The organism is Achromobacter sp. UBA4530 (assembly GCF_002388205.1).
GTDB lineage: Bacteria > Pseudomonadota > Gammaproteobacteria > Burkholderiales > Burkholderiaceae_B > Achromobacter > Achromobacter animicus.
In genome coordinates this window covers 437,668-486,104 of the sequence record NZ_DGMA01000008.1, presented here as the reverse complement: position 1 = coordinate 486,104, position 48,437 = coordinate 437,668, and the positions used below count along the sequence as shown (strand labels likewise).

At 66.0% G+C, this 48,437-nt stretch carries 41 protein-coding genes (1 of these 41 running past the window's edge); 30 read left to right on the top strand and 11 right to left on the bottom strand.

Translation table 11 applies throughout. From position 1 onward, the window contains the following. The 3 genes from B2W22_RS09035 to pcaF form a co-directional block, all read left to right on the top strand. On the top strand, nucleotides 1-583 hold a 583-nt coding region (locus tag B2W22_RS09035; RefSeq protein WP_286937264.1), incomplete at its 5' end, for a methyl-accepting chemotaxis protein. 142 nt (nucleotides 584-725) lie between these two features. Beyond that, nucleotides 726-2,120, top strand: coding sequence for a chloride channel protein (locus B2W22_RS09030; protein ID WP_175138394.1), 1,395 nt, complete (start codon nucleotides 726-728; stop codon nucleotides 2,118-2,120). A 167-nt stretch (nucleotides 2,121-2,287) separates the two neighbouring features. After that, entirely contained in the window at nucleotides 2,288-3,493 is a 1,206-nt protein-coding gene (gene pcaF, locus B2W22_RS09025; RefSeq protein WP_175123475.1) for a 3-oxoadipyl-CoA thiolase, read from the top strand. 105 nt (nucleotides 3,494-3,598) lie between these two features. Here pcaF and B2W22_RS09020 read toward each other — a convergent pair whose 3' ends face one another. Further along, the gene (locus tag B2W22_RS09020; protein WP_175123474.1) at nucleotides 3,599-4,141 is read right to left on the bottom strand and encodes a DUF192 domain-containing protein; all 543 of its coding nucleotides are present in this window, start codon (nucleotides 4,139-4,141) and stop codon (nucleotides 3,599-3,601) included. 94 nt (nucleotides 4,142-4,235) lie between these two features. Further along, nucleotides 4,236-4,481 (bottom strand): cold-shock protein, encoded by a 246-nt coding sequence (locus B2W22_RS09015; RefSeq protein ID WP_006220277.1) that lies wholly within the window; start codon nucleotides 4,479-4,481, stop codon nucleotides 4,236-4,238. A 226-nt stretch (nucleotides 4,482-4,707) separates the two neighbouring features. Here B2W22_RS09015 and clpS point away from each other — a divergent pair, with 226 nt between their 5' ends. The 13 genes from clpS to B2W22_RS08950 all read left to right on the top strand — a co-directional run bounded on the left by clpS (nucleotide 4,708) and on the right by B2W22_RS08950 (nucleotide 27,793). Continuing rightward, nucleotides 4,708-5,022 carry an ATP-dependent Clp protease adapter ClpS gene (gene clpS, locus B2W22_RS09010; RefSeq protein ID WP_056562630.1) on the top strand — a complete coding sequence of 105 codons (315 nt, stop codon included), beginning with the start codon at nucleotides 4,708-4,710 and terminating at the stop codon, nucleotides 5,020-5,022. Nucleotides 5,023-5,192: 170 nt separating this feature from the next. Further along, the gene (locus B2W22_RS09005) at nucleotides 5,193-10,415 is read left to right on the top strand and encodes an alpha-2-macroglobulin family protein (RefSeq protein WP_414631944.1); all 5,223 of its coding nucleotides are present in this window, start codon (nucleotides 5,193-5,195) and stop codon (nucleotides 10,413-10,415) included. Next, nucleotides 10,412-12,622: a penicillin-binding protein 1C gene (pbpC, locus tag B2W22_RS09000; protein WP_175123471.1), complete on the top strand. Its 2,211-nt coding sequence runs from the start codon at nucleotides 10,412-10,414 to the stop codon at nucleotides 12,620-12,622. The genes B2W22_RS09005 and pbpC overlap by 4 nt, the downstream gene beginning before the upstream one ends. Nucleotides 12,623-12,677: 55 nt before the next feature. Beyond that, on the top strand, nucleotides 12,678-14,990 hold the full coding sequence (gene clpA, locus B2W22_RS08995) for an ATP-dependent Clp protease ATP-binding subunit ClpA (protein ID WP_175138389.1): 2,313 nt from the start codon (nucleotides 12,678-12,680) through the stop codon (nucleotides 14,988-14,990). Then, nucleotides 14,990-16,306 carry a paraquat-inducible protein A gene (locus B2W22_RS08990; protein WP_175123469.1) on the top strand — a complete coding sequence of 439 codons (1,317 nt, stop codon included), beginning with the start codon at nucleotides 14,990-14,992 and terminating at the stop codon, nucleotides 16,304-16,306. Before clpA ends, B2W22_RS08990 begins: the two co-directional genes overlap by 1 nt. Nucleotides 16,307-16,352: 46 nt before the next feature. Beyond that, nucleotides 16,353-18,017 (top strand): intermembrane transport protein PqiB, encoded by a 1,665-nt coding sequence (locus B2W22_RS08985; RefSeq protein ID WP_175123468.1) that lies wholly within the window; start codon nucleotides 16,353-16,355, stop codon nucleotides 18,015-18,017. Between the two features lie 6 nt (nucleotides 18,018-18,023). Continuing rightward, nucleotides 18,024-18,707, top strand: coding sequence for a PqiC family protein (locus B2W22_RS08980; protein ID WP_286937263.1), 684 nt, complete (start codon nucleotides 18,024-18,026; stop codon nucleotides 18,705-18,707). Nucleotides 18,708-18,879: 172 nt separating this feature from the next. Then, the gene (gene putA / locus B2W22_RS08975) at nucleotides 18,880-22,701 is read left to right on the top strand and encodes a trifunctional transcriptional regulator/proline dehydrogenase/L-glutamate gamma-semialdehyde dehydrogenase (RefSeq protein WP_218344732.1); all 3,822 of its coding nucleotides are present in this window, start codon (nucleotides 18,880-18,882) and stop codon (nucleotides 22,699-22,701) included. 239 nt (nucleotides 22,702-22,940) lie between these two features. After that, entirely contained in the window at nucleotides 22,941-24,086 is a 1,146-nt protein-coding gene (locus B2W22_RS08970) for a branched-chain amino acid ABC transporter substrate-binding protein (RefSeq protein WP_175123465.1), read from the top strand. A gap of 167 nt (nucleotides 24,087-24,253) precedes the next feature. Further along, nucleotides 24,254-25,183, top strand: a complete 930-nt coding sequence (locus B2W22_RS08965) for a branched-chain amino acid ABC transporter permease (protein ID WP_175138385.1) — start codon at nucleotides 24,254-24,256, stop codon at nucleotides 25,181-25,183. Continuing rightward, entirely contained in the window at nucleotides 25,180-26,268 is a 1,089-nt protein-coding gene (locus tag B2W22_RS08960; RefSeq protein ID WP_175123463.1) for an ABC transporter permease subunit, read from the top strand. The genes B2W22_RS08965 and B2W22_RS08960 overlap by 4 nt, the downstream gene beginning before the upstream one ends. Beyond that, complete coding sequence (locus B2W22_RS08955; protein ID WP_056324304.1) at nucleotides 26,265-27,068, top strand: ABC transporter ATP-binding protein; 804 nt, start codon at nucleotides 26,265-26,267, stop codon at nucleotides 27,066-27,068. Before B2W22_RS08960 ends, B2W22_RS08955 begins: the two co-directional genes overlap by 4 nt. After that, nucleotides 27,065-27,793: an ABC transporter ATP-binding protein gene (locus B2W22_RS08950; protein WP_286937259.1), complete on the top strand. Its 729-nt coding sequence runs from the start codon at nucleotides 27,065-27,067 to the stop codon at nucleotides 27,791-27,793. Before B2W22_RS08955 ends, B2W22_RS08950 begins: the two co-directional genes overlap by 4 nt. Before the next feature lie 45 nt (nucleotides 27,794-27,838). Here B2W22_RS08950 and B2W22_RS08945 read toward each other — a convergent pair whose 3' ends face one another. From B2W22_RS08945 to B2W22_RS08935, 3 genes are all read right to left on the bottom strand, one after another. Continuing rightward, the gene (locus tag B2W22_RS08945) at nucleotides 27,839-29,110 is read right to left on the bottom strand and encodes a CaiB/BaiF CoA transferase family protein (RefSeq protein WP_175123461.1); all 1,272 of its coding nucleotides are present in this window, start codon (nucleotides 29,108-29,110) and stop codon (nucleotides 27,839-27,841) included. Between the two features lie 21 nt (nucleotides 29,111-29,131). After that, nucleotides 29,132-29,920, bottom strand: a complete 789-nt coding sequence (locus tag B2W22_RS08940; RefSeq protein WP_218344735.1) for an enoyl-CoA hydratase/isomerase family protein — start codon at nucleotides 29,918-29,920, stop codon at nucleotides 29,132-29,134. 61 nt (nucleotides 29,921-29,981) lie between these two features. Continuing rightward, nucleotides 29,982-30,977, bottom strand: coding sequence for a Bug family tripartite tricarboxylate transporter substrate binding protein (locus B2W22_RS08935; RefSeq protein ID WP_175123459.1), 996 nt, complete (start codon nucleotides 30,975-30,977; stop codon nucleotides 29,982-29,984). A gap of 128 nt (nucleotides 30,978-31,105) precedes the next feature. On the opposite strand from B2W22_RS08935, the gene B2W22_RS08930 reads away from it, so the two are divergent. Further along, nucleotides 31,106-31,810 (top strand): GntR family transcriptional regulator, encoded by a 705-nt coding sequence (locus B2W22_RS08930; protein WP_175123458.1) that lies wholly within the window; start codon nucleotides 31,106-31,108, stop codon nucleotides 31,808-31,810. A 35-nt stretch (nucleotides 31,811-31,845) separates the two neighbouring features. Here the strand turns inward: B2W22_RS08930 and B2W22_RS08925 are convergent, their stop codons facing one another. Then, nucleotides 31,846-33,129: an MFS transporter gene (locus B2W22_RS08925; protein ID WP_175123457.1), complete on the bottom strand. Its 1,284-nt coding sequence runs from the start codon at nucleotides 33,127-33,129 to the stop codon at nucleotides 31,846-31,848. Between the two features lie 126 nt (nucleotides 33,130-33,255). On the opposite strand from B2W22_RS08925, the gene B2W22_RS08920 reads away from it, so the two are divergent. Together B2W22_RS08920 and B2W22_RS08915 are read left to right on the top strand one after the other, a co-directional pair. Then, nucleotides 33,256-33,888, top strand: coding sequence for a TetR/AcrR family transcriptional regulator (locus tag B2W22_RS08920; protein ID WP_286937256.1), 633 nt, complete (start codon nucleotides 33,256-33,258; stop codon nucleotides 33,886-33,888). A gap of 171 nt (nucleotides 33,889-34,059) precedes the next feature. Further along, entirely contained in the window at nucleotides 34,060-34,281 is a 222-nt protein-coding gene (locus B2W22_RS08915) for an XRE family transcriptional regulator (RefSeq protein WP_105239468.1), read from the top strand. A gap of 78 nt (nucleotides 34,282-34,359) precedes the next feature. On the opposite strand, the gene B2W22_RS08910 is transcribed toward B2W22_RS08915, so the two are convergent. Together B2W22_RS08910 and B2W22_RS08905 are read right to left on the bottom strand one after the other, a co-directional pair. Further along, the gene (locus B2W22_RS08910) at nucleotides 34,360-35,649 is read right to left on the bottom strand and encodes an Nramp family divalent metal transporter (protein ID WP_286937253.1); all 1,290 of its coding nucleotides are present in this window, start codon (nucleotides 35,647-35,649) and stop codon (nucleotides 34,360-34,362) included. 129 nt (nucleotides 35,650-35,778) lie between these two features. Then, nucleotides 35,779-36,204, bottom strand: a complete 426-nt coding sequence (locus B2W22_RS08905) for an OsmC family protein (protein WP_056562575.1) — start codon at nucleotides 36,202-36,204, stop codon at nucleotides 35,779-35,781. A gap of 294 nt (nucleotides 36,205-36,498) precedes the next feature. On the opposite strand from B2W22_RS08905, the gene B2W22_RS08900 reads away from it, so the two are divergent. The 6 genes from B2W22_RS08900 (at nucleotide 36,499) to B2W22_RS08875 (ending at nucleotide 42,051) form a co-directional block, all read left to right on the top strand. After that, nucleotides 36,499-37,653, top strand: coding sequence for an ABC transporter substrate-binding protein (locus tag B2W22_RS08900; RefSeq protein WP_175123455.1), 1,155 nt, complete (start codon nucleotides 36,499-36,501; stop codon nucleotides 37,651-37,653). Nucleotides 37,654-37,831: 178 nt separating this feature from the next. Continuing rightward, nucleotides 37,832-38,743 carry an ectoine/hydroxyectoine ABC transporter substrate-binding protein EhuB gene (gene ehuB / locus B2W22_RS08895; protein ID WP_175123454.1) on the top strand — a complete coding sequence of 304 codons (912 nt, stop codon included), beginning with the start codon at nucleotides 37,832-37,834 and terminating at the stop codon, nucleotides 38,741-38,743. Between the two features lie 9 nt (nucleotides 38,744-38,752). Next, complete coding sequence (ehuC, locus tag B2W22_RS08890) at nucleotides 38,753-39,406, top strand: ectoine/hydroxyectoine ABC transporter permease subunit EhuC (protein ID WP_175123453.1); 654 nt, start codon at nucleotides 38,753-38,755, stop codon at nucleotides 39,404-39,406. Continuing rightward, nucleotides 39,403-40,074 carry an ectoine/hydroxyectoine ABC transporter permease subunit EhuD gene (gene ehuD, locus B2W22_RS08885; RefSeq protein WP_175123452.1) on the top strand — a complete coding sequence of 224 codons (672 nt, stop codon included), beginning with the start codon at nucleotides 39,403-39,405 and terminating at the stop codon, nucleotides 40,072-40,074. The genes ehuC and ehuD overlap by 4 nt, the downstream gene beginning before the upstream one ends. Then, nucleotides 40,071-40,841, top strand: a complete 771-nt coding sequence (gene ehuA / locus B2W22_RS08880) for an ectoine/hydroxyectoine ABC transporter ATP-binding protein EhuA (protein ID WP_105239461.1) — start codon at nucleotides 40,071-40,073, stop codon at nucleotides 40,839-40,841. Before ehuD ends, ehuA begins: the two co-directional genes overlap by 4 nt. Nucleotides 40,842-40,938: 97 nt before the next feature. Continuing rightward, nucleotides 40,939-42,051 carry an NADH:flavin oxidoreductase/NADH oxidase gene (locus tag B2W22_RS08875; RefSeq protein WP_175123451.1) on the top strand — a complete coding sequence of 371 codons (1,113 nt, stop codon included), beginning with the start codon at nucleotides 40,939-40,941 and terminating at the stop codon, nucleotides 42,049-42,051. Nucleotides 42,052-42,172: 121 nt separating this feature from the next. On the opposite strand, the gene B2W22_RS08870 is transcribed toward B2W22_RS08875, so the two are convergent. From B2W22_RS08870 to B2W22_RS08860, 3 genes are all read right to left on the bottom strand, one after another. Then, entirely contained in the window at nucleotides 42,173-42,823 is a 651-nt protein-coding gene (locus tag B2W22_RS08870; RefSeq protein ID WP_175138436.1) for a dUTPase, read from the bottom strand. Nucleotides 42,824-42,914: 91 nt separating this feature from the next. Continuing rightward, nucleotides 42,915-43,466 carry a hypothetical protein gene (locus B2W22_RS08865; RefSeq protein WP_175138373.1) on the bottom strand — a complete coding sequence of 184 codons (552 nt, stop codon included), beginning with the start codon at nucleotides 43,464-43,466 and terminating at the stop codon, nucleotides 42,915-42,917. A gap of 13 nt (nucleotides 43,467-43,479) precedes the next feature. Beyond that, on the bottom strand, nucleotides 43,480-44,118 hold the full coding sequence (locus B2W22_RS08860) for a DedA family protein (RefSeq protein ID WP_175123449.1): 639 nt from the start codon (nucleotides 44,116-44,118) through the stop codon (nucleotides 43,480-43,482). Between the two features lie 106 nt (nucleotides 44,119-44,224). Between B2W22_RS08860 and B2W22_RS08855 the strand changes: the two genes are divergently transcribed. The 5 genes from B2W22_RS08855 to B2W22_RS08835 all read left to right on the top strand — a co-directional run. Continuing rightward, the gene (locus B2W22_RS08855; RefSeq protein WP_286937249.1) at nucleotides 44,225-45,265 is read left to right on the top strand and encodes a metal-dependent hydrolase; all 1,041 of its coding nucleotides are present in this window, start codon (nucleotides 44,225-44,227) and stop codon (nucleotides 45,263-45,265) included. A 145-nt stretch (nucleotides 45,266-45,410) separates the two neighbouring features. After that, entirely contained in the window at nucleotides 45,411-46,178 is a 768-nt protein-coding gene (locus tag B2W22_RS08850) for an IclR family transcriptional regulator (protein ID WP_191575594.1), read from the top strand. A gap of 65 nt (nucleotides 46,179-46,243) precedes the next feature. Continuing rightward, complete coding sequence (pepE, locus tag B2W22_RS08845) at nucleotides 46,244-46,948, top strand: dipeptidase PepE (RefSeq protein ID WP_286937247.1); 705 nt, start codon at nucleotides 46,244-46,246, stop codon at nucleotides 46,946-46,948. Further along, nucleotides 46,945-47,874: a DUF1177 domain-containing protein gene (locus B2W22_RS08840; protein ID WP_286937245.1), complete on the top strand. Its 930-nt coding sequence runs from the start codon at nucleotides 46,945-46,947 to the stop codon at nucleotides 47,872-47,874. Before pepE ends, B2W22_RS08840 begins: the two co-directional genes overlap by 4 nt. Continuing rightward, nucleotides 47,871-48,437, top strand: partial view of an AroM family protein gene (locus B2W22_RS08835; RefSeq protein WP_286937243.1) — the 5' portion only. It continues 123 nt past the right edge of the window; 567 of the gene's 690 nt are visible here — the first part of the coding sequence; its start codon is at nucleotides 47,871-47,873; its stop codon lies beyond the right edge, outside the window. The genes B2W22_RS08840 and B2W22_RS08835 overlap by 4 nt, the downstream gene beginning before the upstream one ends.

Sequence of the window (48,437 nt, the reverse complement as noted above, 5' to 3'; positions counted from 1 at the left end):
GACCAACATCCTGGCGCTCAATGCCGCCGTGGAAGCGGCGCGCGCGGGCGAGCAGGGCCGCGGCTTCGCGGTCGTGGCGGGCGAGGTGCGCACGCTGGCCCAGCGTTCCGCTGTGGCTGCAAAGGAAATCAAGGCCCTGATCGACGAATCCGTGACGCGCGTCGAAGGCGGCTCGCGTCAGGTCGACGAGGCCGGACGCACGATGCGCGAAGTCGTGGACAGCGTGCGCCAGGTCGCGACGCTGGTGCGCGAGATCTCGGGCGCATCGGAAGAGCAATCGACCGGCATCGGGCAGGTGAACCAGGCCGTCTCGCAGATGGACACGGTGACTCAGCAGAACGCCGCCCTGGTCGAGGAAGCCGCGGCCGCCGCGGCCAGCATGCAGGAGCAGGCCACGCGTCTGGCGCAGGAAGTGCGCCGCTTCAAGGTGGATGCAGGCAGTGGATCTGCGGTTCAGGCGCAAGCCCGGCTGCTGCCGGCCGAACGCGTGGCGGCGCGCAAGCCCGCCGCGCCGGCAGCCCGTGCGGCGCAGGCCCGGCCCGCGCTGGCAGGCGCTTCTCAGGACGAGTGGTCGTCGTTCTGAAGCCTTGCCGCGTCGTGATGGACGGCCGTTGACCGGCCGTTCCCGTCCGCGCTTGCGCGTGCGCAACGCTGCATTCTTTCGGCTACGGGTCAGGATGGGATGGTAAGGTTGGCAACCTCCCCACGCCGCCCTGTCCCCGTCCATGAGTCTGCCCGACCCCGTCCGTCGCGTCATCGCCCGAACACGCCGGCTGGCGCGCCGCAAGGTGCGCCAGATCAACCGTCTGTCCAGGAAGAGCGTGCAGCTCGGGCTGTTGCTCGGCGGCGCCGCGTTGGTGGCGCTCATGTCGCTGGGCTTTACCTATCTGGCCGACAAGGCGCTGGCCTGGAACCGCCAGTGGGTCGCCTACAACGGCTGGCTGGCGTTGCTGGTCATGCCGTTCGGGCTGGCCGCGCTGCGCTGGCTCACGCTGCGTTTCGCGCCCAACGCTTCCGGCAGCGGCATTCCGCAAGTCATCGGCGCCTTGTCGCTGCCGCCGGGTCCCAGCCAGAACAGCCTGGTGTCGCTGGCCCAAAGCCTTTGGAAGATACCGCTGGCGTTCTTCGGCATGCTGTGCGGCGCGTCGATCGGCCGCGAGGGTCCTTCCGTGCAGGTCGGCGCGGCGCTGATGCTGGCGTGGGGCGATTTCTGGAAACGCCGCGGCTTGCAGCTGCGCGGCTTTCACGCCAACGAGCTGATCGCAGCGGGCGCCGCCGGCGGCCTGGCGGCGGCCTTCAACGCGCCGCTGGCCGGCGTCATCTTCGCCATCGAGGAACTGGGGCGCGGCACCGTGCTGCGCTGGCAGCGGCTGGTGCTGATCGGCGTGCTGGCCGCCGGCTTCCTGGTGGTGGCGGTGGAAGGCAACAATCCTTATTTCGGCGTCTTCGCGGGCGCGCCCCTGTCGCAGAACATGGTGATGTGGATCGTCATCTGCGGCGCCCTCAATGGCGCGTTGGGCGGCATCTTCGCCCGCCTGCTGGGCAAGGGCCCGATCGGCGCGGCGCCGCAGTCGTGGCGCGCGTGGATCCGGACGCATCCGATCTGGACGGCGTTCATCATGGGCCTGGCGCTGGCGGTGATCGGCCTGTGCACCGCGGGCAGCGTGTACGGCACCGGCTACGCCGTCGCGGCTGACCTGCTCAACGGCAAGGACGCGGTGCCGGACGGCTTTGGCCTGGCCAAGCTGGCGGCCACCGTCGCGTCCTATTGGGCGGGCATTCCCGGCGGCATCTTCACGCCAGCGCTCACCACGGGCGCGGGCATCGGCCATCACATCTGGGAGTTGGCAGGCGAGGGCGTCGACCAGCGCGTGCTGGTGCTGCTGTCCATGGCGGCCTTTCTGGCGGCCGCTACCCAGGCGCCCTTGACGGCGAGCGTCGTGGTGATGGAAATGACGGGCAGCCAGCCGATGCTGTTCTGGCTGCTGGTCGGGTCGTTGCTGGCGTCGGGCGTGTCGCGCCAGTTCTGCCCGCAACCGTTCTACCATCTGGCGGCCGGCCGTTTCCGCCGTCAGGCCATCGTCGACGCGGGCCGCGCGGCCAAGGCCGGCGCGCACTGATCCCGGGCATGGCGGCCCGGTTCCGTGCACGCGCGCGCCGGTCCAATGTGAACGTCTACTGGACACTGTCCGTTGTGCGGACATCCGGGTAACGCACCAACTTGGCGCGAAACCGCTGCGTTAACATCGTCCGATCCCGAGTTCTTTCACTTCACTTCGAGCTTCCCATGACCGTGAATGCCTTTATCTGTGATGCGATTCGTACCCCCTTCGGCCGCTACGGCGGTGCGCTGGCTTCCGTGCGGCCCGACGATCTGGCTGCCGTAGCCATCAAGGCGCTGGCGGCGCGCAATCCTGGCGTGCGCTGGGAAGAACTCGACGACGCCATCATGGGTTGCGCCAACCAGGCGGGCGAAGACAACCGCAACGTGGCCCGCATGGCCACGCTGTTGGCCGGCCTGCCGGTCGAAGTGCCCGGCGCCACGGTCAACCGTTTGTGCGGCTCGGGTCTGGACGCCATCGGCACCGCCGCGCGCGCCATCCGCGCCGGAGAAGCCGGCCTGATGCTGGCCGGCGGCGTGGAAAGCATGAGCCGCGCCCCGTTCGTCATGGGTAAGGCGGACAGCGCCTTCTCGCGCAGCGCCGCCATTTATGACACCACCATCGGCTGGCGTTTCATCAACAAGCTGATGAAGGCGCAGTACGGCGTGGACTCGATGCCCGAGACCGCCGAAAACGTCGCCGACGATTTCAACATCAGCCGCGCCGACCAGGATCTGTTCGCGCTGGCCAGCCAGGAAAAGACCGCGCGCGCCCAGAAGGAAGGATTCTTCGACGCCGAGATCGTGCCCGTGTCGATCGCCCAGAAAAAGGGTGACCCGATCATCGTCTCCAAGGACGAGCACCCGCGTGAAACGTCGCTGGAATCGCTGGCCAAGCTCAAGGGCGTGGTCCGCGAAGGCGGCAGCGTCACGGCCGGCAACGCGTCGGGCGTGAACGACGGCGCCGCCGCGCTGCTGCTGGCCGATGAAAAGGCTGCCGCCCGCCATGGCCTGACCCCGCGTGCCCGCGTCGTCGGCATGGCAACCGCTGGCGTCGCGCCGCGCATCATGGGCATCGGTCCGGCGCCCGCCACGCAGAAGGTGCTGGCTCAGACCGGCCTGACGCTGGATCAGATGGACGTGATCGAACTGAACGAAGCGTTCGCCGCGCAAGGTCTGGCTGTGCTGCGCCAGCTTGGCATCGCCGACAACGACCCGCGCGTGAACCCCAACGGCGGCGCGATCGCCCTGGGCCACCCGCTGGGCGCCAGCGGCGCGCGTCTGGCCACCACGGCCATCAACCAGCTGCATCGCACCGGCGGCCGCTACGCGCTGTGCACGATGTGCATCGGCGTCGGCCAAGGCATCGCGCTGATCATCGAACGCGTGTAAGGCGCGTGGTACGGCCGGCGGCGCGCGTCGCGCTGTCCGGCAAACAACAAGGGAGCCCTCGGGCTCCCTTTGTCATTACCTGCTGGGGCGGTCTGCCCGAAGGCGTCAGGGCAGGCCGTCGAGCTTTTTCCCGGCAGTGATGCCGTGCTTGCCGAACCACCCTTGCGCCATTTCCAGCGCGTAGCGCACCGGCTTCTTTGCGCAATGCGGGTCTTCGGTCTGCGGCGCCATGTCTTCAATGTTGACGATCGTGCCGTCGTCGGCGATAAAGGCAATCGACAGGGGCAGCAGCGTGTTGCGCATCCAGAAGCACTGCACGTCCGGCTGGTCGAAGACGAACAGCATGCCGTCGTTGCCCGGCAGCTCCCTGCGGAACATCAGACCGTCGCGCCGCGTGGCGTCCGTGTTTGCAACTTCTGCGCGGATAATATGGATTCCGGCCGACAATTGCGTCGTGGGCAGACGCGGCTGCGGGCCGGTCTGTTGCTGGGCGCTGGCGGGCAGGGGCAGGGCGGCTGCGATCGCGATGGCGGCGGCGGCGATCACCGGCGCCTTGCGGCCGCCCGCGTTTGCCGCTGACGATGCCTTGGTGAAGGTTGTTTTGAACAGCGTACGAACAATGGGAAACAAAACGGCAATCTTCAGCATGGCCCGGCGGAGTATTAAGAAAAATAACAAGGCGGGGCCCGAAAGCCCCGCCTGGATAATGGCGCAACCTTACCGTTGCGCTTTAAAGGGTAACTCAGGCAGCCGTAATATTGAGCGCCTGTTTTCCTTTAGGCCCCTGGATAATCTCGAAGGCCACTTTCTGGCCTTCTTTCAGGGTTTTAAAACCATTCATCTGGATGGACGAGAAGTGGGCGAACAGATCTTCACCGCCATCGTCGGGCGTAATGAAGCCAAACCCCTTTGCATCGTTGAACCATTTGACGGTGCCCGTCGATTTGGGATTGTCCCCTTGGACGGCGGTTGCGGTCGTATCAGACATGCGGCCTGCCTCATTGAATCGTATGTTGACAGAAGGGCATTGTGGTCTAGACCCCTGTCCCCCCTCCGGCTTCCTGGCAGATTTTCGGTAAATTGAAAACCCCAGAATGCGTGGATAATGCGCCGCTTTTCTTGACCTAGTCAAGTATGGATACTACGTATTTCTACGTGTAATTTTCAGTAAGTTGAGTGGTTGCCGTCCCCAGTTTAAATAGAATACCCGCCCTATGAGTTCTACCTTGGATTCCCAGCATGACTTGGTCGTCGAGAAGGCGCCGGCACGTACTGCGCCGCCGCCGATGTACCAGGTGTTGCTGCTTAATGACGACTACACCCCGATGGAGTTCGTCGTGAAAGTGCTGCAGAAATTCTTCAATAAAAACCAGGAAGAGGCGACGCGCATCATGCTGCAAGTGCATCACGAAGGCCGAGGCGTCTGCGGGGTTTACCCCCGTGACCTCGCCGCCACACGGATCGCGCAGGTCGGTCAGTATGCGCGGGCGCGTCAACACCCGCTGCAGTGCGTGATGGAACCGGTTTGATCTCGACAAAACACAATGGCGCCGCCAGCAATGGCGGCGTTGTGCTGCCGGTTGCATCCCGGGCACAGGGATGAACGGTTTTGCCGCGTAACGGGAAGCGCGCGGTACATGCGGGTCGGCAGCTCCGCCGCTAAGGAGCGTTGCGTTCTAGTGGGCGGGGAGGTTTCGCCGTGAGTGGAAAGTTCAACAAGACCTGGCTGGCTGTAGCCGGGATCGCGGTGGTGGCCGGCGCGATTGGCGCGGGCTGGTGGATGGGCAAGGGGCAGCAGCCGGCAAGTCCGGCAGCGGTTCCGGCGGCGCAGACAGCGACCGCCGCGGCTCCGCAGGCGGCGAACAGCGCTGCGCCAGCACTGCCTGCCACCGCAACCGTGGGCGCCGCGGATCCCTTCGCGGCCTTGAATTGCCAACCCCGCCAATACAACGACGCCTTGTCGCTGGCCGTGACCTTCACGCAACCGGTGGATGCCAAGAGCAATCTGGACGCTTTCCTTCAGGTGACCGATACGGGTTCGACGGCCGGCAAGGCCGACGAGGACAGCGAATCGGCCGCCGCGCCGGGCCAGCAGCCGGCCTCGGTGCGTCCTGGCGATTCCGCGCCCAAGGGCAAGATCCTCAAGGGCAACTGGGTCGTCGGCGACAACCCGCGCGTGGTGTACTTCCCGTATGTGCAGCCGCAGCGCTCCTACGCGATCACGGTCCGCTCGGGCTTGCCCGGCGCGGGCGAAAAGGTCGCGCTGACCGAGGCTTCGCATTGCGAAGTCAGCACGCAGGCCATGCCGCCGTCGTTTTACTTCGCCAGCCGCGGCGTCGTGCTGCCCGCCGGCCAGAACGGCGGCCTGCCGGTCGCCACGGTCAATGTGCCCGAGGTTGACGTGCAGTTCCTGCGCGTGTCCCCCGACCGCGTGCCCGAACTGTTCGACACCGTGCTGGGCGTGGGCCGCACCCCCGCCGCCTCGGAAGACGAGGACGACGGCAACTATGACGAGAACGACTGGCGCTACGCCGGTAACCGCAGCCTGAAGGGCTCGGTCAGCAACTGGGACCTGGACCGGCTGAATTCGCTGACGACCAGCGTCTATCAGGGCCGCTTCGTCACCGACGACAAGCCGAACCGCCGTCACGTCACGTTCCTGCCCGTCGAGGGCATCAAGGAACTGCAGGAGCCGGGCATCTACGTTGCGGTCATGAGCCAACCTGGCCGTTTCCGCTATGAGTACCAGGTCACCTATTTCTACGTCAGCGACATCGGGCTGCACGCCCGCCGCTACACCGACCGCATCGAAGCGTATTCGGTGTCGCTGAAGTCCGGCCAGGCCATTTCTGGCGCGGTATTTGAACTGGTGGACGGCGCCGGCAAGCCGCTGGCCAAGGCGGCCGCCGATGCGCAGGGCCATGTCCGCTTTGACGGCAGCTTTGCCAATGCCCGCGTCATCCGCGCCTCGCGCGACAAGGAAATGACCGTGCTGGCGCTGGGCGAACCGGCGTTGGATCTGTCCGAATTCGATACGGGCGGCCATGCGTCGCGCGCCAACAATCTGTTCGTCTACGCCGGCCGCAACCTGTATCGCCCCGGCGAGACCTTCCACGTATCGGTGCTGCCGCGCGACCTCGACGGCCGCGTGCTGACGCCGTCGCCGCTGACTGCCACCATCAAGCGTCCGGATGGCCGCACGATGCAGACCGCGCTGTGGCAACCGCAGAAGGATCTGCCCGGTTACGTCGAACGCGCGATCGATCTGCCGCTGGATGCCCAGACCGGCACGTGGCTGCTGGAACTGCGCGTCGATCCGTCCTCGCGCGCGCCGGATGCCTCGTGGAAGTTCCAGGTCGAGGAATTCCTGCCCGAACGCATGAAGATGGCGCTGACCTCGGGCCAGGACGTGTTGTCCCCCGACGAGGAGCTGACCGTCGACGTGCAGGGCGACTACCTGTATGGCGCGCCGGCTGCCGGCAACCGTCTGCTGGCCACCTTCCAGGTCAAACGTGATCGTTTTGCGCTGGCCCAGCAATGGCCCGGCTTCATCTTTGGCGATGTGGCCGACGATACGCGCCGCAGCTTCGGTGAACTGCCGGAATCCGCGCTGGACGACAAGGGCCGCGCGCAGCTCGACGTGAACCCGAACGCCGCCGGCACGCATTCGCCGATGAAGGTCCGAGTGTCCGCCAGCCTTCTGGAATCCGGCGGCCGCCCGGTGGTCCGCTCCATCGAACGTACCGTCTGGCCCGCCGACAAGCTGATCGCCGTCCGTCCGCAGTTTGACAGCGACGTGGCCCGCGAGAACGCGCCGGCCGGTTTCGAGGTCATCCGCGCCAACGCGCAAGGCAAGATCGAACCGCTCGCGCAGGCGCAGATGCGTCTGTTCCGCGAAGAGCGCCAGTACTACTGGCGATTCGACGACCAGCGCGGTTGGAACAGCGGCTATACCGAAACCGAAGAACTGGTCGACTCACGCGAAATTGCGCTGAACGATCGCACCCAACTGACCGTGCCGGTCAAGTGGGGCCGCTACCGTCTGGAAATCACGGATCCGGAAACCGGCGAAACGATGCGCTATCGCTTCTATGCCGGCTGGAACGCGCAGGACGCCGACGCCATGGGCAACCGCCCCGACCGCGTGCAGATGAAGCTGGAAGGCGTGCCCGCCAAGCCGGGCGACACCGTCAAGCTGACGCTGACGCCGCCGCATGATGGCCAGGCGCTCATCACCGTCGAAGGCGACCGCATGCTGTGGTCCAAGTGGGTGGCCGTGAAGGCAACGGGCACCGAGGTCGAGATTCCGGTCGATAAGGAATGGAAGCGCCACGACCTGTACGTGGCCGCGGCGGTGTTCCGCCCCGGCAGCGAAGGCGACCGCGTCACGCCGGCCCGCGCGCTGGGCCTGGCGTTCCTGCCGATCGCCAGCGCCGACCGCAAGCTGGACGTCAAGCTCACCGCCGCGCCCAAGGCCGTGCCGGAGACCAAGACGACCGTGCGCGTCAAGGTCGATGGCGCGCAGGGCAAGCAGGCGATGGTGACGCTGTCCGCGGTCGACGTGGGGATTCTCAACATCAACCAGTACGCCACGCCCGATCCGCTGGATTACTTCTTCGGCAAGCACCGCTACGCGCCCGAGTTGCTGGACATGTACGGCAAGCTCATCGAGAAGATGGACGGCACGAAGGGCAAGCTGAAGTGGGGCGGCGACGCCGCAATGCGCGGCGACAGCAAGAGCCTGCCCAAGAAGGTCAAGCTGGTGGATCTGTTCTCGGGTCCCGTTGCGCTCAACGCGCAGGGCGAAGCGGACATCCCGCTGGACCTGCCGGACTTCAATGGCACGCTGCGCCTGATGGCCGTCGCGTTCACGCCCGACAACTACGGCAGCACCGACGCCGAAATGGTCGTGGCAGCGCCCATCGTGGCGGAACTGAACACCCCGCGTTTCATCACGCCGGGCGACCAGGCCGCCATTGCGCTGGACGTTACCAACATGAGCGGCGCCGAACAGAAGATCTCGGTCAAGCTCGAAGCCCTGGATCCGCTGGCCATCGTCGACGGCGTGCGCACTGTCACGTTGAAAGACAAGCAGCGCACGACGCTGCGGTTCACGGCGACCACCACCGGTTCGTACGGCCTGGGCCTGATGCGTCTGACCGTGGACGGGCAGGGCGGCGCCAAGCCGATCCGCATCGTGCGCGAGTCCGTGCTGCAGGTGCAGCCCGCGCATGCGCCGGAGCGCCAGGTGCGGCGTCTGCGCCTGAATCCGGGCGAGTCGCAACCGGCGCAGGCGTCGTGGGTCGCGTCCTATTACCCGGACTCGACGACCGTCAGCCTGACCGTGTCCAATCGTCCGCCGTTCAACGTCAACCGTCTGGTCGAGGACCTGCTCAACTATCCGTATGGATGCACCGAGCAGACCATCAGCGCGGCCATGCCGTGGGTGATGCTGGATGAAGACGCCGCCAAGCAGTTCGGCCTGAAGCCGCGCACCGAGGCCGAACGCGCCGCCAAGGTCGCCGGCGCCATCAGCCGCCTGTCGGGCATGCGCAACTCGGTCGGTTCGTACAACCTCTGGAGCGGCGCGTCCTCGCGCGACGTGTGGCTGACGGCCTACGCCGTGGGCTTCATGCAGGACGCACGCGATCGTGGCTTCGATGTGCCCGAGGCGTCGCTGGATCGTTCGCGCACGTGGCTGCTGGAGCAGGTGCAGCAGAGCGCCGGCGCATTCGGCACGTGGTCGGCCAATCTGCGCCGCAACGTCGAGGCCAACCGCATCGACAGCAGCGACGCCAACGTGCTGCGCGAAGACCATCGCCGCTTTGCCGGCCTGGCCACCGCCGCGCTGGTGCTGGCGCGCGACAAGAAGGCGCCGTTGTCGACCGTGCGTCAGCTGTTCGACAACTATCAGGAGCGCGCGCGCTCGCCGCTGCCGCTGGTGCAACTGGCCGCCGCGTTCAAACTGATGGGCGACGAAGGGCGCATGAAGCAGGCGCTTGACCTGGCCATGACGCGCACCTATGGCATCAACATCAACAACCGCAGCAGCGCCTACTACGACGAATGGATGGGCGACTACGGCAGCAGCGTGCGCGACTATGCGTTGTCCTACGCGCTGGTCTCGCAATACGAGCTGCGCCACGAACGCAGCGAGAACCTGCTGAATCAGCTTTCCAGCCGCCTGGGCAACCGTTCGTACCTGTCCACGCAGGAACAGATGGCCCTGCTGCTGGCCGCGCGCGCCGCGGGCGGCAACAAGAACACGCCGTGGGAAGCGGTGCTGACCGTCAATGGCGAGCGCAAGCCGCTGACGGGCGGCAAGAGCGACCAGACGGTCTCGCTGTCGGCCGCGGATCTGGCGGGCACGCAGTTGCAGAACACGGGCAGCCAATCGCTGTTCGTCGAATACGACATCCAGGGCAGCCCGACTGCGACCCCCGCGCCGCGCAACGACATCATCCAGCTCAAGCGTGGCTGGTACCGTCCGGACGGCCGCCCGTGGGACGGCGGCACCCTGCAGACCGGCGACATGCTGGTGGTGTGGGTCCAGGCCAGCGCCAACCAGAACATCCCCGATGGTCTGCTGGTTGACCGCGTGCCGGCGGGCTTCGAGGTCGAAAACCTCAACCTGTCGCAGAGCCCGGAAATGCAGGACTGGAAGATCGGCGGGCGCCGCGTGGCCGACGCCATGTCGGATTCCAACATCAAGCATCGCGAGTTCCGCGACGACCGCTACGTCGCCGCGGTGTCGCTGGGCCGTGGCAAGGTGGACGTGTTCTATCTGGTGCGCGTCGTGACGCCGGGCCGCTACGCGGTGCCGTCGACGGTGGCCGAGGATATGTACCGCCCCGAAATCCGCGGCGTGGGTGAGCAATGGAGCACGGTCGAAATCCGCGATCGCGGCGCCAAGCGTCCTTGAACGCCGCCGCCGCTTGCCAGGCGGGCGCATCGCGCGCCCGCCGCTGGCGGCGGCGCGGCATCTTCGCGGCCAGCGCGTTATCAGCGCTGGCCGCGTTGTTATTCGCGCTCGACCGCCTGTATCCGCTGCCTCCCATCGATTCGGGCGGGGCGGCGGTTGTCGTCGCCGCCGATGGCACGCCGCTGCGCAACTATCCCAGCCGCGACGGCATCTGGCGCTACCCGGTCCAGCCCGATCAGGTTTCGCCCCGCTACCTGGAGACGCTGCTCACCTACGAGGACCGCTGGTTCTACTGGCACCCCGGGGTGAACCCCGTGGCGCTCGCGCGTGCGGGCTGGCAGTGGGCCACCAACCGCCGCATCGTGTCCGGCGGCTCCACGCTGACCATGCAGGTGGCGCGGCTGATCGATCCGCAACTGGCGGGCAAGCCGTCGCGCACGATGTCGGCCAAGCTGCGGCAGGCGTGGCGCGCCGTGCAGCTGGAAATGCACTACAGCAAGGACGAGATCCTTTCCCTATACCTGACCCACGCGCCGATGGGCGGCATCGTCGAGGGCGTCGAGATGGGCTCGCGGCTGTGGCTGGGCAAGCCGGCCCGCGACCTGGGGCCGGCAGAAGCGGCGATGCTGACCGCCTTGCCGCAGGCCCCGTCACGGCTGCGTCCCGACCGTCACCCCGAGGCCGCCCAGGCCGCCCGCGACAAGGTGCTGGACCGCATGGCCGAACTCGGCCGCTGGACTCCGGCCGAGGTGGCTGACGCCAAGATAGAAACCGTCATCGCGCCGCCGTTGCGGGCGCGCTGGCTGGCGCCCCTGGCGGCGCAGCGCCTGCTGCTGGAAGCGGGCGGCGCGCGCCGCGCGGGCGGCCGGCCACCACTGGTCACCTCCACGCTGGATGCGGACATGCAGGCGTCGGTGGAACAAATGTTGCTGGACCGGGTCGATAACCTTCCGCCCAAGGTGTCGATGGCGGTGCTGGTGATGGACAACGATTCCCTGGAGGTCAAGGCTTACGCCGGGTCGGCAGATTTTTCCGACGATTCCCGGTACTCGCATGTGGACATGGTGCGCGGCGTGCGATCGCCGGGGTCGACGCTCAAGCCGTTTCTGTATGCCCAGGCCCTGGACGAGGGGCTGATCCATTCTGAAAGCCTGCTGATCGACGCGCCCATGTCGTTCGGCGGCTACGCACCCGGGAATTTCCAGGCGGCCTTCGCCGGGCCGATCAGCGTGGCGCAGGCGTTGCAGCGGTCGCTCAACGTGCCTGCGGTGGACCTGCTGGACCGGGTCGGACCAGCCAGTTTTGCCTCGGTTATGCTGACGGGCGGCGTGAAGTTACGAATGCCCGCGGGCGCCGAGCCAAATCTGAGCTTGATTTTGGGCGGGGGTGGCACCACATTGGAAGAACTGGTCGGCGCGTATCGTGCGCTGGCCCGGGACGGCATCTCGGGGCGGCCCCGCTTGACGGCGGAGCAGCCGGTTGTCGAGTCCCGTATGATGAGTCCTGGCGCGGCCTGGATCGTCCGGGACATCCTCGAAGGCGGTGGACACCCGGACCGGCCGTTTTACCAGTCGGGCAATCCCGGCCGGCAACTGGCCTGGAAAACCGGGACCAGTTTCGGATTCCGGGATGCCTGGGCGGTCGGCGTGACCGACAGATGGACGATCGGCGTATGGGTCGGCAGGCCCGACGGTACGCCGAATCCAGGATTTTTTGGGGCGAATGTGGCGGCGCCGCTACTGCAGGATATCGTGGCGGCATTGCCGGAAGGCGCCCAGCAGGTCCGCGTCAGGCCCGAAACGGTGCAGGCGGTGGTGACATGCTGGCCTTTGGGTTACAGGCTGGGTAGCGAGCCCTCGGGCGCGTGTCCCGAACAGCGGGCGGCCTGGATGCTCAATGAAACGGCGCCGCCCTCGTTTGCCGGCTATGCCGATGCCACCCAGGGACCGCTTCGGCTCGGGGGTGTGGCCAACGGCTCGGTGCTGCGGCCCGTGCCCGGCATGCGGCAAGTTGCGCTGGACGTCGACGTCCAGGGCGCTGAAGGCGAAGTCTGGTGGATGCTCGATGGTCGTGTCGCAAGTCATGGCGCCGCGGGTCATCCGTTTAATTTGGTGCTGGCGCACGACGGCCGGTATACGCTAACCGTCATGGATACACATGGCCGGCACGACAGCGTGGTTTTTGAAATCGCTGGCGTTACGCCATGATCGGCATAGAATATGAATCGTGTATTAGCCCGCTTCGATGCGTTACGGAGGAAGCGTGATTTCTCAAGAGCTTGAAGTCAGCCTGCATATGGCTTTCGTCGAGGCCCGTTCGGCCCGGCACGAATTTATTACCGTCGAGCACCTGCTGTTGGCGTTGCTCGACAACGCTTCGGCGGTCGAGGTCCTGCGCGCCTGCGCGGCCAACCTGGACGACCTGCGTCGCAACCTGCGCCAGTTCGTATCGGAAAACACCCCGGTGATCCCCAGCGGCGCCGAAGTCGACACGCAACCCACGTTGGGTTTCCAGCGCGTCATTCAGCGCGCGATCATGCACGTCTCGGCCGGCGGCACGGGCAAAAAGCCTGTGACGGGCGCGAACGTGCTGGTGGCCATTTTTGGCGAAAAGGACTCGCACGCCGTGTACTACCTGCAACAGCAGGGCGTCACACGCCTGGACGTGGTCAATTTCCTGTCCCATGGCATTACCAAACAGCCGCAGGTGGAGTCCGCCGCCGTGCAGAAAGAGCAACAGCCCAATGGTGAAGAGCAGGGCGACTCGCGTCAGTCGCCGCTGGATCAGTACGCCACCGACCTGAACGCCGCCGCGCTTGCGGGCCGGATCGATCCCCTGATCGGCCGCGAGCACGAAGTCGAGCGCGTCATTCAGGTGCTGTGCCGCCGGCGCAAGAACAACCCGCTGCTGGTGGGCGAGGCCGGCGTTGGCAAGACCGCCATCGCGGAAGGCCTGGCCTGGCGCATTACGCGCGGCGAAGTGCCTGAAGTCCTGCAGGCCGCTCAGGTCTATTCGCTGGACATGGGCGCGCTGCTGGCCGGCACCAAGTACCGCGGCGATTTCGAACAGCGTCTGAAAGGCGTGCTCAAGCAGATCCGCGGCAACCCCGACGCGATCCTGTTCATCGACGAAATCCACACGCTGATCGGCGCCGGTTCGGCGTCGGGCGGTACGCTGGATGCCTCCAACCTGCTCAAGCCGGCGTTGTCGTCGGGGCAGCTCAAGTGCATCGGCGCCACCACCTACACCGAATACCGCGGCGTCTTCGAAAAGGATCACGCGCTGTCGCGCCGGTTCCAGAAGATCGACGTGCCCGAGCCCAGCATCGAACAGACCGTGCAGATCCTGCGCGGCCTGAAAAGCCGCTTCGAAGAGCACCACAGTGTGCGCTATTCGGCCGCGGCGCTGTCGGCTGCCGCCGAACTGTCGGCGCGCTTCATCAATGATCGCCACCTGCCCGACAAGGCCATCGACGTGATCGACGAGGCCGGCGCCGCGCAACGCCTGTTGCCGCGTTCGCGCCAGAAGAAGGTGATCGGCAAGGTCGACATCGAAAACATCGTTTCGAAGATCGCGCGCATTCCGCCGCAGTCCGTCTCCAACGACGACCGCAGCAAGCTCGCCACGCTGGACCGCGACTTGAAGACGGTGGTGTTCGGCCAGGATGGCGCCATCGACGCGCTGTCCGCCGCCATCAAGATGGCGCGCTCGGGCCTGGGCAAGCCGGAAAAGCCGATCGGCGCTTTCCTGCTGTCGGGCCCCACGGGCGTCGGCAAGACCGAAGTCGCACGCCAACTGGCGTTCACGCTGGGTGTCGAACTGCTGCGCTTCGACATGTCCGAATACATGGAGCGCCACGCGGTGTCGCGCCTGATCGGCGCGCCGCCCGGATACGTGGGTTTCGACCAGGGCGGCCTGCTTACCGAGGCAATCACCAAGCAGCCGCATTGCGTGCTGCTGCTCGACGAAATCGAAAAGGCGCACCCGGATGTATTCAACATCCTGCTGCAGGTCATGGACCACGGCACGCTGACCGACAACAACGGCCGCAAGGCAGACTTCCGCAACGTCATCCTCATCATGACGACCAACGCGGGCGCCGAGACCTTGAACCGTCCGTCGATCGGTTTTGCGAACTCGCGGATGGTGGGCGACGAAATGGCGGAAATCCGCCGCATGTTCACGCCGGAATTCCGCAACCGCCTGGACGCGATCATTCCCTTTGCCGCGCTGGACCACGAGGTCATCATGCGCGTGGTGGACAAGTTCCTCATGCAGCTTGAAGACCAGTTGCACGAGCGCCGCGTGGAAGCCGTATTCACCACGCGCCTGCGTGAACACCTTGCCAAGGAGGGGTTCGATCCGCTCATGGGCGCGCGTCCCATGCAACGTCTTATTCAGGACACCATCCGGCGCGCGCTGGCCGACGAGCTGCTGTTCGGCAAGCTGGTCGACGGCGGTTCGGTCACGGTGGATCTGGACGAGTCGGGCAAGGTCACGCTGGACTTTGACGATAGCGGCAAGCCGCCTTCGTCGGACGCGCCGGATAAGCAGGAAGTCGAACTCGTCGACTGATGACCGCGGACCGCCAGCCGCTGATCGAATGCGAACATTGCGCAAGCATCTATCGCCGACATCAGCTTGAACCTGGCGAGACCGCCAATTGTGCCCGCTGCGGCGCCGTGCTCTGGCGCTACAGCGGGCTTACTTTGTCCAATTGGCTGGCGCTCGCCATCACTGCCCTGATCGTCTTCGGGGTGGCCAACGCCTACCCGGTCGCTTCGATGTCCGTGCAGGGCATGGTCCAAGAAGCTTCCCTGCTGGATTCCATCTCCATTACCTGGCGTCAGGGCCATTGGGTCGTTTCCATCATGACCGGCCTGGCGGGCTTCGCGCTGCCGCTGTTGCAACTGATCGTGCTGCTGTGGGTGCTGGGTCCGCTGTCGCGGGGCCGCGAGCCCGCGGATTTCCACGCCGCCATGCGTCTTTTGGGTGTGCTGCGGCCGTGGTGCATGGTGCCGGTTTTCCTGCTTGGCGTGCTGGTTGCGGTCGTGAAACTGGCCGGGATGGCCGCGGTGGCGCCCGGCATCGGTCTGGCGGCGTTCGGCATCCTGACCGTCTTGCTGACGATGCTCGGCAAACTGTCGCCCCATGTGCTGTGGCGGTATGCCGAATCCGTCGGCGTGGTGCCCGTGCATGTGCCCGAAGCCGGGCCCGACGTCGTGTTGACCGGGTGCCACGTCTGCGGCCAGGTGCAGGCGCTGCCGAAGGACGCCGACCCCGAGGCGCATCATCACTGCGTGCGCTGCGACGCGGTGGTGCATTACCGCAAGCCCGACCATGTGGCGCGCACCTGGGCGCTGCTGCTTGCGGCCGTCGTCTTCTACATCCCTGCTAATGTGCTGCCGGTCATGAACGTCAGTTCGCTGCTGGGCGACAGCGCGCACACCATTCTGGGTGGCGTGGTGGAACTCTGGCAGATGGGCTCGTGGGACATTGCGCTGATCGTGTTCATCGCCAGTGTGGCGGTGCCGCTGACCAAGCTGCTGGCACTTATCTTGCTGCTGCTGACTGAGCAATGGCGTAGCACAACCAATCTGGGGGCGCGTACGCGGTTGTATCAGATGGTTGAATTCATTGGCCAGTGGTCCATGCTGGATGTATTTGTCGTTATATTGCTGGCGGCCCTGGCCGACTTTCAGGGCTTGATGGAAATCAGCGCCGGTGCCGGCGCCGCCGCATTCGGCGTGGTTGTCATCCTGACCATGCTGGCTGCCATGAGCTTCGACCTGCGTCGTAGCTGGGACCTTGAAGGTCAGACCGAAATCGAATCAGCGCCGGTGGAGGGCCGGCATGCGCCGGCGTCCGTCTCCGGCAAGCAAGTGGGCTAGGAAAGGCCTCCCGCCGTTGTTTTCCGCTCAGAAAAGGAAAAAGTAGATGTCCGAGCAAGCCCCCGGATCTGGTGAAGAAAAATTCGCGTCGCCCGCGATCTCGCGCAAGAAGAAGAGCCGGATCTCCTGGATCTGGCTGGTCCCTGTCGTGGCCGCGTTAATGGGCCTGTCGCTGGTCGTGCGAACCTGGATGCAGGCCGGACCCGACATTTCCATCTCTTTCAATACTGCCGAAGGCCTGGAAGTGGGCAAGACCCAGCTTCGCTACAAGGACGTGAACATCGGCACGGTCAAGTCCATCGGCTTCAATGCCGACCGCAGCAAGGTGGTCGTGAAAGCCGAACTCTCCAAGCAGGTTTCCGACCTGGCGCGCGAAGGCACGAACTTCTGGGTGGTGCGGCCGCGGCTGGACGTAAGTGGCGTGTCGGGCCTGGGCACTCTGCTGTCGGGCGCCTATATCGGCGTGGACGCGGAAGAGGGCAAGGACAACGGCAACCGCGCCACGAAGCTGTCTTTTGAAGGTCTGGAAACCCCGCCCGCCGTGACCCACGACCGGGCGGGCAAGCGCTTCATGCTCAAGGCGTCGGACCTGGGCTCTCTGGATATCGGCTCGCCCGTCTACTACCGCCGCATCAACGTGGGCCGCGTGATCGGCTATGCCCTGGACGAGAACGGCAGCGCCGTGAACGTCGAGGTGTTCGTCGATGCGCCCAACGACAAATTCGTCACCAACGGCACCCGCTTCTGGAACGCCAGCGGCGTGGACTTCAGCGTCAATGCCGATGGCCTGAAGGTGCGCACGCAGTCGCTCGTCTCGATGGCGGTGGGCGGTGTGGCGTTCGCAACCGTGCAGAACGCCCGCGATGGCGATGCGGCGGCCAAGGCCGACACCGAGTTCGACCTGTACGCCACCGAGGCCGCAGCCAAGGCCAATCCGGACGGCGAGGCCTTCCCGATCCGCATGCGCTTTGACCAGTCGATCCGCGGGCTGACTGTGGGGGCGCCGATCGACTTCAACGGGATCACGCTGGGCGACGTCACGCAGATCACGCTGGACTTCGATCCCTCCACCAAGCGCTTCTATTCGCTGGTGGACGCCACCCTGTATCCGGAACGGCTGGGCCGCGTCTACGAAGAAGTCCGCGAACGAGCGATCAAGGAAGGCGACGTGGCAGGCGGCCGCTTGCTGGGCGTGATGATCAAGCATGGCCTGCGCGCGCAACTGCGCACGGCCAACCTGCTGACCGGCCAGCTCTACGTGGTGCTGGACAACGTGCCGAACGCCAAGCCGGTTGAATTCGAGATGTCGGAACCGGCGATCATTCCGACGGTGCCGGGCAACCTGGATCAGCTCCAGCAGCAGGTCACCAACATCGTCACCAAGATCGAGAAGATTCCGTTCGACAAGATCGGCGAGGACCTGCGCGCCACGCTGGCCAGCACGTCCAAGCTGATGAATCGTCTGGACAAGCAGGTGGCGCCCGAAGCCCAGAAGGCGCTCAAGGCAGCCAAGGACTCGATGGCGAACATCAACTCGCTGCTGGCCTCTGACGCCTCGCTGCCGGTCAACACCGAACGGGCGATGCAGGAGCTGAGCCGCGCGGCGCGTTCGCTGCGCGCGCTGGCCGACTTCCTGCAATCGAATCCCGAGGCCCTGCTGCGCGGCAGAGGCGAAGACCCCATCCCGGGCGCCGGCCCAGTCAGGAACTAGACGCTCATGAAAAGCCGACTCTCTTGCTCCGCAACCCCGTCCCGCAGCAAACGCGGCCGCGCCGCGCTGGCCGTGCTGGCGCTGTCCGGCGCGCTGGCCGCGTGCGGGTCGTCGCCGCCCGTCCACTACTACACGCTGCAGACGCCCGAGCGGTCGGGTGCGCCCGCCGCGGCGCCGGGTTCCGCCTCGTTCGTGATCGAGGTGCAGCCCGTCACGCTGTCCACGCAGGCCGACCAGCCGCAGTTGATGGTCCGCACCGGCGACGGCAGCATTTCCGCCTTGTATTCCGAGCGCTGGAGCTCGCCGCTGGGCGACGAGTTGCGCAATGCCTTGTCCGATGCGCTCAAGCGTGACCTTGGCGCACTCGACGTGCAGATGGTCAAGCCGGGTCCGGGGGCGCCGATCTGGCGCGTCCAGACCGACGTGCAACGCTTCGAGATGGTGTCCGGCAGCATGGCGCAACTGGACGCCACCTGGCGGGTACGCCCCGTCGACACCAAGGGCAGGGGCCTCTTGTGCCGCAGCGTCGTCACCGAAAACGTGCCGGACGAGGCCGTCGGCAGCCTGATCGCGGCGCAGCAGCGCGCGGTGGTGAGCCTGGCGGGCGTCATGGCGGCTGCCATTCGCGGCCAGAATCCGGCTGGTTCCGGGTCGGTCCAGATGATGGGGTGTTCCGCGCTGAAGGAATGATCCGCCCCGGGTTCCCGGATAAACCTCGCGATCTCAAGCGGTTAACTGGGTTCAACCTAGGGTTAACCTTAATACAAACGCGGTTGCAACCTGTCTAGCATACGGTCCTACCCATACTGGGTCCCGTCCGGGCCCAGTTACACCTTTGCCATGCGACAGGAAGCAATCTCTTATGGCCAGCACGACCCTCGGCGTCAAAGTCGACGACGCACTCCGCGACCGCCTGAAAGCCGCCGCCACCAAGCTCAACTGCACGCCGCACTGGCTGCATAAGCAGGCGATCCTGTCCTATCTGGACAAGATCGAGCGCGGCCATCTGCCCGCCGAGATGTCCCACCTGAGCGCGGATGCCGCGGGCGAAGAGGATGCGGCCGAATCCCATGCCGCACCCACGCCGCCGTTCTACGAATTCGGCCAGGACGTGCAGCCGCAATCCGTGCTGCGCGCCGCCATCACGGCGGCCTATCGCCGGCCGGAACCCGAGTGCGTGCCGCTGCTGTTGGGCCAGGCCCGAGTGCCCAACCTGGAAAAGGTGCACGCGATGGCGGCCGGCCTGGTCAAGAAGCTGCGCGGCAAGCGCACCGGTGGCGGGGTCGAAGGCCTGATCCAGGAATTCTCCCTGTCCAGCCAGGAAGGCGTGGCGCTGATGTGCCTGGCCGAAGCGCTGCTGCGCATACCCGACCGCGCCACGCGCGACGCGCTGATCCGAGACAAGGTCGCCCGCGGCGACTGGAAGTCGCATATGGGCGGTTCGCAATCGCTGTTCGTCAACGCGGCCACCTGGGGTCTGATGATCACGGGCAAGCTGGTGGCCGTGAGCAGCGAGCAGTCGCTGTCCAAGGCGCTGACGCGCCTGATCGGCAAGGGCGGCGAGCCGCTGGTGCGCAAGGGCGTGAACATGGCCATGCGCATGATGGGCGAACAGTTCGTCTCCGGCCAGACGATTTCCGAAGCCCTGGCCAACAACCGCAAGATGGAATCGCGCGGTTTCCGCTATTCGTATGACATGCTCGGCGAAGCGGCGACTACGGCGGAAGATGCCGAACGCTACTACGCCTCGTATGAGCAGGCCATCCACGCGATCGGCAAGGCCGCCGCGGGCCGCGGCATCTACGAAGGCCCCGGGATCTCGATCAAGCTGTCCGCCCTGCATCCGCGTTATTCGCGTGCCCAGCGCGAGCGCGTCATGGCGGAACTGCTGCCGCGCGTGAAGGCGCTGACCATCCTGGCGCGCAGCTACGACATCGGCCTGAACATCGACGCCGAAGAAGCCGATCGCCTGGAGATCTCGCTGGACCTGCTGGAAGCGCTGTGCTTCACGCCTGAACTCGAAGGCTGGAGCGGCATCGGCTTCGTCATCCAGGCTTACCAGAAGCGCGCGCCGTTCGTCATCGATTACGTGATCGATCTGGCCCGCCGCAGCCGCCATCGCGTGATGGTGCGACTGGTGAAGGGCGCGTACTGGGACAGCGAAATCAAGCGTGCCCAGGTCGACGGCCTGGAAGGCTATCCGGTCTACACCCGCAAGTTGTACACGGACGTGGCGTACATTGCCTGCGCCCGCAAGCTGCTGGCCGCGCCCGAAGCCGTGTACCCGCAATTCGCCACGCACAACGCTTACACGCTGGCGGCGATTTACCAGCTTGCCGGCCAGAACTACTACCCCGGTCAATACGAGTTCCAGTGCCTGCACGGCATGGGCGAGCCGCTGTACGAAGAAGTGGTCGGCCCGCTGACCCAGGGCAAGCTCAACCGTCCGTGCCGCATCTACGCGCCGGTCGGCACGCACGAAACGCTGCTGGCGTACCTGGTGCGCCGCCTGCTGGAAAACGGCGCCAACACCTCGTTCGTGAACCTGATCGGCGACGAAACCATCCCGGTCGAAACGCTGGTTGCCGACCCGGTGGAAGCCGCCTCGCGCATCACGCCGCTGGGCGCCCCGCACGAGAAGATTCCGCTGCCGCGCGAGCTTTACGGCAATCCGCAGGATGGCGCCCGCGCCAACTCGGCGGGCCTGGACCTCAGCAACGAACATCGCCTGGGCTCGCTGTCGGCGGCGCTCCTGGCCAGCGCCGGCACGCCGTGGCGCGCCGGTCCCATGTTGGGCGAAGGCGGTGAACACTGGGATGCCGCCAAGGCAATCGAAGTGCGCAACCCCGCCAATCTGCGCGACGTGGTCGGCCATGTCATCGAAGCCGATTCGGCTGACGCCGAAGTCGCCCTGCGCGCCGCCGCGAATGCCGCGCCGATCTGGCAGTCCACGCCGGTTGCCGAGCGCGCGCAGTGCTTGCGCCGCGCGGCGCAATTGCTGGAAGAGCAGATGCAGACCCTGCTGGGCCTCATCGTGCGCGAAGCCGGCAAATCGCTGCCGAACGCCATCGCGGAAGTGCGCGAGGCCGTGGACTTCCTGCGCTACTACGCCGACCAGGCCGAGCAGGAATTCAGCAACGACACGCACCGTCCGCTGGGCACCGTGCTGTGCATCAGCCCGTGGAACTTCCCGCTGGCGATCTTCACCGGTCAAGTGGCGGCCGCGCTGGCGGCGGGCAACACCGTGCTGGCCAAGCCGGCCGAGCAAACCCCGCTGATCGCGGCGCAAGCCGTGGCCATCCTGCGCGCGGCCGGCGTGCCTGCCGGCGCCGTGCAGCTGCTGCCGGGCCGCGGCGAAACCATCGGCGCGCAACTGGTGGCCAATCCGGGCGTGCGCGGCGTGATGTTCACGGGCTCGACCGATGTGGCGCGCATCATCGCTCGCACCCTGGCCGACCGCCTGGACGATAACGGCCACACCATCCCGCTGATCGCGGAAACCGGTGGCCAGAACGCCATGGTGGTGGACTCGTCGGCCCTGTCGGAGCAAGTCGTATTCGACGTGCTCAGTTCGGCCTTCGATTCGGCCGGCCAGCGCTGCTCGGCGCTGCGCGTGCTGTGCGTGCAGGAAGACAACGCGGATCACGTGCTGACGATGCTGCGCGGCGCGATGCGCGAGCTGGCCGTCGGCAATCCGGATCGCCTGTCGGTTGACGTGGGTCCCGTGATCGACACCGAGGCCCGCAACGGCATCCAGCGTCACATCGAGTCCATGCGCACGGCCGGTCATCGCGTCGACCAGGTCGAACTGAACGGCGAATGCCGCCACGGCACCTTCGTGCCGCCGACCATCATCGAAATCGACAACGTCAGCGAGCTGACCCGTGAAGTCTTCGGGCCGGTGCTGCACGTGGTGCGCTACAAGCGCGACGAACTCGACGCGCTGCTCGACGCCGTCAACGGCACGGGTTACGGACTGACGTTTGGCGTGCACACGCGTATCGACGAGACCATCGCGCACGTGACGGGCCAGGTCCACGCCGGCAACGTCTACGTCAACCGCAACATCGTGGGCGCCGTGGTGGGCGTGCAGCCGTTCGGCGGGGAAGCGCTGTCGGGTACGGGTCCGAAGGCGGGCGGTCCGTTGTACATGTACCGCCTGCTGGGCACGCGCCCCGCAGGCCTGCCGCCGGCGCTGGACGCCGCGGCGCCGCTGCCGCAGCGCATCGCGCTGCCCGGCCCGACGGGCGAGACCAACACCTATATGGTCGAGCCGCGAGGCGCCGTGTACTGCGTGGCCGCCACCGAGGCTGGCGCGCGGGCGCAGTGGTCCGTGGCCCGCCTGACCGGCAACCACGCGTGGTTTGCGGACACGCCGGCCGCGCAGGCGCTGCTGGCGACGCTGGATGCCGATCAGCAGGGGCAGGCCGGTATCCTTTCGGATGCTGACGTGGACGAGGCCGACTACCAGGCCGTGCTGTTCGAAGGCGACGGCGACGCGCTCAAGGCGCTGAACCAGCGCATCGCGCGGCGCCCGGGTCCCATCCTGGCGGTGCACGGCCTGACCTCCGACGCCTTGGCGGCGGGCGCCAGCTACGTGCCGGAACGCCTCCTGACCGAGCGTTCCGTCAGCGTCAACACGGCGGCCGCGGGCGGCAACGCCAGCCTCATGACCATCGGTTAAGCGTGACCAGGGGTAACCCTCAGGAAACTGAGGGTTATCTCCAATATCGGGCTAGGTTGCACTGGAACGAAAATCCGGTCGCACCTCTGGCTTGGCTGCCGCAATCCGGCATTCAGGCTCTGCAGAAAATGCATGCGCGGGACCCGGATATCACTGGGCCCGCGGTAGTAAAAAACCAAAAGCCTGGCTAAAAGCTCAGGTATAACAAGGCCTTAGTCCGATATTTCGGAGGATTCCCCATGAAGTTCCGCACCACTTTGAAGCTTCTCGCTGCAAGCATCGCCGCCGCCGGCATGACGGCCGCCGTGCAGGCCGCCGACGTCAAGTTCGGCTTCGCAGCCCCGCTGACCGGTCCGCAATCGCACTACGGCGAGGACATGCAGAATGGCCTGAACCTGGCCCTCGAAGAAGCGAACAAGAAGGGCATCAAGATCGACGGCGAGACGGCCAAGTTCGTGCTGGTTTCGCGCGACGACCAGGCTGATCCGCGCGTGGGCGTGCAGGTCGCCCAGCAACTCGTCGACCAGGACGTTGTGGGCATCCTGGGTCACTTCAACTCGGGCACCACGATTCCCGCGTCGCGCGTCTACCACGAAGCCGGCCTGCCGCAGATCGCCATGGCGACCTCGCCCGAATACACCAAGCAGGGCTACGAAACCACGTTCCGCATGATGACCAGCGACACCCAGCAGGGCGCCGCGGTCGGCAAGTTCATCGTGCAGAACCTGAAGGCCAAGAAGGTCGCGATCATCGACGATCGCACCGCCTACGGCCAGGGTCTGGCGGACGAAGTCGAGAAGGCCGTCAAGGCCGCCGGCGGCCAGGTCGTGCGCCGCGAATACACCACCGACAAGGCCAACGACTTCACGGCCATCCTGACCAACATCAAGGGTTCCGCGCCCGACGCCATCTTCTACGGCGGCCTGGACGCCCAGTCCGGCCCGATGAAGCGCCAGCTCGCCACGCTGGGCCTGGAGGCCCCGCTGGTGTCCGGCGAAATGACGCGTAGCGACACCTTCATCAAGCTGGCCGGCGATGCCGCCGACGGCACCTATGCCTCGCTGGCCGGCGTGCCGCTGGACAAGATGGCCGCGGGCAAGGACTTCGATCAGAAATACCAGGCCCGCTTCAAGAAGGCGCCCGGCGTGTACGCGCCGTACGCCTACGACGGCGCCTGGAACATGATCACGGCCATCGAAGAGGCCGGTTCCGCCGACCCCGAAAAGTACCTGCCCAAGCTGGCCAAGCTGAACCGCAAGGGCGCGACGAGCGAGCACATTTCCTACGACGACAAGGGCGATCTGAAGGAAATCTCGGTCACCATCTACGAAGTCAAGAACGGCAAGTGGGAGATGGTTGAAACGATGGTCAGCCAGGCTAACTAAGCCGGCTTGAAACCAGGGCGGAGCTAGCCGCGCGCCGCTAGCCGCGCGCCACGTTCCGCCCCCTCTTTTCCGCACGCGCCGTCCGGCGCAGCGGCGCGCGACGCGCGGCCAGGCCTTTGCGCCCTGGCCGCCCCGCGCGATTCTTCCAGGCTTATTCAGCGGCCCCTATGGATATCTTCATTCAACAACTGATTAACGGCGTCACGCTCGGCAGCGTGTACGCCCTGGTCGCCCTTGGCTACACCATGGTGTACGGCATCATCGGGCTGATCAACTTCGCGCATGGCGACGTCGTCATGATTGGCGCAATGGCTGCCACCACGGTCGCCATCACGCTGGTGGGCGGCGATCCCGGCGCCTCGGCCTTCGTGGTGCTGGGCGTCGGCCTGCTGGTCTCCGTCCCGCTGTGCATGGCGGTGGGCTGGACGGCCGAACGCGTGGCCTACCGGCCGCTGCGCCGCGCGCCGCGTCTGGCAGCGCTGATCACCGCGATCGGCGTGTCCATCATCCTGCAGAACGTCGCCATGATGGCCTGGGGCCGCAACTACCTGAACTTCCCGCAGGTGCTGTCGCCGCAAGTGTTCGAGTTTGGCGGCGCGCGCATGAGTTCGCTGCAGATCGCCATCGTGGTGATTGCGGCGCTGATCATGGGCGGACTGCTGGCGGTCGTGCACAAGACCCGCCTCGGCACCGCGATGCGCGCCACCGCGCAGAACCGCGAGGTTGCGGGTCTGATGGGCGTGAACATCAATACTGTGATCTCGGCCGCCTTCCTGATCGGCTCGGCGCTCGCCGCCGTGGCCGGCATGATGGTCGCCACGTATTACGGCGTGTCGCAATACACGATGGGCTTCATGCTGGGCCTGAAGGCCTTCACCGCCGCGGTGCTGGGCGGCATCGGCAATCTGGTGGGCGCGATGGCCGGCGGTCTGCTGCTGGGCATCATCGAGTCGCTGGGCGCGGGCTACATCGGCGACCTGACGGGCGGCTTCCTGGGCAGCCATTACCAGGACGTGTTCGCGTTCTTCGTGCTGGTGCTGGTCCTGATCTTCCGTCCCTCGGGTCTGCTGGGTGAACGGGTGGGGGATCGCGCATGAGCACGCATCTGAAGAAAAGCGGGTTTTCCACCCGCACGCTGATCGGCATCGCGCTGATCGGCGTCGTGCTGGCGGTGCTGCCGTTCGTGATCGGCATGGCCGGGCAAAGCTGGGTTCGCATCCTGAACTTTGCGCTGCTGTACGTGATGCTGGCGTTGGGCCTGAACATCGTGGTCGGCTTTGCGGGTCTGCTGGACCTGGGCTACATCGCGTTTTACGCGGTTGGCGCCTACACCTGGGCATTGCTTGCGTCGCCGCATTTCGGGCTGCACCTGCCGTTCTGGGCAATCCTGCCGATCGCGCTGGCGGTGGCATGCCTGTTCGGCGTGCTGTTGGGGGCGCCGACATTGAAGTTGCGAGGCGACTACCTGGCCATCGTCACGCTGGGGTTCGGCGAGATCATCCGCATCTTCCTGAACAACCTGAACGCGCCCATCAACATCACCAACGGGCCACAGGGCATCAACCGCATCGACACGTTCAAGGTTGGCGAGTTTGCGTTCGGGCGTACCCAGAACCTGCTGGGCATCCGCTTCACCGGGCCGGAAAAGTACTACTACCTGCTGCTCGCGCTGACGCTCATCATCATCGTGGTCTGCGTGCGCCTGCAGAATTCCCGCATCGGCCGTGCGTGGGAAGCCATTCGCGAAGATGAAATCGCCGCCAAGGCGATGGGCATCAACACCCGCAACATCAAGCTGCTGGCCTTCGCGATGGGCGCGTCGTTCGGTGGCGTGGCCGGCGCGCTGTTCGCGTCGATGCAGGGCTTCGTCAGCCCCGAGAGCTTCTCGCTGATGGAGTCCATTTCGATCCTGTGCATGGTGGTGCTGGGCGGCATGGGCCACATTCCGGGCGTCATCCTGGGCGCGCTGATCCTGGCTGCGTTGCCGGAGTTCCTGCGCGCCGTCGTGGAGCCCGTGCAGCACATGCTGTTCGGCGCCGTGGTGCTGGATCCGGAAGGCATCCGCATGCTTCTGTTCGGCCTGGCCATGGTGTGCGTGATGCTGTTCCGTCCGGCGGGCCTGTGGCCGTCAGCGGTACGCAAGCGCGAACTGGCGACCAAGACGCAAGGAGGCGCGGCATGAGCAAACTGCTGCAAGCCCAGGGACTGGGCAAGCGCTTCGGCGGCCTGCAGGCCTTGTCGGGCGTCAGTTTCGATATCGAACAGGGCGAGATCTACGGCCTGATCGGCCCGAACGGCGCGGGCAAGACCACGCTGTTCAACGTGCTGACCGGCCTCTACATCCCCGAGGAAGGCACCTGCACGTTCAACGGCGAATCCATGTCGGGCAAGAAGCCGCACGAGGTCGCCTACGCGGGCCTGGCGCGCACCTTCCAGAACATCCGCCTGTTCGCCAACCTGAGCGCGATCGAGAACGTGATGATCGGCCGCCACATGCGCACCCGCGCCGGCGTGCTGGGCGCGGTGCTGCGCACGCGAGCAACGCGTGCCGAAGAGGCCGCCATCGAGGCGCGCGCTCAGGAACTGCTGGACTACGTCGGCATCGGCCATCGCGCCAACGACGTCGCGCGGTCGCTGCCGTATGGCGACCAGCGGCGCCTGGAGATCGCGCGTGCGCTGGCGACGGATCCCAAGTTGCTGGCGCTGGACGAACCGGCCGCGGGCATGAATGCCTCGGAAACGGTAGTGCTGCGCAAGCTGGTCGAAAAGATCCGCGCGGACGGTGTCACCGTGCTGCTGATCGAACACGACATGAAGCTCGTCATGGGCCTGTGCGATCGCGTGCTGGTGCTGGAGTACGGGAAAGTGCTGGCGATGGGCAAACCCGCCCAGGTGCAGCGCGATCCCAAGGTCATTGAAGCGTATCTGGGCGCGGGCGCCGCGCAGGATCCGCTCATTCACAACGAGGGCCAGGCAACATGACGGCATCCCAACCCCTGCTCGAGTTGCGGGGCCTGCAAGTGTCCTACGGCGGCATCCGTGCAGTGCGCGGCATCGACCTGCGCGTGGACGAAGGTGAACTGGTCTGCCTGATTGGCGCCAACGGCGCGGCCAAGAGCACGACGCTGCGCGCCGTCTGCGGACTGGTGCCACTTGCCGGCGGCGAAGTCGTCTACGGCGGACAATCCATCGGCGGCCAGAAGTCGCATGAACTGGTCCGCAAGGGCCTCGTCATGGTGCCCGAAGGCCGCGGCATCTTCGGGCAACTGACCATCGAAGAAAACCTGGCGATGGGCGGCTACATCCGCCGCGACGCGGCCCAGATCCGCCAGGACACGGATCGCGTCTTCACCTTGTTCCCCCGCCTGGCCGAACGCCGCAAGCAGGCCGCCGGCACGTTGTCTGGCGGCGAACAGCAGATGGTGGCGATGGGCCGCGCGATGATCGCGCGTCCCAAGCTGCTGCTGCTGGACGAGCCGTCGATGGGCTTGGCGCCCTTGATGGTGGAAAAGGTGTTCGAAGTGGTTCGCACCATCGCCAGCGAAGGCGTCACCATTCTGCTCATCGAGCAGAACGCGCGCCTGGCCCTGGAAAACAGCCATCGCGGCTACGTGATGGAGTCGGGCGAGATCACCTTGTCCGGTCCCGCGCGCGACATGCTGCACGATCCCAAGGTGCGCGCGGCGTATCTGGGCGAAGTGGAGTAATCGGGCGGACGCAAGGCGGTCTTGCCGCCTTGCGTTCTTGCTGCTTCAGGCCTGCACCGGCTCGCGGTCCACGGCCGCAACCACCCCGGCGCCGATCAGCGCGTCGATCTCTTCCTTGCCGTACCCGAATTCCCCCAGGATCGCGATGGAGTCCTCGCCCAGCCGCGGCGCGGCGCGATGGTAGCGGGCGGGCGTGGCCGACAGTTTCACGGGCATGCCGACGGTGCGTACCTTGCCGGCCACCGGATGATCCTGTTCCACCACCATTTCACGCGCCAGCGTCTGCGGGTGCGATAACGCCTGCGCGATCGAGTGCACGGGGCCCGCCGGAACACCCGCGTCGTCGAAGATGTTCAGCCATTCCTGCGCATCACGGGTCTTCAGGATGACGGAGATTTCCTCCACCAATTCATCGCGGTTCTGCATGCGGTCGCGGTTGCGGGCAAAGCGCGGATCTTCCGCCCACTCGGGCCGCCCCAGCGCCTGCGCGATGCGCTGCCAGTTCTTTTCGTTGGCGCCGCCGATGATGATCCAGTCCGTACGCGTGGGAAACGCCTGGTACGGCGCGCTCAGCACATGCGCTGATCCCGTGGGACCGGGCGAGACGCCGCTGCCGAAATAGATGGCGGCGTGCCAGTAGAGCTGCTGCAGGCTGGCTTCCAGCAGCGAAGTTTCCACGATTTGGCCTTCGCCGGTGCGTTGCTTGTGCTGGTACGCGGCCAGCACGCCGAAGGCCGCCAGCAGGCCGGCGTTGATGTCGGCCACCGAATTGCCGGTGCGCAGCGGCGGGCCGCCAGGCTCACCGGTGATGGCCATCAGGCCTGAGAACCCTTGCGCCACGAGATCGAAGCCGCCTTTATCCGCAAAGGGGCCGGTTGTGCCGTAGCCGGACACGGCGCAATAGATCAGGCCCGGGTTCTCCTTGCGCAGGGTCTCGTAGCCCAGGCCCAGCTTCTCCATCGTGCCCTTGCGGAAGTTCTCGGTCACCACGTCGGCGTCGCGGATCATGCGCAACAGGACCTTCTTGCCTTCCAGATGTTTGAGGTCCAGCGCGATGGCGCGCTTGTTGCGGTTGAGCATCAGGTAGGGCGCCGAGATGCCGTTGATCTGCGGGTCGCGGTACTGGCGCGAATCGTCGCCGCCGTCGATCTTTTCGACCTTGATGACGTCGGCCCCCAAGTCGGCCAGCATCATGCCGCAGGTGGGCCCAGCCATGATCTGGGACAGCTCGATGACGCGCATGCCGGCCAGCGCGCCGGCGGGGGCATCAGAACCAGGGAAGGGCGGGCGGCCGGAGCCGCGGGTGTCGTTGTGCATGCGTATTCCTCGATCTCTCGTTCAGCGGCCGGTAAATTGCGGCTTGGCCTTGGCCAGGAAGGCGCGATAGCCCGCGCGGAAGTCTTCGGTGTCGAAGCAGTCGAAAGCCTCGTCGCGGTCGGCGTCCGTCAGCGTCTTGCCCTGCACCAGATTGCGCACGAACTTCTTGTGCCAGCGGGCCACCAGCGGCGCGCCATCGGCGATCCGGCGTGCGGCCGCCTGCGCCTCGTCGGCCACCTTGTCGTCCGCGACCACGCGCGAGACGACGCCCAGGCGCAAGGCTTCGGCGGCGTCGAAGATGTTGCCTTCCAGCAAGACCTGCAGCGCGACGGTCGGACCGACCAGCCGAACCAGCGGGGCCAGCTCCGAGTACGACATCACGAGACCCAGATTCTTGATGGGCACGCCGAACCGCGAGCTTTCGCCGCAGATGCGCAGGTCGGCCAGGCTGGCGATCTCCAGCCCGCCGCCCACGCAGATGCCGTGGATCTGCGCGACCACGGGGTGACGGCAGCCGCCGATCGCCTCGATCGTGCGGCGCATGACGGCGCCGTATTCCACCGCCTGGCGCTTGTTGCTGCGCGCGGTCTCGAATTCGCCGATGTCGTTGCCGGGCGAAAACGCCTTCTCGCCCGCGCCGCGCAGCAGCACGCAGCGCACGCCGTCGTCGCGGTCCAGTTCGAGAAACGTGTCGCCCAGCAGCCGCCAACTGTCGATCGTGAAGGCGTTGAGCTTTTCGGGCCGGTTCAGCACCACGGTCGCGATATCGCCGTTGCGCTCGAGCAGGATGGGGGTAGCGGTAGCAGTCATGAGGTTCCTTTTGCTTGCGCGGGGCGGTCCCCGCCGGATGGGTCGGGTTCAGCGTCGAGGCTTATTGCTTCTTCAGGCCCAGGCTCGCGGTGAGCTTGCCGTACTTGCTCCATTCATCCCGCACGTAGGACGCGAAGGCCGCGGGGGTTTGCGGGCCGCCGCCCAGGTCCATGCCCTGGTCGGCCAACTTGGCGGCGATCTCGGGGTCCGCGAGCGTCTGGGCGAGTGCCCGATCCAGCTTGTCCATGATCGGACGGGGCAGTTGGGCAGGCGCGAGGACGGCGTACCACTGCACGACGTCCAGACCCTTGATGCCGGATTCGGCCAGCGTCGGCACGTCGGGCAGCCGCTTGCTGCGTTCGGGGCTGGTCACGGCCAGCGGACGCAGCTTGCCCGCCTGGATCTGGTTGATTGCGCCGGGCAGCGTGTCGAAGTTCAGGTCGACGTTGCCGCCGAGCAGGTCGGTCATGGCCTGACCGCTGCCTTTGTAGGGCACGTGCTCCATGGACACGCCGGCAATCTGCGAAAACCGCGCGGCGCTCAGATGCTGCGGACTTCCCATGCCGGATGAGGCGTACAGCAGTTGCTTGGGCTTGGCCCGGGCGTCGTCCACCAGATTCTGCACGGTGGTGTAGGCATGCTTGGTGGGGTTTACGACCAGCACGTTGGGCACGGATCCGATGTACCGCACCGCTGTGAAATCCTTGTTGGGGTCGATGTTGGACTGCACGACATACGGGGCGGCGACGGTGGATTGCATGTTGGCCAGGAGCAGCGTGTAGCCGTCCGGGTCGGCCTTGACCACGTAATCGGCCGCGATCAGGCCGGAGGCGCCCGGCTTGTTCTCGACCACGACCTGCTGGCCAAGCAGGGAGGAGAGCCGTGCCGACAGAATCCGGGCCGACACGTCGGTGCCGCCGCCCGGAACGAAACCGACGACCAGGCGAATGGGACGTTCCGGCCATTTCGAGTAGTCCTGCGCCAGGGCGGGGGCGGCGGCCGACAGTCCGGCGGACAGCGTCAATACGCCGATCCAGGCGCGAGCATGCTTTTTCATAGGGTCTCCTTTGGTGGATGAATCCTGCCCAGGGGCTGCTTGCTCTATGATTTGGGTCAGGTTGGTATGCCGTTGGTGTTTGGTATACCAGATACAAAAATAGTCGAAGTCGCGAGCATGAACAACCCATGGCTAACCCTGAACCCCTGATTGCTGACGTGTCCGTCCCCGATTTGGCCATCCACCATCCCACCTTGCCGGCGGTCGTGGCCGAACGGCTACGCCAATTGATCATCGATGGCACCCTGAAGCCGGGCACCTGGCTGAACGAACGGGATCTGTGCGATCAACTCAAGATTTCCCGCACGCCGCTGCGCGAGGCGTACCGGATGCTGGCCTCAGATGGCCTCGTGACCCTGCAGCCCAAGCGCGGGGCGATGGTGATCGAGCTGTCAGCCGAAGACATCGAAAACATCTTCGACGTGTTGTCGGTGCTGGAGGGGCTGGCAGTGCGCAGCGCCGCCGAGCGCGCGTCCGAGGCGGAGCTTGCCCAGATCGCGCGTCTGCATGCGCAGATGCTTGAAAACTATGAGAAACGCGATATCCGCGCGTACTTCGCGGCCAGCATGGGCACGCACATCGCAATCAACCGCGCCGCGCACAATCCGGCGTTGTCGCATTCCTACGACCGGTTGAACCTGCAGGTGCAGGCGCTGCGCTACAAGTCCAATTTCGACCTGGATGAATGGACGACGGCGGTGGCCGACCACGAGGCCTTCGTGCAGGCGCTGTTGGCGCGTGATGGCGAACGCGCTGAAGCGCTGATTCGCAAGCACGTCGGCGGCAAGAAAGCCTACAACCTGCGCGGCCGGTCCGGGAACGGCGTGGTCTGACGGCATGGCGGCCTGCGCCGCCATGCGGTTGGGAATCAGGCGGGCTGCACGACCACGCGCTTTCGGCCGATCATCAAGGCAAGCACGGCGGCGATGATGCCCGTCGCGCCTGACACCACGAAAGCCATCAGGTAGTTGCCCTGTGCCTCGCGCAGCGCGCCCGCCATCCAGGCGGCGCTGGCCGCGCCCATCTGGTGACCCGCCACGATCCACCCGAAGACGATCGACGCGTCGCGTTCGCCGAACGCTTCCGTCGTCAGGCGCAGCGTCGGCGGCACCGTGGCGATCCAGTCAAGGCCGAAGAAGATCGCGAAGATCGACAGGCTGTAGAACGAGAAATCGGAGTAGGGCAGGTACATCAGCGACAGGCCGCGCAAGGCGTAGTAGACGAAGAGCAGCTTGCGCGGGTCGTAGCGGTCGGTCAGCCACCCGGATGCCGTGGTGCCGAGCAGGTCAAAGATGCCCATCATGGCCAGCAGTCCGGCCGCCTGCACCTCGGGCATGCCGTGGTCGCCGCAAAGCGCGATCAGGTGCGTGCCGACCAAGCCGTTCGTCGTGAAGCCGCACACGAAAAACGTGGCGAACAGATACCAGAACGTGCGGGTCTTGGCCGCCCGCGCCAGCGTGCCGAACGTGGCGGCCACCATGCCCGTGCGCGGCGCGGCGGGCGCGGGCGGTGCGTGCGGATCGCTGCCGAACGGCACGAGGCCCACGCTGGAAGGACGGTCGGGCACCAGCCACCAGGCCAATGGCACCAGCGCGGCTGCGGCGCCCGCCACCGTCCAGACCACGCGCGTCCAATCGCCGGACGAAGCCAGCGCGGCCAGGACCGGCAGAAATACGAGCGTGCCGGTGGCGGCGCTGGCGGTCAGCAGGCCCATCATCAGCCCGCGGTGCTTGACGAACCAGCGGTTGACCACGGTGGCGCCCATGACGATCGCCACGGCGCCCGAACTCAGGCCCGAGAACACGCCCCAGGTCATGATCAGATGCCAGGGCTCGGTCATATAGGCACTGACTGCGCTGGACGCCGACATCAGGATCAGCGCGGTGATCAGCACGCGCCGCAGCCCAAAGCGTTCCATCGCGGCGGCCGCGAACGGGCCCACCAATCCGTACAGAAAAATGCCCAGCGCCGCGGCAAACGAAATGGAGCTTCGGCTCCATCCGAACGTCTCCTCCAGCGGCACCAGCAGCACACTGGGCGAAGACCGCAGGCCCGCCGCGACCAGCAGTGACAGAAAGATCACGCCGACGACGACGAACGCATACTTTTGGCCGGCGCGGCGGAAGGGAAAGGGAGGCTGGGCTATACTCATGTTACTGACCGGTACGTATTAGGGTTCGCGCATAGTACGTACCGGTCAGTAACATCGTCAAGCGTTTTTTGGCGACCCTGTTTCCGGAGCGGCCGTGCGTGCCGTTCCGCAAAAAAGGAGCCCCGTATGGCCAGCAAGACCCCTTCCGCCGCCGCCACCGGCAAGGCCGGCAAATCCGCGTCCAAGCCGCTTCTGGCGGCCGACCGCATCCGCAAGACCGCTCGCGAGATGTTCTACCGCGACGGCATCCGCGCGGTGGGTGTGGACGCCATCGTCACGCAGGCGGGCGTGACCAAGCCCAGTCTGTACCGCAGCTTTTCCTCGAAGGACGAACTGGCCGCTGCGTACCTGCGCGACTACGACGCCGAATTCTGGGCACGCTTTGACGCCGCCTGCGCTGCGCATCCGGGCGACCCGCGCGCCCAGTTGCTCGACTATCTGACCGGCATGGCCGGCCGCGCGGTGCAGAACGGCTATCGGGGTTGCGGACTGACGAACGCGGCCGTCGAGTACCCGGAATCGGAGCATCCCGCCCGCGCCGTCGCCGTGGAACACAAGCGCGAACTGCGCCGCCGGCTGAACGCCATGGCTGCCGGGATGGGGGCGGAGGACCCGGAAGCTTTGGCAGACGGATTGCTGCTGCTGATCGAGGGCGCGTTCGTCTCAAGCCAGCTTTTTGGTGAAGGCGGACCGGCGGGCAGGGTGGCGGCGATGGCCGACAAGCTGATCCAGGCGCATCTGCCCCGCCGGACGGTCTAGGACACCGCACAAAAGCGGTGCGTAACCCTGTGCGGCGCGCACCGTTTTGGTGGTGTTTGTCCCCATTGCGCAACGCCGAAAAAAATGTTTGTGATTTTTATTGCAACGCAGCATACGTGGATCTAAGATGGCTTCACGTTGTTCCACATCGCTTTTCTCAAGGAGAGAATCATGAGCGATACCGCGTTGAAAAATGCCCGTATGTCGGATGCGCTGGAGCGGTCCCTGATCCGCGAGGCCATCAAGGCGGAAACCCTGTCCGGTCCCCACGCAGGCTCGCGCTGGTTGCGCCTGAAGCTGCGCATGGCCGCACTGGGCGGTGCCGTCGGCGAGGTCCTGCACAATATGGACGCCGGCCGTCGTCAGCACCCGGTAGTCTCCGCCTACCACTGAAGTACCCCGCCAGAAAAAACGCCAGCTTTGATCGCTGGCGTTTTTTTTGTGTCCGCCGCAGAGGGCGGTGTGGCCCTTTCAGGCGACGAGATCAAGCAGCAGGTAGCCGTCCAGCACGATGATGCCGACGGTTGCCCCGATCGCGGCCCAGGCCCAGGCGCCCCGCAGCACATAGGCGCCCATCAGGCGTTTGCGGCATGCCAGCACCACCAGCGGTCCCAGGGCGAAGGGCAACGCCAGGCTCAGGATGACCTGGCTGAGCACCAGCAATCCGTCCGGATCCTTGCCACCCGTGAACGCCAGCAGGCCCACGGCGGCGGCGCCTGCCACCACGCGCGTCATCAACGCACGGCGGCGGTCCGACCAGTTGCTGCCCACCTGGAATCCCTTCGACAGGATGCGGCCTGCCAGCACGCCTGTGATGGTGGAGCTTTGTCCGGCGGCATACAAGGCCACGGCGAACACCACCGCTGCGCCGATCCCTAACGTGTGGCCGATCACCGCGTGGGCGTCGTCCAGGCTGGACACCACCATCCCGGAACCGGACAGCGACGCCGCGGCCACGATCATGATGGCCGCGTTGATCAGCATCGCCACGCCCAAGGACACGATGGTGTCGTTGCGCGCCACGCGCATCGCCATGCCGCGCGCCTGCTGGGGCAAGCCTTGCGCCCGTTGCGCCAGCGTGCCGGAATGCAGGTAAAGGTTGTGGGGCATGAGGGTCGCGCCCAGAATCCCCAGCGCAATCAGGAAACCTTGCGGATCGCGCAGTGCCTTGCCGGTCTCGGTCACGCCATGCGCCACTTCTGTCCAGGCCGGATTGGCCTTGAACAGCAAAAATATGAACGACAGCGCCACCACGGACAAGAGCAGGGCGATCACGCGTTCGTGCCGATCGGCATTGCCACGCGTCATGGCCAGCACGGCGAAGGTGCCGATGCCCGTGACGGCAACCCCTGCAATGAGCGGCAGATTGAACAGCAGCCGCAGTGCAATCGCGCCGCCAATCAGTTCGGCCAGCGCGGTGGCCAGGATGGCGGCCTCGCCGGCCAGCCAGGCGGCTTTGGCCAGACGGGGCGACAGATGGCGGGCGGTGAGGGTGGCCAGATCCTGGCCGGTTGCCAGCGCCAGACGCGACACCAGCACTTGAAAGCCCAGGGCCAGAAAGGCCGATGTGATGACGACCATCAGCAGCCCGTAGCCGAAGCCGCTGCCGCCAGCGATGTCGGTGGCCCAGTTGCCCGGGTCGATGTAGCCGACGGCCACGAGGATGCCGGACCCGACCATGCGGCGCAGGTTGGCGGAAGTCCGCGCGTCCTGCGCCAGGGCGGCATTGCCGCCTGAAATCGCGTAGATGAATCCGGTCATGCGTCGCTCCTGAGAATGGTTCTCATTGTCCGGAAGCGACTTTGCATCGTCCAATTGATTTTGGCCACGCCCGGAATAGGGCGCGCCAATGATCCGGCCCCGGTTCAGAGGCCGGATCGCCCGCGTTGATCAGGACTTGAGCTTGGCGTCCATCGAGATCTTGGCGTTCAACACCTTGGAAACCGGGCAGCCCTTTTCGGCCTTGCGCGCGGCGTCCTCGAAGGCCTCGGCGGAGGCGCCCGGAATGACCGCCTCGACGGTCAGATGGACGGCGGTGATGGCAAACCCATCGTCGAGCTTGTCCAGCGTGACTTCGGCCTTGGTGTCCAGGCTGTCCGCGACCAGGCCGGCTTCGGAAAGAATGTTGGACAGCGCCATGGTGAAGCAGCCGGCGTGCGCCGCGCCCAGCAGTTCTTCGGGGTTGGTGCCCGGCGTGTCGCCGAAGCGGGTATTGAAACCGTAGGGTTGGCTCTTGAGCGCGCCGCTCTGCGTGGAAATCGTGCCTTTGCCAGTCTTCAGATCGCCCGACCAGGCGGCGGATGCGGTTTTCTTCATACAGGACTCCTGTGTGGGAACGCGGCCGTGCGCGGCGCGTCCGGGGTGGGTGAGAGGCGCCGTCTCGCGAACGGCGCGCCTTGCCTCAGGCGGCACCGTCGATGATACGGCCCGTCACCCCGCCCGTCGCGGAAAACGCCGGTACGCAACGGCAAGCCGATGTAACGGCAGGTCGGCCACGCGTGCCTGTCGCGCGCCCGGCCGATTGAGATGGGCCGGCTACATCAAAAGGCCGCGTGAGCGCATCAGGCAAAATAGCGGCATCTCCTTCACTCCTACCCAAGAGCCGTAGTCATGCCTCGCATCCTTGCCCGCTACGCCTGCGCTGTCGCGCTGGCTGTTCCTGTCCTGTCCGCTCAAGCCGAAATCGTGATCGGCGTGGACGTGTCCACCACGGGCCCCGCCGCCGCCATCGGCATCCAGACCAACAACGCGATCCGGCTGTGGCCCAACACGCTGGGCGGCGAGCCTGCTCGTTACGTGGTGCTGGACGACGGCACTGACGTGAGCCGCGCGGTCAAGAACATGCGCAAGCTGACGTCCGAAGACAAGGTAGACGCCATCGTCGGCCCCAACATTACGGCGTCTGCATTGGCCGGACTGGACGTGCTGGCCGAGACCAAGACGCCGATGATCGCGCTGGCGGCGTCCAGCGTCATCGTCGAGCCGCAGTCGGATCCCAAGCGCACCTGGGCCTTCAAGATGCCGCAGAACGACTCGCTCATGGCGACCGTGCTGGTCGAGGACATGAAGAAAAAGGGCCTGAAGAACGTGGCCTTCATCGGCTTTGCGGATTCCTACGGCGATAGCTGGTGGAAAGAGTTTTCGGCCGCCGCCGGCTCGGACCTGAAGATCGTGGCGCAGGAACGTTTCCAGCGCACCGACGCCTCGGTCGTCGGGCAGGTGCTCAAGGTCATTGCCGCCAAGCCCGACGCGGTGCTGATTGCCGGCTCCGGAACGCCGGCGGCGCTGCCGCAAAAGACGCTGCTGGAGCGCGGTTTCACCGGCGCTGTCTACCAGACGCACGGCATCGGCACGCTCGAGTTCCTGCAAGTGGGAGGCAAGGACGTGGAAGGGACGTTGTTCCCCACGGGCCCGGGCGTCGTGGCGCGCGAGCTGCCCGATTCCAATCCGGTCAAGAAGGTGGCCGTGGAATTTGCCGACAAGTATGAACAGCAATACGGCCCGAACACGCTGACGCAGTTCGCCGGTGATGCCTACGGCGCCTGGATGCTGCTGGACTCGGCCGTGTCGCGCGCCTTGAAAACCGGCGCCAAGCCCGGCACGCCGGAATTCCGCCTGGCGCTGCGTGACGCGCTGGAAAATACCCGCGATCTGGTCGTGCCCAATGGCGTCCTGAACATCACCAAGGACAATCACCAGGGCTTCGACGAGCGCGCCCGCGTGATGGGCACGGTCAAAAACGGGCGTTTTTCGTACGCAGAATAATTGGTGCCATATCTCTGTACCGTTCGTAACGTGTTCTAACGCTCCATAGGGCAACGGACGACAAAAGCAGGCTTAGGCCTGCTTTTTCATGCCTATATCATTCGTGTCCGAATCATTTCTTAGCGTATTATTTTTAGTGAAGCCATGCACCTAGAAATAAATTCGGGAGAAATAATTCATGACCCTCATCCAATCCAGACGACTGTTGCTGGCCCTGAGCCTGGGCGTGCTTGCCGCATGTTCGGACTCGGGTGGCGACAAGTCCGCGGCCGGCGGCGGCGAGACCGCCAGTAACGCCAGCACCCTGGAAGCGGCCAAGGCGGCGGGCAAGATCCGTATCGGTTATGCCAATGAGGCGCCGTTCGCGTACATGGATAGCAAGGAGGCCAAGGTCACCGGGGAATCCGTGGAGATTGCCCGCGTGGTGCTCAAGCGCATGGGCATCAACGAAGTCGAAGGCGTCCTGACCGAGTTCGGATCGCTGATCCCCGGCCTGGCCGCCAAGCGCTTCGACATCATCGCGGCCGGCATGTACGTCACCCCCAGCCGCTGCCAGCAGGTTGCATTTTCCAACCCGACGTATGGCGTTGGCGAAGCGTTCCTGGTCAAGCAGGGCAATCCCAAGAACCTCCACAGCTACGAAGACGTGCTCAAGAATCCGGACGCCAAGCTGGGCGTCGTGGTTGGCGCGATCGAGGGCGAGTACGCCGAAAAGGTCAAGATTCCGGCCGGCCAGGTGGTCGTGTTCCCGGATGCCGTCAGCGCGTTGTCCGGCGTGCAGGCGGGCCGCGCCGATGCCTATGCCGCCACCGCGCTCACCGTCAACGACCTGATGGGCAAGACGCAGGAGGGCAGCGGGCTGGAGAAGGCCGATCCGTTCACCGATCCGGTCATTGACGGCAAGGGCGTTCGCGGCTACGGCGCTTATGCCTTCCGCACGGACGACAAGGCCTTCGCGGATGCCTTCAACGCCGAACTGGCCAAGTTCATCGGCACCGACGAGCACAAGCAGCTTGTGGCGCCTTTCGGCTTTACCGCTGACGAACTGCCCCAAGGGGTGACCGCGGACAAGCTCTGCAGCGGACAGTAAGGGGCGCCGATGCAGCTGATGTCTGAACATATCGCGGAGCTGGTGCCGCCCCTGCTCGAGGGGTTGGTCGTCACGCTCCAGATCATGGCGGGCGCGGTGGTCCTGGCGGTGCCGCTTGCGCTGCTGTCCGGGATCGGGCGGCTGTCTTCCCTGCGGCCGGTGCGGTGGACGGCGTCGGTGTACGTCGAGGTCTTTCGCGGCACGTCCGCCCTGGTGCAGCTCTTCTGGTTCTACTTCGTGCTGCCGCTGTTTGGCGTGCAGTTGCCGGCCATGCTGGTCGGCATCGTGGTGCTGGCGCTGAACGCGGGCGCGTATGGCGCGGAAGTGGTGCGCGGCGCCATCCGGGCCGTTCCGCCCGGGCAGCGTGAAGCGGGCGTGGCGCTTAACCTGACGCGCCGCCAGATCATGCAGCGCATCGTGCTGCCGCAAGCGGTGCCCGCCATGTTGCCGCCGGCGGGCAACCTGCTCATCGAGCTGTTGAAGAACACCGCGCTGGTGTCGCTGATCACCATCACCGACCTGACCTTCCGCGGGCAGTTGCTGCGCAGCGAAACCCTGCGCACGACCGAGATCTTCACGCTGATGCTGCTGATGTACTTCGGCGTGGCGCTGCTGATCACCGCGGGCGTGCGCCTGCTTGAGCGGAGGGTCCGAGTCCGATGACACCGATATTCGACTGGTCTTTCGCACTGGAAATCCTGCCCACGCTGGGCTCGGCGCTCGTCATCACCATCCAGGCCACCGTGCTCGGCATGCTGGTGGCGGTCACGTTGGGCCTGGTGCTTGCGATGCTTCGCCGTTCAAAGCTGCGCATCGTGTCGCTGCCCACGGCGTTCTTCATCGAGTTCGTGCGCAGCACGCCGCTGCTGGTGCAGATGTATTTCCTGTTCTATGTCCTGCCGCTGACGGGGGCGCAGATGTCTCCGCTGATGACGGGGATCGTGGCGCTGGGGTTGCACTATGCCACCTATTGCGCCGAGGTCTACCGCGCCGGCATCGAGGCCGTGCCGCGCGGCCAATGGGAAGCCGCCACGGCATTGAACATGTCGCGCTGGCGCACGACGGTGGGCGTGGTGCTGCCGCAGGCGATTCCGCCCGTGGTGCCCGCGCTGGGCAACTACCTGGTGGCCATGTTCAAGGACACCCCGTTGCTGTCGGCCATCACGGTGGTCGAACTGCTGCAGCAAAGCAAGATGATCGGATCGGCGACGTTCCGGTACACCGAACCCCTGACCCTGGTGGGCCTGCTGTTCCTGGCGCTGAGCCTGGTCGCGGCCTGGGGCGTGCGCGGCCTGGAGGCCCGCCTGCAACGATTTGGAGGAAAGCGATGAGCGCCAGCGTAAGCATCAAGAATCTGCACAAGCGTTTTGGAGACGTGGAAGTCCTGCGCGGCATTAACCTCGAGATTCCGGCGGGACAGACGGTGGCCGTCATCGGGCCGTCGGGCTCGGGCAAATCCACGTTGCTGCGCGTGCTGATGACGCTGGACCCGCCCACCAGCGGCGAGATCGAGATCGACGGTGAACCCATGTGGACCGACGCGCAGGGCCGCCCCGCCGGCGTCAACTCCGAACACCTGCGCAACGTGCGCGGCAAGATCGGCATGGTGTTCCAGCACTTCAACCTGTTCCCGCACATGACGGCGCTGGGCAACGCCATGGAGGCGCCGCTGCACGTGCTGGGCATGCCGCGCGACCAGGCGCGCGATCGCGCCGTCGAGTATCTGGAGATGGTGGGACTGGGCGACAAGCTGGACGTCTATCCGGCGCAACTGTCGGGCGGGCAGAAGCAGCGCGTCGGCATCGCGCGCGCGCTGGCGATGTGTCCGCAGGTCATGCTCTTCGATGAGGTCACATCCGCGCTGGATCCGGAGCTGGTCGGCGGCATCCTGCAGATCCTGCGCGACCTGTCCGCCCGCCGCAGCATGACGATGATCATCGTCACGCACCAGATGAAGTTCGCCGAACGCAGCTCGGACCGCACGCTGTTCTTTGACCAGGGCAACATCGTCGAAGACGCCGAATCGTCGGTGCTGTTCAGCCAACCCAAGGAGGCGCGCACGCGCCAGTTCCTCGATTCGGTGATCGAAGGACAGTAGGCGCGCGCTTAAACCCTGCCGGGTGCGTTGGGATTTGGGGGCGTTTGCGTGTCCGGGCGCTATGCTGTGTCGTCCAACGCTCCCGGAGCCCCCTAGCATGAGCCATCTGTTCAGCCCCACGTCAATTGGCAACGTCGAACTGCCCAACCGCATCGTCATCGCACCCATGTGCGAATACTCGGCGGAAGAGGGCCGTGCCACCGACTGGCACATGATTCACCTGGGACATCTGGCGCTATCGGGCGCGGCGCTCCTGTTTACCGAAGCCACCGCGGTCGAGGCCGATGGCCGCATCTCGCCGGGAGACCTGGGCCTGTGGTCCGACGAGACCGAAGCCGCACTGGGCAAGGTGGTCGCCGCCGTGCGCCGCTACTCGCCGATCAAACTGGGCATCCAATTGGGACACGCCGGCCGCAAGGCATCCAGCGATGCGCCCTGGAACGGCGGCCAGCTCGTGCCCGAAAGCGACGGCGGCTGGCTGGGCTGGGCGCCGTCGGCTGTACCGCACAACGCGCACGAGCCCGCGCCGCATGCGCTGGACGATGCGGGCCTTGAACGCATCCGCAATGCATTTGTGGACAGCGGCCGCCGCGCGCTGCGCCTGGGCTTTGATGCGATCGAGGTGCATGCCGCACACGGTTATCTGCTGCATCAGTTCCTGTCGCCCCTGTCGAATCGGCGCGACGACGCGTACGGGGGATCGCTGGAAAACCGCATGCGCTTTCCGCTGGAAATCTTCCAGGCCCTGCGCGACATCACGCCGCCTTCCGTGGCGCTGGGCGTGCGCGTATCGGCGACGGACTGGGTGGAGGGCGGCTGGGACCTTGAGCAGACCCTGGTGTTCGCCGAGGCGCTGAAGGCGCGCGGCTGTGAATTCATCGACGTGTCCAGCGGCGGCGTGTCGCCGCAGCAGAAGATTCCGGTGGGGCCGAATTACCAGGTCCCGTTCGCCGAAGAGATCAAGCGCCGGATCGGCATGCCGACCATCACGGTGGGATTGATCACCGAGGCGCAGCAGGCCGAGGACATCCTGGCGCAGGGCAAGGCAGACATGGTCGCCCTGGCGCGCGGCATGCTGTACGACCCGCGCTGGCCGTGGCATGCGGCGGCCGAACTGGACGGCCAGGTCAGCGCGCCGAAGCAATACTGGCGGTCGCAGCCGCGTGAGCTGAAGGCGTTGTTTGGCGAGACGCGCTTCGGACAGCGATAGGCTGTCAGGCAAGGTCAATGAAGAAACGCCGCGATTGCGGCGTTTTTTTCGTCAGAATTCTGCGGGCCTCTTTTCGCGTCGACGGTTTGCGAGCAGCGCCGGCCGTTTTCGGCCACGCCGTCTACAGCTTGGCGTATGCGGCTTCCAGCTCGCGATGCAACACGTCGGCAAAGTCCGCGCTGGCGGGATCCTGCTGCGACAGCAGGCGCGCCAGCACGACGTTGTCTTCCTCGCCGTGCCAGATCTTGATGTAGGTGCCTTCCTTGTAGCCGTGCTGCTGGCGGAAGATGTTCAACACGTTCTTGGACACGTATTGCGTGTAGGCGTCGTTCCAGGTCATCTCGCAGGCGGTCATTGTCTGCTCCAGGACCTTGAAGCTGGCGCGTCCGCACACGGCCAGTCCGCCGATCAGCTCAAGCAGTTCCGGCACGTTCAGCGCGTCCAGGGCGTAAGCCTTGCCGTCCAGCTCGACGCGGGCGGGTGAGGCCAGGTCGGCGACCAGCGCGCGTGCGGCGGCTTCGACGTCGCCAGCCGACTGGACAATGGTGTGCGACAGATAGAAATGCAGGATGTCGACCAGTTCCATCTGGACCTGCGGCAGGTCGATGGTCTGCTTCTTCCACCACTTCCAGCCGTAGTGCTCCAGGGCTTCGGCCGATTCGACGAACGCGGCGCGCAGGAAGCGGGCGCCGCCGTTGACCCAGTCCGGATTGATCATGCTGTTCAGATGGCCTTGCAGCTTCAGCATCGTGGCCGCCTGGGCCTGGTTCAATCCGACTACGTTGTTCACTTTCACTCCGGGAGGGGCTGGTTCAATGGCCGGAAATGTTAGCACCAACGCCAACCAGCCAAGCCGCGGCGTGTCAGGCGCCGTCCTTGCGGTATGACGACGGCGTCAGGGGCGGCAGCTTGTTCAGCGCCGACTTGCGCGGGTTGCGCGCGCTGCTGGCCGCCTTGAACAGCATGAAGGCAAAGAAGGCCAGGAACACGGCGGGCATCAGTTCGTCCAGTTCGAACCGAGGGCTGTGAAACGCGCGGAAAGCGATGTTGGCCGCGGCCCAGCCTGCCATGATGCCGGCCACCGTGAGCACGGCGCCGATCTTGCGTGACCGCGCCTGCCGGGCGAGCGTGATGTTGGCCTCGTCGGGCTGGCCCGGGAACGTCGCCAGGGGCGCTTCGGATGCCGAACGCGCACGCGGGGTGGGCGACGCGGTATTGCCCCAGGGCGCGTCGGACAGCGAACCGGGCGTCGGGGAGGGCGGGACGGCCACGGGCATCGGCACGGCAACCGGCGCCGTCTGCCTGCGCGTTTCGCGCCGGCTGGCGATGCGGCCCGGCGAGGCGCCCTTCGCGTTGGTCAACTCTTCGATATAGCGCGCGAAATCGCCGTTCTTGGGCTCGGCATCGATGGCCATGACGCTCTCCGGATCAATTGCCCCGCCGCGCGCGCACCGGTTGGCGGCGCTTGCGCACCATGGCGAGGAGAAGCCCGCATCCTAGCAAAACCGAGAGCCCCGCGCCGATCATCATGGCGATCTGCTGCGCGTTCTGCGCCGTGCCCAGGCTGCGCGCGGTGATGTAGCCGGGCGCCAGCATCAGCGGCATCCACAGCACTGCCGACAGCACGTTGGCCAGCTGGAAGCGGCCATGCGCCATGCCCATCACGCCCGCCACCGTGGGAATGGTGGAGCGGATGGGGCCCAGAAAGCGGCCGATCAGCACCGACGCAAAGCCGTAGCGGTAGAAGAACAGCCGAGCCCGTGCCACGCCGGTGCGCTGCTGCTTGAGCGGCCAGCGCCGCAGCACGCTGGGTCCCGCCCAGCGGCCCAGATAGTACGAGAGCGCGTCGCCCACGATCGCGCCTGCGATGCCCCAGGCGATCACGCCCCAGGGCGCCAGCGTGCCGGCGCCGATCAGGCCGCCCGTCAGCAGCATCAGGGCGGTCGCGGGAATGAAAAGTCCCAGGAGTACCATGGACTCGCCCAGCGTGAGCAGGAAGGTGATCGGTCCGGCCCAAGCCTGGTTGGCTTCGATGAACTGGCCGATCTGGGTGATGTATTCATCCATGATGCAAAGTTGAAAATTAGCTGAACGCAATCGGGTATGTTAACGCCTGCGCGGCTGGCCGTGAGGCGGCTAGGCCATTTGGCGGAACGCTCGACGTTGGAGAAACATGGATTCAGTTACACAAGCGGTGCTGGGCGCCAGCATTCAAGGCGCCATGCTGGGGCGCGTGCAGGGCAGACGCGCCCTCATCTATGGCGCGGCGCTGGCCACCTTGCCGGATCTGGATGTCCTGATGAGCTACCCGGACCCGGTGTCGCTCATGACCTATCACCGCGGCTTCTCGCATTCCGTTTTCGTGCTGACCGGTCTGGCGATGCTGCTGGCCTGGCTGATACGCAAGTATTGGCCCAATGCGGCCTACGGCGGGCGAAGGCTGTTCCTGACGATATGGCTGGTGCTGGTGACGCATCCCATCCTGGATGCGTTCACCGTCTACGGCACCCAGTTGTTCTGGCCGCTGACCCTCACGCCGGAAAGCTGGTCGACCGTGTTCATCATCGATCCGGTGTACACCGTGCCGCTGCTGTTGGGTGTCCTGTTTGCCATCGCGGTCGGAATGACCCGCAACGCGCGCCGCTTTATGGTGGGGGCGCTGGTCTTCAGCACGCTGTACCTTGGTTTCGGGCTGGCTGGCCGCATGGCGGCCGAGCATCGCGTGCGGGACGCCATGCAGGAACAAGGCGTTACGGTGACGCAATTGCGCGCGGTCCCCATGCCGTTCAACACCTTGGTGTGGCGGGTGTTTGCCAAGACCGGTGATGGCGACTATTACGAATCGGTCAGCAGCCTGTTCGACCGCGATTCGCCGGAATGGGTGCATTTGCCGCTCAATCTGGAGGCCGGACGCGTGCTGGCGGGCGAGCCGCTGCACGAACGGCTGCGTTGGTTCACGGATGACTGGCTGCGGTATGACGTGATCGGCGATGCGCTGGTCGTGTCGGACCTGCGCATGGGCATGGCGGGTCACTACACCTTTCGGTTCAAGATGGCGGAGCGTGCGACGGATGGCACGTGGCGCGCGGTTACGCCGTCCGTTTGGCCGACCAGCCGCGGCGGTTGGAATGAGATGAAGCTGGTGCTCGGCCGCATCCTGCATGCGCAACCGCCGCTGCCGCTGGCCGAGTGGTCCGAGCTGACGAAGCAGTAGGCTGAAGTCGGGCTGACGGCTCGCACGAAAAAGGCTCCCGCGACCCGGGAGCCTTTTTCTTGCGCGGCCGTATTGACCTGTTTCCGCTGCTTGCATTATTCTTGTTCGCTAATAAGGAACTTCGGTTCCGTTAAATGGAACAAGCATGAGTATTCTTGACGGCGTTCAACGCGTGCTGTCGCTGTACGCAGAGGGCGCGGCCGAACTGAGCTTTACCGAGGTCGCCGCTCGGCTGGCCATGCCCAAAAGCACGGCTTCGCGTCTGCTGAACCAGATGCAGAACTACGGCATGCTCGATCAGGACGCCGCCACGCGCCGCTATCGGCCTGGCGCGCTGCTCGCGCAGGCCGTGCGTGCCGGTATGGCCGCCACGCCGCTGGACGAGGCCTGCCGCGCCGTCCTGGCCCGGCTGTCGGACGACAGCGGACTCACGGCGTATCTGTCCACGCTGAATCAGCGCGAGACCGTCGTGCTGCAACGGCTGAATGGCTCGCACCCCGTGCAGGTGCTGTCGCCGCCCGGATCGCGCCGCGCCGCGTCGGGCACGGCGATGGGCCGGGCGCTGCTGTCGCGCCTGACCGACACCGAATTCCAGGCCCTGTATGGCGCCGATCCCGCCCAGTCGCTGCCGATGGAAGGACGAGACTGTCCGGCCACCGTCGGCGACCTGGCCGCGTTGGTGGCGCAGACGCGCGCGGACCACTGCGGCGTGGCGATCGACCAGGCTATGCCGGGCATCGGCGCCGTCGCGGCGGCCGTGCGCGACCCCGCCACCGGCGAACTGCGCGGGCTCTGCCTGTCGTTTGTCTCGTTCCAGGCTGATGCGGCGCGCGTGGCGGTGCTGCGCGAATCCGTGCTGCAGCACGTCGGTGCGCTTGGGCGCGAGCTCAACGATCCCTACTGGCTGAACTGACCTACTGAATGCCTTGTGGCGGCCTCGCCGCCGCATCCAGAACCATCACCTATCGGACTTCATTCATGAACCTTCTGCTCCTCAGCAATTCCAGCAGCGACGCCGGCTATCTGGTGCACGCCATGGCCGACATCCGCGAACTGATCGAATACCTGCCGCAAGGCGCGCCGGCCGTGTTCGTGCCGTTCGCGGGGGTCACGCGCAACTGGGACGACTACACGGCGCTGGTCACGTCGGCATTGGCCGACACGGGCCTGGCCATCCAGGGCCTGCACACCGCGCAGGATCCGGTCGCGGCGCTGGAAGGCGCATCCGTCATCATCGTGGGCGGCGGCAACACGTTCAACCTGCTGGGCGAATTGCGCCGCCAGGGCCTGCTCGACGTCGTGGCGCGCCGCGTGCGCGAGGGCGCGGCCTACCTGGGCTGGAGCGCGGGCTCCAACCTGACGTGCCCCACCATCTGCACGACGAACGACATGCCCATCACCGACCCTAAAGGCTTCGACGCGCTGGGGCTGGTGTCCTTCCAGATCAATCCGCATTACACCAACGCGCATCCTCCCGGCCACCGCGGCGAAACGCGCGCCCAGCGCCTCGCCGAGTTCTGCACGCTGAATCCGGCCATGCCGGTGCTGGGCCTGCCCGAAGGCGCAGGCCTGCGCGTGCGCGGCGCCAAGATCGCGCTGGTTGGCCCGCACGACGCGCCGCTCTTCCTGGGCCGCGAAGAACCGCGCATGTTCCGTCCCGGCCCGGTGGAGATCCCGGCATGAAGCAGGTGATCGACGCCATCGAATTGCTGTCGTCCGCGCACGTCACGGGCGAATCCGTGGCGCAGGTGCTACGCGACGCGGGCAATTGCGAAGTCGAGGTCACGCCTCTTGCGCGTGACGGCTTGGCCACGGATTTCCTGTCCATTGTCATTCCCGGCCTGGATGATTCGGCCCCGCAACTGGGCATCGTCGGCCGGCTGGGCGGCATCGGTGCGCGCCCCGAGGTGACGGGCCTGGTGTCCGACAGCGACGGTGCGGTCGTGGCGATTGCCGCCGCGCTCAAGCTGATGGCGATGGCGAAGCAGGGCGACGTGCTGCCCGGCACGGTCCGCATCCGCACCCACATCTGCCCGCGCGCCGGCACGCGCCCGCATCATCCGGTGCCGATGATGCGCTCGCCGTTCCCCATGCGCGAGATGATGTCGCACGAAGTGGATCCGCGCATGGACGCGATCCTGTCGGTGGACACGACGCGCGGCAACCGCCTGGTCAACAAGCGCGGCGTGGCGCTCACGCCGGTCGCCAAGCAGGGCTACCTGCTGCGCATTCCCGAGACCATGCTCGACGTCATGGGTTGGGTCAGCGGTGAACTGCCGGTGACGCTGCCCTTGACCACGCAGGACATCACACCCTACGAAAACGGGTTGTGGCACGTGAACTCCCTGATGCAGCCGGCCATCGTCACGGACGCGCCGGTCGTCGGCGTGGCCTTGACGGCGCAGACCACCGTGCCGGGTTGCGCCACGGGCGTCACCAATGCCGTGGATGCCGACGTCGCCATGCGCTTTTGCATCGAGATCGCCAAGCTCTACGGGCAGGGCGCCATGACCTTCTTCGACGACGCCGAGTGGGGCGCGCTGCAGGCCCGCTACGGTTCGATGGCGCACCTGCAGACCGTCGGCCGCGAAGACGGAGCCGTGCAATGAGCGCCCGCACACCGCGCCGCGTCGCGTTCTTCACCATCGGTCAATCGCCGCGTAGCGACGTGGTGTCGGAGATGGCGCCTGTGCTCGGCGCCCATGTGCGCATCGACGAGTTCGGCGCGCTCGACGGCCTGGACGCGGATGCTATGGCCGCGCTGGCGCCGCGACCGCGCGAATACCGCTTTGCGACGCGCATGCGCGACGGTTCCCAGATCGAACTGGACGCAGCCGCCGCCGAGGCGCGCTTGGCCGACGTGATGCGCCAGGCGGACGGCCAGGGCTACGACATCCTGGTCCCGCTGTGCACCGGCACGGCCATCGCGCCGATGCGCACCCTGGTGGTCGAGCCGCAGCAGGTCGTGGATCACCTGGTTGCGGGCCTGGCGCAGCATTGCCGCAAGGTCGGGCTGGTGGTTCCGCTGGAAGCGCAGGTCGACGCTTTTCACATGGCCGTGCCGCTGGAATGCGAAACGCAGGTCGTGCACGCCTCGCCTTACGAAGCCGACGTGCTGCAGGCCGCCCGCAATTTCGAGGCCGCCGGCCGTGAGCTGGCGTCGTGCGATCTG

What these genes read in the sequence shown, in the direction of transcription:
- B2W22_RS08860 (WP_175123449.1), bottom strand. Translation starts at nt 44,118, where the DNA reads ATGGATGAATACATCACCCAGATCGGCCAGTTCATCGAAGCCAACCAG.
- clpS (WP_056562630.1), top strand. Translation starts at nt 4,708, where the DNA reads ATGAGTTCTACCTTGGATTCCCAGCATGACTTGGTCGTCGAGAAGGCG.
- B2W22_RS08875 (WP_175123451.1), top strand. Translation starts at nt 40,939, where the DNA reads ATGAGCCATCTGTTCAGCCCCACGTCAATTGGCAACGTCGAACTGCCC.
- B2W22_RS08935 (WP_175123459.1), bottom strand. Translation starts at nt 30,977, where the DNA reads ATGAAAAAGCATGCTCGCGCCTGGATCGGCGTATTGACGCTGTCCGCC.
- pcaF (WP_175123475.1), top strand. Translation starts at nt 2,288, where the DNA reads ATGACCGTGAATGCCTTTATCTGTGATGCGATTCGTACCCCCTTCGGC.
- B2W22_RS08945 (WP_175123461.1), bottom strand. Translation starts at nt 29,110, where the DNA reads ATGCACAACGACACCCGCGGCTCCGGCCGCCCGCCCTTCCCTGGTTCT.
- ehuB (WP_175123454.1), top strand. Translation starts at nt 37,832, where the DNA reads ATGACCCTCATCCAATCCAGACGACTGTTGCTGGCCCTGAGCCTGGGC.
- B2W22_RS09015 (WP_006220277.1), bottom strand. Translation starts at nt 4,481, where the DNA reads ATGTCTGATACGACCGCAACCGCCGTCCAAGGGGACAATCCCAAATCG.
- B2W22_RS08925 (WP_175123457.1), bottom strand. Translation starts at nt 33,129, where the DNA reads ATGAGTATAGCCCAGCCTCCCTTTCCCTTCCGCCGCGCCGGCCAAAAG.
- B2W22_RS08955 (WP_056324304.1), top strand. Translation starts at nt 26,265, where the DNA reads ATGAGCAAACTGCTGCAAGCCCAGGGACTGGGCAAGCGCTTCGGCGGC.
- pepE (WP_286937247.1), top strand. Translation starts at nt 46,244, where the DNA reads ATGAACCTTCTGCTCCTCAGCAATTCCAGCAGCGACGCCGGCTATCTG.
- B2W22_RS08905 (WP_056562575.1), bottom strand. Translation starts at nt 36,204, where the DNA reads ATGAAGAAAACCGCATCCGCCGCCTGGTCGGGCGATCTGAAGACTGGC.
- B2W22_RS08980 (WP_286937263.1), top strand. Translation starts at nt 18,024, where the DNA reads ATGAAAAGCCGACTCTCTTGCTCCGCAACCCCGTCCCGCAGCAAACGC.
- B2W22_RS08970 (WP_175123465.1), top strand. Translation starts at nt 22,941, where the DNA reads ATGAAGTTCCGCACCACTTTGAAGCTTCTCGCTGCAAGCATCGCCGCC.
- B2W22_RS08865 (WP_175138373.1), bottom strand. Translation starts at nt 43,466, where the DNA reads ATGGCCATCGATGCCGAGCCCAAGAACGGCGATTTCGCGCGCTATATC.
- B2W22_RS08910 (WP_286937253.1), bottom strand. Translation starts at nt 35,649, where the DNA reads ATGACCGGATTCATCTACGCGATTTCAGGCGGCAATGCCGCCCTGGCG.
- ehuC (WP_175123453.1), top strand. Translation starts at nt 38,753, where the DNA reads ATGCAGCTGATGTCTGAACATATCGCGGAGCTGGTGCCGCCCCTGCTC.
- B2W22_RS08985 (WP_175123468.1), top strand. Translation starts at nt 16,353, where the DNA reads ATGTCCGAGCAAGCCCCCGGATCTGGTGAAGAAAAATTCGCGTCGCCC.
- B2W22_RS08920 (WP_286937256.1), top strand. Translation starts at nt 33,256, where the DNA reads ATGGCCAGCAAGACCCCTTCCGCCGCCGCCACCGGCAAGGCCGGCAAA.
- putA (WP_218344732.1), top strand. Translation starts at nt 18,880, where the DNA reads ATGGCCAGCACGACCCTCGGCGTCAAAGTCGACGACGCACTCCGCGAC.
- B2W22_RS08850 (WP_191575594.1), top strand. Translation starts at nt 45,411, where the DNA reads ATGAGTATTCTTGACGGCGTTCAACGCGTGCTGTCGCTGTACGCAGAG.
- B2W22_RS09020 (WP_175123474.1), bottom strand. Translation starts at nt 4,141, where the DNA reads ATGCTGAAGATTGCCGTTTTGTTTCCCATTGTTCGTACGCTGTTCAAA.
- B2W22_RS09030 (WP_175138394.1), top strand. Translation starts at nt 726, where the DNA reads ATGAGTCTGCCCGACCCCGTCCGTCGCGTCATCGCCCGAACACGCCGG.
- ehuD (WP_175123452.1), top strand. Translation starts at nt 39,403, where the DNA reads ATGACACCGATATTCGACTGGTCTTTCGCACTGGAAATCCTGCCCACG.
- B2W22_RS08855 (WP_286937249.1), top strand. Translation starts at nt 44,225, where the DNA reads ATGGATTCAGTTACACAAGCGGTGCTGGGCGCCAGCATTCAAGGCGCC.
- ehuA (WP_105239461.1), top strand. Translation starts at nt 40,071, where the DNA reads ATGAGCGCCAGCGTAAGCATCAAGAATCTGCACAAGCGTTTTGGAGAC.
- B2W22_RS08915 (WP_105239468.1), top strand. Translation starts at nt 34,060, where the DNA reads ATGAGCGATACCGCGTTGAAAAATGCCCGTATGTCGGATGCGCTGGAG.
- B2W22_RS08930 (WP_175123458.1), top strand. Translation starts at nt 31,106, where the DNA reads ATGGCTAACCCTGAACCCCTGATTGCTGACGTGTCCGTCCCCGATTTG.
- B2W22_RS08960 (WP_175123463.1), top strand. Translation starts at nt 25,180, where the DNA reads ATGAGCACGCATCTGAAGAAAAGCGGGTTTTCCACCCGCACGCTGATC.
- B2W22_RS08965 (WP_175138385.1), top strand. Translation starts at nt 24,254, where the DNA reads ATGGATATCTTCATTCAACAACTGATTAACGGCGTCACGCTCGGCAGC.
- B2W22_RS08840 (WP_286937245.1), top strand. Translation starts at nt 46,945, where the DNA reads ATGAAGCAGGTGATCGACGCCATCGAATTGCTGTCGTCCGCGCACGTC.
- B2W22_RS08940 (WP_218344735.1), bottom strand. Translation starts at nt 29,920, where the DNA reads ATGACTGCTACCGCTACCCCCATCCTGCTCGAGCGCAACGGCGATATC.
- B2W22_RS08900 (WP_175123455.1), top strand. Translation starts at nt 36,499, where the DNA reads ATGCCTCGCATCCTTGCCCGCTACGCCTGCGCTGTCGCGCTGGCTGTT.
- B2W22_RS08950 (WP_286937259.1), top strand. Translation starts at nt 27,065, where the DNA reads ATGACGGCATCCCAACCCCTGCTCGAGTTGCGGGGCCTGCAAGTGTCC.
- B2W22_RS08990 (WP_175123469.1), top strand. Translation starts at nt 14,990, where the DNA reads ATGACCGCGGACCGCCAGCCGCTGATCGAATGCGAACATTGCGCAAGC.